This is a genomic window from Microbulbifer variabilis ATCC 700307, from assembly GCF_000380565.1.
GTDB lineage: Bacteria > Pseudomonadota > Gammaproteobacteria > Pseudomonadales > Cellvibrionaceae > Microbulbifer > Microbulbifer variabilis.
Map to the genome: position 1 here is coordinate 403,700 of NZ_AQYJ01000025.1, position 42,326 is coordinate 446,025.

Here is a 42,326-nt window from a genome sequence, read left to right on the forward strand (position 1 = left end):
ACCATTGGGGCCGATCAAGCCGACTTTATCACCCCTCAACAGGGTGAAGGAGAGATCCTGAATCAGGGAGGGCTCACCTGGGTAAGCAAAGGAAACATCAGTTAACTCCGCCACCAGCTTGCCGGACATCTCCCCACTATCCAGGGACATCCGGGCAATACCCTGCTGGCTCCGGCGCGCCTCTCGTTGACGCCTCAGTGCTTGCAGAGCACGGACACGCCCCTCATTACGGGTTCGACGCGCCTTGATACCCTGGCGAATCCAAGCTTCCTCTTGAGCAAGCTTCTTGTCGAACAGGGCATCGTTTCTCGCTTCCTCTTCCAGAAGCTTCTCCTTTTCTTCCTGGTATCGCTCAAACTGACAGCGAAATACACGAAGATGACCACGGTCCAGATCCCATACTGCACTGGAAAGCCTCTGCGCCAGCGCCCGATCATGGCTGACGAAAAGCAGGGCGCCTCGATAGTTGGCCAGGAATCCTTCAAGCCACTCCACCGCAGCAATATCCAGATGGTTAGTGGGTTCATCCAAAATCAGTAAATCGGGTTCAGTCACCAGTGCTCGGGCCAGGGCAGCACGACGCTGCCACCCCCCCGAGAGGTCTGCTACCCGCTCATCTGCTGAAAGGCCCAAACGATCCAGGACACTGTCAATACGTGGTAATAGGTCCCATCCGTGGCCAGCTTCTATGCGCCCTTGCAATTCAGCAGTGGGGGTATCACGATAATCAGCCAACACTGTACCTATTCCACCCAACCCCTTAGCAACATAGCTGTAAACGGAGTCAGTACAGCCCACCGGCAACTCCTGCTCCAATGTCGCCATTACCATACCGCTAGCCCGGACGATTTCTCCGCCATCAGGGTCCACCTGCCCCGCTATCAATCGTAACAGGCTAGACTTTCCCTCCCCATTTCGGCCCACTAAACAAATGCGATCACCTCGCTCAATTTTTGCACTGACGTTGTCGGCAAGTACTTGGGTCCCATAGCGGAGACTAACCCCATCCAAAAGAAGCAACATAATTAGGCACTACAATTAACAAACCCGGAAAATGGATCCGCAAGATGAAATACGCGAAACTGTTATTACGGGTCCTGTGGAAAATCCGCTATTTTACGCTTTTTTACCGAGCCGTCTCGCAAACTTGCAAGGGCGCAAATTTTAACAGGGTAACTTTGATGACAGCCGACACAAAGCAATTGACCCTACTCATCTCACTTTTACTTGTTTGGAGCTGCCTTGCTATTCCAGTATCTGCTTTGACCGAAGTCCGTGAACAGGGGCGGGAGAAGGGATCAACTGAGCTACCGGTGGTCATTGCCAACCAGCGTGAGAAGCTGCGTAGCGCCCGGCTTGCGATCAAGCACAACAACCAGCATCAGCTACGAGAGTTGAAAAACCAACTAAAAAACTATCCGCTGGCTCCGTATCTTGAATATTGGGCCATCAGCAGAAAGTTACGCCAACTGCCCTTAAAAGAAATTGACCAATTTCTGACCGAAAATGAAAGCAGCGCTATAGGTGACTGGATGCGGGTCAGGCTACTTAAAGAGCTTGGCAAACAACGCAAATTTGACACTTTCTTAAACTACTACGAACCTGAGAAAAATAATCGCGCCAGTCTGCGCTGTTATTACGCCGATGCTCTAAGCCGTAACGGCAGCAAGGAAGAGGCCTACCGTCTTGTAGGAGAACTTTGGCTGGTTGGGCACTCCCAAGCTAAGGAGTGTGACCCAGTCTTTACCCGCTGGATACGAGATGGAGGCCTCACTCAGGATATGGCCTGGAAACGCCACCTACTCGCGATTAAAGAGGGGAACTTGCCGCTTGCAGCCTATATCTCCAGGAAGATGGAGGATTCCTATAGCCGCAAAGCAGCGCTATTACGCGAAGTGCACAAGTCCCCCAAACAATTGCTCAACTATTCCAAATTTCTAGGCAACCCAAAGCAAAATAAAGATATTATCCTGCACGGTTTACTCAGGTTGGCCCGCAAAGATGCAGCAAGCGCTGAACAAGCTTGGCAGCGCTACAGTGCCAGCCTTCTGTTCAGTGATGCGGAACAGAATGACATGCTCCGTCACTTGGCGCGTCAATATGCACGTCAAGAGGATATGCCCGGCCTGTTACGCCTGACAAAAAGACACACGATCAACGATAATCGCTCTATCGAGTGGCTAGCGCGGCAGTCGCTACGGGAGCTGGACTGGGAACAAGTCGCATTCTGGATCGACAGACTACCTCAAGAAACTCAACAGCATGACCGCTGGCTCTACTGGAAAGCCCGCTCATTGGATGAGCTCTATGGCAAAGAGCGATCAGAGGCTTCCTCAGTCCTATACCGCAAAGCCGCGCGGGAACGCAGTTATTATGGTTTTCTCGCCGCCGATGCTCTGGGACAGAATTACAGCTTCGTTCACCGTCCCGCCCCAATCACACCAGTGCAAGTAAAAGAGATGGCTAATCGCCCCGGCCTACAGCGTGCCCGCGAGTTACAAGCTATTGGTGAACTCTTTCACGCGCGCAGGGAGTGGAGTTATGCCACTAGAGCCATGAGTCATGAAGAGCTACTTGCAGCCGGCAAGGTCGCCAGTGCCTGGGGCTGGTATCACAAATCCATACAGTCAGTACTCGCGGCCGACTACTTAGATGACCTGGAATTGCGCTTCCCCCTGGCCTTTGCGGATATAGTGCGCGATGTCAGTGCCCAGATTGGTCAACAAAGCACGCCACTTGAGCCTTACATGATCTATGCAGTTGCACGCCAGGAAAGCCATTTTAGCCACGATGCAAAATCCAATTCCGGCGCCCTGGGACTAATGCAGTTACTCCCCTCCACCGCCCGTGCCACAGCACGGCGTGCCGGAGTGCGTTACCGTCGCAGTTGGGATTTACTGAGCCCCAGTACCAATATTGCTTTGGGTAGTTTTTACCTGAGCACCTTGCTCAACCGATTTGATAATAATCGATTCCTCGCTGCCGCTGCCTATAATGCGGGACCAACCCGGGTAGCGAAATGGCTGAAAGAAACCCGCAAACGCCTGCCTCACGATGTCTGGATTGAAACTATCCCCTACAGTGAAACGCGCAACTACGTACAAAATGTACTGGCTTATACGGTAATTTACGCTTATCGCAGCGGTACCAAATTGCAACTACTCAGGGAGAACGAGTCCCGGACCAAACTCTGATTAAATTAAGCGTTGCGCTAGCCACTCATCCAGTTGAGACTGGCTGAATGGCCAAGCGCGTACATCATCAGGGTTGCCAAGGCCAACGACTGGAATTGACAAACGAAATCGCTCAAAGAGTTCATCATCATCGGCGATATCAACCTCCTTCAGTCGCAACCCATACTGTTTAAGCAAAGGCCAAATTTCCAACTTGGCCTTTTCGCACAAGGTGCAACCAAGGGTGGTATAAAGCATCAACTCAGCAGATGCACTCATCAGATAACCCCCTGGGTATTCGCCCAATAATAAGCAGCCGCACTCGCTACCGATAATAAAATCAGGCCCAAAAATCGAATACCTGGCCTGCGATCGGTCTCATTACTTATGGGAATATCTTGCAGTTCACCGCCCGGAGTAACAAAAGAGGGCTGGGTAACATCTACAGCCTCCGAACCGCCAGAGGGCATTGCAACAGGCTTCATGATCTCCAACTCCGGGAGGGCCGGACGCACTGCAGTCCGATCAATATCATCTGTGGGCCCTACTACAGAAAAACTGAGAGTATCAAAGCGCAGATCATCGCCTCTGCGCACACGACACTCTGTGATTCTTCGGTTGTTAACATAAGTCCCATTCGCCGAACCAAGGTCGACAACAAACAGTAACCCCTCCCGCACTTCCAAACGAGCGTGGCGACGTGATAAATGGGATAGTGAAAAGGCGATGTCGCACTCATCCGAGCGGCCAATAACCGAGCTGTCTTTCACCGGGAAAACCTTACCGGCAATAGCTCGGTGATTCGCCCGCAATGCCCAGGCCACATTTTTAGCCCCAGCAGATTTAAGTTTAGTCACTTTGGGGTCAATAATTTTAAGTATACGGGTACCAACTGTGATTTGATCATCAAGTTTTAACCGGCAAGCAGCCTCTATAGGTTTGCCGTTGACCAGAACCCGGGAGCCTCCAGAAGTGTTGCCGAGAGTTAATTGCTCTCCCTTTACCACGATTTTCAAGTGCAGCTTCGCTACGGAGTCGTCAGCAATAGAGAAGTCACAGCCTTGATCACGTCCTACAGTTACTCCAGGTGAAACCAGCCAAACACTCTGGCTCGGGTCTTTTACATCACAAAGTTTGAGCATTGTTATCGCTCCTCAGCCCGAAATAGACATTAAAAAATAGGCGCTATCCCAGCAAAATTGCTTTAAAACGAGGCACTGTAAGCAGCTGTAATAAGCCCTTTTTAGAGTTGCTAATGATTTTAACATGGGCGATATCATTAGCGTGTGATTGGGTTTGCAGCTTACTGCGGCACAAAAGTCTAGTATTCAGCCAATACAGGGATGACCATTGTCGCTGTCACAGGTGTGGTTATTTAAAGTACACTTGCAGCATCATATGAAAGAGATAGTCGGCCTTAGAGCTGGCCATCACCATCGATCGAATTGAGAATACATTACAGGTAGTTGCACGCCAGTGAGTGAAGCCAAAGTACGCGAAGTATCGCGGCAAAGCGAAGTAGTTCAGCGCACACCAGGCACTATACGTAGTGCAGGCTCCACCCATCCTGGCTACCGGCGTGAACAGAATGAAGATGCCTACTGGGCAGATGAGCAGAAAGGCATTTGGGTTGTTGCTGATGGCCTCGGCGGCCATCATGCTGGAGAGCTTGCCAGTAAAACTGTCGTAGAGGAAATTGCCCAGTCCGCCTCTACCGACCGCCACTACGAACGAGCGTTGCAGAAAGCCCACGCCCTACTCCTAGGCGACGAACATAGTACCGCCAATATGGGATCGACTGCTGTTGTTCTCGCCGAGGAAGGAGATTACTTTCATATTTACTGGGTAGGCGATAGTCGCGCCTATTTATGGACGCCAAATGAGCAAAATGGTGAGTTCAGCCAGTTAACCAGTGACCACTCCTATGTCCAGATGCTCATGGACTCAGGCGCAATAAATTCTGAAGAAGCAGCTAATCATCCTAACCGCCATGTAATCACACGATGTATCGGTGGCAGTACTAACCCCAAATTAGAAGTAGATCGAGTTTCCTATCGCTGGGCCGCGGGTCAAAAACTACTCCTCTGCAGCGATGGCCTGAGCTCGGAAGTGGCAAATGAGAAGATTACACGAATCATCGCAGAGAATACCGATAATCAACGGATAGTAGATCTTCTTATCAGCGCCGCCCTTGACGCTGGTGGCAAAGACAACATAACCGTACAAATTATAGACGCCCCTCCCCAAGCCCCCACTTTCATAACGAACCCCAACATTCCCCCAGAGGATTTCGACCAAGCCCGTGAAGTGGAGGCAAACAAGAAAAAAATCTGGCAAATTCTGTCAGCCTTACTTATTGCTGCGGGAACCATTGTTACCCTGGCAATTGGGCTTCCCCACCTGATGTGACTGAGCAGCAGCACATAATGGAAGCCATTAATGGCGGCAACTCGCCGCTGCAAATACCTGGCTATCGAATCGTCAGAAAAATAAATCAGGGCGGTATGTCCACAGTGTATTTGGCGATCCAACGTAGCGTAGGACGCCAGGTGGCCCTGAAGGTTATGTCACCGGTTTTGAATGCCGACCCCATTTTTAGCGAGCGCTTTCAGCGAGAAGCCAACATTGTCGGGCAACTGTCTCACCCCAATATTGTTGGCATTCACGATATCGGCCGCTATCGCAGTCTCAACTATATCGCCATGGACTATATGCCAGGCGGTTCAGTATCCGAACGACTTGCAAAAGGTCCACTGGATCCGCTGGAGGCCCTAAATGTCGTGCGACAGATCGCTATGGCATTAGACCACTCCCATAGCAAAGGCTACGTGCATCGGGATCTCAAGCCAGAGAATATCCTGTTTCGGGAGGACGGCTCTGCAGTACTGAGCGATTTCGGAGTAGCACGGGCTGTGGCTCACACCACTCGTATGACCAATAGCGGCATGGTGGTGGGAACACCCTATTATATGAGCCCAGAGCAGGCCCGCGGTGCTGCTATCGACGGCCGTGCAGACTTGTACAGTCTCGGTATAGTTTTTTACGAAATGTTAACCGGTGCAGTACCTTACCAAGCTGAAGAAGCCGTGGCCATTGCTATCAAGCACCTCACCGACCCTATTCCCAAATTGCCGGCGCGCCACGCGCTGTACCAACCGTTAATTGAACAATTCCTCGCTAAAGACCCCAGTAGACGATTTCAACGCGGGTTGGATGTGGCAGATGCCTCAGACCAATTGGTTGCTACGCTTGCTGGCAAACCAGGCCACCAAATTAGCCAATTGAATAATGCTTCCCTCGGCGTATCCAGCCTGGCTCGCGCCCTGCTACTCACTTTATTCAGCAGCCTCGGTGATCGTTTAACCAGCCTATTGCAAACGAAATCAAATCCAGAGAGTACAAACCCAGGGCGCACAGAGCAGGATACTCTGGTACGCCTACGTCAGCTACTCAGTGAACCTAGCAGGCATAGACGCCCCTGGCTTATGAGCGGAGTCCTCACTGCTTCCCTGATTATCTTTTTGGGTATTTTCAGTCTGATCAGCGCTAATACCCATTGGCGAACTGGGTTGCCATTTTTAGATGGGGCCGGCGATTTCTCAGCCAATCTCCTCGGAATCAATACTCTCGGAGACCAAAACACTAGCTTCGCCGAAAACGACACTGCCGAATCGGCAAGGGGGATCATCCTGCCTACCGATTCACCCTCCCCGTCAGCAAGCTTTAGCCAGGAGCCGCACGGAACAAATCAAGTTTCGAAAACCTCCACGTCAGAGGCTTCCAGTGCATTAATTTTACCTGAGGGACCAGAAAACACTTTTACTGAAGAAGTACCACGCGAAAAACAAAACCCAAAATCTTTCGCTCTTAATGTCAATACAATTCCCACGGATACGCGTATTCGTATCATGAACATTGCTCCGCGCTATGAGCCGGGAATTCAGCTGGAACCAGGAAGATATGACCTGGAAATAAGTAAAAAAGGATTTACCAAGGTTCGCCGCTGGATCGAAATTGAGGATCGGGATATTGCACTATCGATAAAACTCAATAAAGCCTACTTTGCTGGCAAAAAAATTCGCTCCAATTTATCTTCAGGGGGCCAGGGCCCCAAAATGGTGGTTGTAGGCGCAGGCAGCTTTACTATGGGCAGCAATCGATATAGTTTCAGTAGCCCTGCTCACCAAGTGAAAATTGAAAAAGCATTTGCCATATCCACTCATGAAATTACCTTCGACGAGTATGATCGCTTTGCGCTTGCCACCGGTAACGCCCAACCAAATGATACTGGCTGGGGTCGCAAAGGCAGGCCGGTTATCAATGTGAGTTGGCAAGATGCCCAGAGATATGTCGAATGGCTATCCAGGGAGACAGGACTTAAATACCGGTTAGCCTCCGAAGCTGAATGGGAGTATGCAGCAAGAGGTAACAGCACTCAGCCACTCTGGTGGGGGAGCAGTGATGCACGCGGTAAGGCTAATTGTCGACGTGGTTGCAATAGCGAATTCAATAACCTGTTTAGTGCGAAAACAGGGCCAACAGGCCACTACCAGGCCAATCCATTTGGATTATTTGACACGGCAGGCAATGTTGCAGAATGGGTTCAGGACTGTTACCAACCTGGCTACGATATAAATCAGAACAGCGCCCGCCCACTGGAAATGGCCAATTGCAAGCTACGCAGTGTTCGCGGGGGATCAATGCGTGATCCGGCAAACAAAATTGGAGCAGATTACCGCAAGGGGCTTAATGACCACAGCCGCAACAAAGATGTTGGCATTCGAGTGGTAATGGAACTCAACTGAATAAATACCCTAAGAAATAAAAAAGCCCGAGTGATTTTCTCTCTCGGGCTTTAAGTAAAATTAGAGCTTCGCTGGCCACCTGCTACTGATGTGTAGACCGAATCTCCCACACATTATGAATCTTCGGATTTCTTTGGAAATCCTTATCCAGCAACTGCAGGCACTTAACAGAAAAGTCCCTGGTTACATCCTCATCCATCCTAAAGCTGCGCAGGTTATTAGAAAAAACCAAGGTTCCCCCCGGTGCCAGTAAAGCCATACATTGGCGTACCAGCTTCCCGTGGTCGCGCTGGACATCCAATACTCCACGCATCTTGGCAGAATTAGAGAAACTCGGGGGGTCAAGGAAGATAAGGTCGTAGTGTCCTTTACGATTTTGCTGTGCTGACATCAGCCACTGCAAGCAGTCCGCCTCTACCAGTTGGTGTTTGTAGGGGTCCATATTATTCGCACGGAAATTACGCGCAGCCCAGGCTTGATATGTTCTAGACATATCCACACTAGTACTCTGCACACAGCCCCCCCTGGCTGCCTGTACAGTCGCACTGGCGGTGTAGCAGAACAAATTTAAAAACTTCTTACCAGAGGCTAGTTCACGCAGATACTTGCGCACAGGACGATGATCGAGGAACAGCCCAGTATCGAGATAGCTCCACAAGTCGACTTCAAACTCTGCACCATACTCTCGCACCCACAGAGTAGTTCCCGCTTTTGCCTGCTTCTGGTACTGGCCACCTCCCTTTTGTCCACTCTTGTGACTATGGCGACGTCTCTCTTTGATACTGATATTTGCACGGGGCAACTCCAGAACACACTGAACAGCTCGAAGCAAATCACGCAGTCGATTACGGGCTTTTCCTTCATCAATACTGGCCGGAGGGCGATACTCCTGAAGGTGCGCATACAGAGTTCCATCTATGGTTTTGTACAAATCCACCGCCGCTGAATACTCAGGTAAATCTGCATCGTAAAGGCGGTAGCAATCAACACCATTTCTGTTTGCCCATTTGCCGGTAGTTCGCAGATTTTTACGCAGGCGGTTGGCCACCATTTCAGCCTCGACGGACAGCTTACGCGCTCTGTCAGTCGCTTGGCCCGATTCACTCTGCTGGTGTACTTGGAATAGCAATAATTGGCTGGGGATACTGCCGTTATATAGCTGGTAATGTTTATGAGAACGCAACCCGGTGGAGTAGCCCAATTCGGGATTACCAGTGAAAACACCAACCTGCCAACCGGCAAATTCCGACTTTAGTTGGCGACCCAGCTCCGCATAAGTTTCGCGCAGGGCCTCTTGCTCACCCAGGCGCTCGCCATAGGGCGGGTTGGTCAGCACCAAACCGGGTTTAACCTCTCGATGGCTTGGCACCTTAAAGGACCCTACAGGGCGACAGCTAACTCTAACCTGGCGCTCAAGGCCCGCCCGGTCGATGTTAGCTTCGGCAGCAAATAGCACCTTCGCATCCGCATCATAGCCACGAATCTCCGGCAGTTTCTTTTCCATGCCTGCGGCGCGGCGCTGTAGTGCTTCCTCCCGCAGGTTATTCCAGATATCACTTTGATGATTGAGCCAACGCTCAAAACCAAAGCTCTCTCGAAAGAGCCCTGGAGCGATATCTGCCGCAATCATGGCTGCCTCAATCAGAATGGTGCCAGAACCACACATTGGATCCAGCAGCGCTCCCCCATCAGCTGCGATCTGAGGCCATCGAGAACGCAAAAGCAACGCCGCAGCCAGGTTTTCCTTCAAGGGTGCCGCGCCAATATGGGTTCTATAACCTCTTTTGTGCAAGCTATCACCACTGAGATCGACAGCAATATCTAACCTGTCGCGGTTGAGACGTAAAGCCACCGTGAGATCTGGATGATGTTTATCAATTGTTGGTCTGGCACCGGTCTGGTTACGCAGGCGATCGACAATGGCATCCTTGGTCTTTTGTGCGCCAAACTGGCTATTGCGAATCTCACGGTTTGTCCCCGAAAACTGCAGCCAAAGCTTGCCAGACGGCCGGATATGTTGTTCCCAGGGCTGTGCAGCAACGGCCCGATACAAGTCATCTGCACTGCTGATACGAACTTGCTCCAGTTGCAACAAAATACGATTCGCCAGGCGACTCCAGAGGCAACAACGATAGGCTACCTCAAGAGAGCCAGAGAAATGCACTGCCGCAGGCTGCTCCCGCCTGATATCAGCACCTAGAGTGCGCAATTCCCCGACAAGTAAGCTCTCCAAGCCTTTGGGACAAGTCGCAGTAAACTGAAATTCTTCCATATGAGGGTCTGTCAAAACTATTACTCAATTAACCCCTGCAAAATGGGGGATTTCGCACCTGTAGGTGCCAATTTGAAAAAGAGGTTGCGCAGCCATCAGAAAATTGGGGTCACCTTCCTCTCAGCTATTTAAAATCGCCACCTTTCTGGCGCGATTATCCCATTTTGGCTCGGCTCCGCCTACGCCAGGCGCCTCCTGGAACACAGTGTCCATTTAGTCATATGATTTTTTATGCCCAAATTAATACCACTCACAGGTTACTGAGTCAGATTTTCCGATCGCCCCACCTTCACAGTATTCTTGGAATGTGGAGGAGTGACAGGAATCGTACGTGGCTGCCCGAAGGAAAGATTCACTAGACTCAAAATATCGATGCAATAAAACTGTAACGAGCATCCATCACGCCGCGTAGCAATCCGAACATCTACAAGCAGAGGTGCCGTATTGATGAGACGCCAAAAACGCAATCACGCCGACAGGGCCTTCTACAAGGGTTATTTGGCCGCCCTAAACAATAAGTCCATTGACAGCTGCCCTTTTGTCGAAAGCGATCCCCATCAGGAATGGGTAAACGGCTGGCGTGAAGGGCGGGAAGACTACTGGAACGGCTTTGATAGGATTACAAAGGCGCAAAAATTGGAGATCTATGGCGCTATTTCCACCGATATTCAGTATCCCGATGGGTGGAGTACTATTTAGAACACATAACCTGAGCGTTTATCTACAAAACCAAGCCCAAAATAGATAGCGCGCCTCTATGCAGGCGCGCTAAACATTTGCTCACCACCCAGCTCAATCAGAATTTCTCAGGCTGGGCGCTTCGACCTCTAATCATCTTCCGAGCGACGGCGGCGCTCCAGCGCAATAGCCTCCACTGCCTCACGAATCAGCCTAGGCCCACGGTAAATAAATCCGGTATATACCTGTACAGCTGTAGCCCCAGCGCGAATTTTCTCAGCAGCACTATCCCCATCGAAAATGCCACCAACACCAATAATTGGTATCTGCTTTTCCAAGGCCTCGGATAGCTGGGCAATCACCTGGGTGGAACGCTGCTGCAGTGGCTTGCCACTAAGTCCCCCCTCCTCCGTACCATGCGGCAGATTGGAAACCAATGATTTATCGATAGTCGTATTGGTCGCGATTACACCGTCAATGCTGTATTCACACAGCGCTTCGGCAATCTGCGCAATGGCATCACCATCCATATCCGGAGCAATCTTCACAGCCACCGGCACATAGCGGTCACTCTTTTGAGCTAACTGCATCTGCTTGTCTTTGATACTTCCCAGTAACCGGTTGAGGCTGTCGCCAAACTGCAGGTCGCGCAGTCCCTTGGTATTGGGAGAGGATACATTGGCAGTAATGTAATCGGCATAGCGATAGACTTTCTCCATGCACAGACAGTAGTCATCTGCGGCCTTCTCCACCGGTGTATCGAAGTTCTTGCCCACATTGATACCCAGTACACCTTTGTAGCGGCGATGTTTTACACGCTCGATCAGGTAATCAACGCCAAGGTTATTGAACCCCATGCGATTAATAATGGCGTCAGCCTCTTCTACTCGAAACAATCGCGGTAGAGGGTTGCCGGGCTGTGGCCGGGGAGTCACAGTCCCCACCTCTACAAAACCAAAGCCCAAAGCCCCTAATCCGTTGAAAGCCTGCGCATTCTTGTCCAGACCTGCGGCCAGTCCCACAGGGTTGGGCAGGGTCAACCCCATCAGCTCTACCGGATCGTGCGCTATCGGCTTCTTAAACAGGGACATTAAGCCGAGGCGCTCGGCGGCACCGATCGCATCCAATGAGAGGTGGTGGGCCCGCTCAGGGTCGAGCGCAAACAAAGCTTTACGCAGAGTCGAATACATACCTTTCCTTAAATAGGAGCCAGCCCCACCCACCAGATGGCAACAAGTGGAGCCATGTGTTTTAGCATACAAACGAGAGGCCACCCAAGGGTGGCCTCTCAGCAAGCCTGGCTAGCTTACTCTGCCAGATCTTCGCGATCAGCAGTGGCATGGGCGAGGTACATTAACTCGCGCAGGGCCACGGTGAACATCGCAAAATCACTGACAGCGGAAGCCTTCAACTCGGCAATCATATTGTGCCAACGCTGAATAGCTGGCGCCATGATAGCGCTCCAGCGCGACATTGCACTATCTACATCCAATTTCTCATCGCCGGCCAAGCGCATAATGTTCACTGCCAGCGTCGAGAGTTGGCTATCCAGATCATCCATACTGGTTTCCCTGGCCTGTGCCTGCCAGAAACTATCCACCGGCAAATCCACGATCAGATTACCAAACCAGTGCAAATTCAACTCATCAGAGAGCCTGAAATAGACAGTGGCCACCTCTTCTACCGGTCTCTCGCTGGCGCGGGCCGACTCGGAAATACCGAGGGCTGAGTACAGATAAGTGGGTGATGCCGACAATAGCGCCAAAGATTCTGGTACCCCTGCCTCCAGCAGCTTCTGGTAACGCTGCTCCCATTCGGTGAGAGGGTCGCCGCTCAAGACTTTTGGCAAAGCCTTGATTACCCGCTGCACCGACTCCTGGAACAACTCGCAGTTTTGTGCAGGCTCCAGCTCACTGCGACGATTGCGCAGGAACCAGCGCGTAGCGCGTCGAACCCGGCCGATCATTGAATTCAGCAGTTCAGTTTGCAGCTCAGCGGGCACTTTGTAATCCAGTTCCGCCAGCTGCTCCTGAAACTCCGGCATTTTGTAGACATCGCGGGCACTGACATAAGCTGCTGCAACATCATTTACATCTGCGCCGGTAGCCGTACTGATGCGGTTATAAAAGGTAATACCCATACTGTTGACCAGTTCGTTGGCCACCTGGGTGGATACTATCTGGCGCAAGAGTGGATGCTCGTAAACCTGCTCTTTATAGCGCTTAACCAGCTCTGCCGGGAAGGCGGACTCTACAGCTTCGCGCACGCGGGGGTTGTCGGTAATCTCTGCGCCTTGCAATTCCTCTTTGAGCTTCACCTTCACATAGGAGATCAATACCGACAGTTCTGGCCTTGTTAGGGTCTGCCCTTTGTGCACGCGTTCAGAAATCTGTTCATTGTCAGGGATAAACTCCAATGCGCGATTCAGACGGCCATCATCCTCAAGCGTGTTAATCGTGCGGCGATATTCATCCAAGCGCTTGGAAACCTGGTACTCAGCCACGCTCAAGGCTCGAGTCTGATCATAGTTATTGTGCAGCACAAGATCGCTCACAGAGTCAGTCATGCCATGCAGCAACTGGTTTCGCTGTTTGTCGGTCAGGTCTCCACTAGCCACAACCTTATCGAGCAGAATCTTGATATTCACTTCGTGGTCCGAGCAGTCCACGCCGGCAGCATTGTCAATAAAGTCGGTATTACAGCGACCACCATTAAGCGCAAATTCAATTCGCCCGCGTTGGGTCATACCCAAATTACCACCCTCACCAAAGACCTTGGCACGCAGCTCAAGACCATTCACGCGCAAGTGGTCATTGGACTTGTCCCCAACTTCTGCATCTGATTCGGTAGCTGCTTTAACATAAGTGCCAATACCACCGTTCCAGATTAAATCTACCGGTGCTCGCAGCAGCGCACTAATCAACTCATTGGGTGTAAGTTGATTTTCTTTAATATCGAAGGCTTCCTTCATCTCCGGAGAAATCTTGATTGCCTTTACACGGCGCTCAAAGATACCGCCACCTTTTGAGATCAGGTCACGGTTATAATCGCGCCAACTTGAGCGCGGCAAATCAAATAAGCGCTTGCGCTCTTCAAAACTCGAGGCGGCATCCGGGCTTGGGTCAATAAAAATATGCATGTGGTTGAAAGCGGCTTTCAGGCGAATATGTTCAGACAGCAACATGCCATTACCGAACACATCCCCTCCCATATCACCGATTCCCACTACGGAAAAGTCCTCTCGCTGGACATCCACTCCCATTTCACGGAAGTGTCTCTGTACCGACACCCAGGCACCCCGGGCGGTGATTCCCATTTTCTTATGGTCATACCCCTGGCTACCACCTGAGGCAAAGGCATCGCCCAACCAAAAGCCATAATCCTCAGCGATGCCATTGGCAATATCAGAGAAAGTTGCAGTTCCCTTATCGGCAGCCACGACCAGGTAAGGATCATCCTCGTCTCGGCGCACCACCAGCTTAGGCGGCACTATCTCACCATCTTTCAGGTTATCGGTAATATCCAATAATCCACGGATAAATGTTTTGTAGCAGGCAATACCCTCTTCCATCAGAGCTTCGCGACTGCCGTCCGCCGGCGGACGACGCATCACAAAGCCTCCCTTCGCTCCGCTGGGCACAATCACTGCATTTTTTACTGCCTGGGCTTTAACCAGCCCTAGCACTTCTGTACGGAAATCTTCCAAGCGATCCGACCAGCGCAGGCCACCGCGCGCCACCTTACTGCCACGTAGATGCACCCCCTCTACCCTCGGCGAGTAGACAAAAATTTCAAATTCAGGACGTGGCTCCGGGATACCGGGAATATCCCGCGGGCTGAATTTAATTGAGATGTAATCTTTAGGCTCACCCTCTGCGTCAGTCTGGAAGAAGTTGGTACGCAAAGTCGCAAGTATCAGCTCCAGATAGCGGCGCAACACCAGGTCTTCATTCAGGTTTTCGACACTATCGAGATTGTCGTGAATCTTGCTAATCAAACGCTCAACCCGTGTCTGCTCCTGCTTGCCTGTGCTGAGTCGCGGATCAAACAGGGCACGGAAAAGAGCTACCAGGTTGCGGGTGATTTCCACGTGGTTGGCAAGAGTCGCGGCAATATAACTCTGACTGGCACTGGATTTGGTCTGCTTGAGGTAGCGAGCGTAAGCTCTCAGCATGGATACTTCGCGCCAGTTCAAACGCGCGGCAAGTACCAGGCGATTAAAGGCATCACTCTCGGCGGTATGATTCCAAATAGCGGCAAAGGCGTCCTGGAATAAACCCCGGGATGCCTGTGCATCAATCTTGGTGGGCAAACCGAACTCCAGGTGGAATTCGTGCATCCATACATCGGTCCCACCACAGGGACGAATGGTATAGGGGAATTCACCAATTACCCTTAAGCCGAGGTTCTCCAACACAGGGATTACATCCGAAAGAGTGAGGCCGCTACCCCAGTTAAACACTTTAAAACGCAGGCTGCCCTGGGCCGCACCAACCGGCTGGTAAAAACTCATTGCCACCCGATTATTTTCACTGAGCCCTTGGATCGCAGCTACATCCTGTACGGCAATTCGCGGCTCAAAATCCTCGCGGTAGCCAGCGGGGAAGGCACGGCCAAAGATGCGGAAAAGACGATTGCCCTCTTCCTCACCGCTGCTGTCAATAAGTGATCTCTGAAATACATCTTCCCAGGAGCGGGTTATATCCACAATCTGCGCCTCCAACAGCGCCACATCTATATCTACAGGCTCATCGGGTGAAACACGGAAAACAAAGTGCACCCGGGCGAGAATCGACTCGGAAAAAAAGGTAGTGAAGTCTGAATCCTTGGCCTTGATCGCCTTGGCAATATGGGAGCAAATCAGTTCACGCACACTACTGCTGAACTGCTCCCGCGGTACATACACTGTTGCAGTGACAAATTTGCCGAATGGATCGCGACGCATAAACAAGCGGATATGCGCGCGTTCATTTAAGCTCAGCACCCCCATGACTACATCGAATAACTCCTGGGTACTGCCCTGGAACAATTCATCGCGGGGAAAAGTATCCAGAATCCTACGCAGTGCCTTACCGTCGTGACCATGACCGGAAAGACCACTGGACTCAATCATAGAAGCCATCTTGCGGCGTATAATCGGTATTTTCGCCGGGCTTTCAGTGTAAACCGGAGAGGTATAGAGCCCCATAAAGGCAGACTCTCCAATCACCTCACCTTCAGCGTTATAGCGTTTGACCATCACATAGTCAGAATAAGCACTGCGATGCACTCGGGATTTAACTGAGGACTTGGCAAAAGTTAAGTAGTTGGGGCCTTGATAAAAGCGCTGCTTACCTTCGCTAAACGCTGTCTCAGGCATGGGGGCTGCAGCTTCTTCCAGCTTTTTGAAAATCCCCAGGCGGCGATCTTCCACCTCGCTGAGAATTTTCTTATCGCCTACCTGGCTAAACTCATATTCCCGATACCCAAGAAACGTGAAGTTGCCATCTCGCATCCATTGCATGAAGGCACAAGCCTCCAGCAAATTAGTTTCATCTTCGGATAGCCCCGCACGCAACTGGCCCTCCATCGCACTACAGGTCTCGAGCATTGGCGCGTAATCATCGACCACCAGCTCTACATCGCCAAGTATATCCTTTAATGCCGACGACAAACTGGAGGCAAACTCTGTTGAGGTATCGTGATTTACCTCAATATAAATCAGCGCCTCATTGAGCAACTTAGAGCCCTTGGCGGGTTTGTGCTCTTTTCCTGAAACGTGCTCATAAGAGAGATCGAGAGATTCATCGCGGGGCGGAAGCAAGTGCTTCAATTTACCGCCGGCATTGCGCTCAAGATGCAAGACTGTGCTCTTGATCGAGTGAATAACCGTATTTCTTTGGTTGACCTCCATACGTACCGAGTCAACCAGAAATGGCATATCTCGTACAAGGATGCCAATCACCGTATGTGAACACTCCCAGCCATCATCCTCCAGACGCGGATTGAAGATACGCACCTTAGGTAAATCATCTGAGCGCTGCTGAATAAAGTTCCACCAGGAATAGATGCAACCGTAAACATCCACCAAGCGCCGGCCTTCCAGGTCCTCCAGTGGATACTGGTGCAGGAACTGCTGCGCAAAAGCCACAACAGGCTCCGCTTCACTCGCCAGCTTGTCACGAATCAGCTCACAAATTTGTGCCACCAATTCCTCACGGCTATCGGTAATCACCGTCGCCATATTCACGGGGAACCTCCCAATCTCATTTTTGTCACATCGAATCCAAAGACTGTAGATCCGAAAAGATAGTCATCTCATCCCCTGTGTGCTGCAGGAGAGAGTCCTAAAAATTAAACTTTCACTTAGCCTTCGGGAAGGCACCAGAGCCTCCTCGAATTATGTCGCTTAACAAGTGTGTGCGTGCTCAGTGGTTGCCTCTTCATCTGATGCCGCTAAAATCGACGTGCCCCACCTTCTTGGCGGCGACTATATATAAAAGATGGTAGATAGCCACCCAAATCGACAGGGTAGGCGCAATCGCAAAAGAAGAGACGCTATGGAAGCAAACCGGAATTTCAGAGATCGCATTATCGCATTGGGCAACTGGCTGGAAGAGCAGATTATCGGTCAGGAGACACTGGTTAATCGCATATTGATTGCCTTGCTTGCGGATGGCCACCTGCTGGTTGAGGGCGCCCCAGGCCTCGCCAAAACCAAGGCGATTAAAACATTGGGTGAAGCTATTGAGGGAGACTTCCATCGCGTTCAATTTACGCCAGATCTGCTACCGGCAGATATTACCGGCACCGACATCTACAGGCCGGAAACCGGAGAGTTCCATTTTCAACCCGGACCGGTATTTCACAACCTGATCCTGGCCGATGAGATAAATCGCGCGCCGGCCAAAGTACAGTCGGCACTGCTGGAGGCCATGGCCGAGCGACAGATCAGTGTAGGCCGAAAAACCTATCCGCTACCGCAATTATTTTTGGTGATGGCCACCCAAAACCCTATTGAGCAGGAGGGGACTTATCCTCTACCTGAAGCCCAATTGGACAGATTCCTGATGCAGGTGAATCTTGCCTACCCCAACGCAGAGGCGGAAGCAAAAATCCTGCGGCTGGCCAGATCCGAGGCTACTCTTGGCGAAAATCGCCCCTCAGATATTATTAACCAGGAGACAATTTTCCAGGCCCGCAACCAGATTCTGGAAATGCAGATGGTTGAAGCTGTGGAGACCTATACTGTCCAACTTGTCATTGCTACGCGCGAACCGGCGAAGTATGACAGCGAGCTGGCTTCATGGCTAGATTTTGGTGCCAGTCCGCGAGCAACAATTGCTCTCGACCGCTGTGCACGCGCACGAGCATGGCTCGCAGGCCGAGATTATGTTACACCCGATGATGTTATGGACGTGGCACCAGATATTCTTCGTCACCGCTTGCTGCTTAGCTTTGAGGCCGAGGCCGCTGGTATCACGACCGACCATGTCATCCAACGCCTTCTGCAGCAGGTACCGGCAATCTAATGCACGCGGCAACCTCCCCAACGGAATTCGACTTACGCGGGGCTTACCCAGAGGTGGGCTCACTTGTACAAATGCGATATGTTGCACGCCAGCTGCAATTATTCAAGCCGCGCCTTGTACGTAGCGACCAAGCAGGCAACCTGCTGACTCGCTACCGCGGACGCGGGATGAATTTTGAAGAGGTGCGAGACTATCAGGCTGGCGATGATGTCCGCTCTATCGACTGGCGTGTAACAGCCCGCACAGGAAAAACCCACACCAAGCTTTATCAGGAGGAGAGAGAAAGGCCCGTTATAATCCTTTTGGATCTGCGTTCGCCAATGTTTTTTGGCAGCCATCGAGCCTTCAAGTCTGTCGCTGCAAGTGGAATTGCCGCAGCACTAGGCTGGGCTGGGCTCCAGCACAGCGACCGCATTGGCGCCCTACTTTTTTCCGACCGCGAAATAGATACAGTCAGACCGCGACGCAGTCACCACGCAGTGCTGTCAATGATACATAGAACCGTGGCCAGAGCTGCAGAATTGTGCAGTCCTGTAGCGGAAAGCGGCAGCCAAACCATGAAAAACCTTCTGGAAGAGGCTCGGCGTATCGCCCGCCCCGGTAGCGCTTTATTTCTGATTAGTGACTGCCATGATCTGGATGCCCACTGCTCTCAATCCCTATACCTACTATCGCGACATGCGGATTTACAAGTGATTCGGATTACCGATCCACTAGAGCTACATTTACCGACTCAATCACTCACGATATCCGATGGTCGCCAACGCACATTTCTGAATGCAGGCAACAAGCCCCTGCGCGATCATTTCGCAGAAAAGCAGGCGCAAATACGGACCGACGTCGAACAGCTTTGCCGCCGACACCGATTGCCATTGCTGGATTTTGATAACACCAAGCCCCTAGTGCCTGAGTTGATATCATTCTACGGCTCACGCCAACAAAATGGTTGGCATAAGAATAAAAGGCAGTAGCTGTGAAGGATAAGGATGCAAATGTGTTTTTGGTGCTAGAACTCTATTTCGCAGGTGAGATGGCAAAGCCTTCGATGGGGGAAGCATGTTGAGAAAACAGCAACAAATGCAAAGTCCTTCACCGGAAGCCCAGGAGCTATTGGCGCAACTTTACGATATTCAGGAACCGACCCCCATCAGCTGGTGGCCACCGGCTCCCGGTTGGTGGATTCTCGCCGCAATACTCTTGTTAAGCGTTTTGGGAATCACCCTGTTAGTCAGTTACCAACGTAAAAAAGCGGCGCGCAATCGTTACCGTATTGAGGCTATTAAACTGCTGGAAGCTGTAGATAATACTCAGGCAACAGCTACCGCAGAAATTAATGAGATCCTCAAGCGTGTTGCCGTAACTACCTTTGGTAGATCTCATTGTGGAAACCTCACCGGTGATCAATGGCTGAGCTTCCTGGAGAAATCTGCAGCCCATAAGTGCCCTCCAGATGCACGCCAAGCTCTACTGGAGCAACTCTACCGTGGAGTTTCTGACCCTCGAAATAACCAGGCACTACGCGAATATGCAATCACCTGGGTGAAAATACACGGTCTGCAGTCCCACCAGCCCTCTGCATTAGTACACAAGGAGGCTGCCGGTGTTTGAATTCGCTTGGCCGTGGGTTTTCATTCTCATACCTTTGCCATTACTTGCCCGCTGGCTACTCCCCAGAGCCAAGCCTATCAGCAGCGCTTTAAAGGTTCCTTTTTACGCTGACCTATCCCAGCGCAGTGGCGGCGAGCAGCGCAACTACTTCGGCTTACTATTACTCATTGTGATTTGGCTGCTACTAATAAGTGCCGCCGCTCGACCCCGGTGGTACGGCGAGCCAATCACCCAGACCAGTAGCGCCCGTGATCTTTTAGTCGCAGTAGACATCTCCGGCAGCATGGAAACCCCGGATATGATGCTGGGCGGCCGGCCAGCGATGCGCATAAACGCCGTCAAACAGGTAGTTGGAGATTTTGTAGAACGCCGCCAGGGAGACCGGTTGGGACTAGTGTTGTTTGGTACCCGCGCTTACCTCCAGGCACCTCTCACTTACGACCGGGAAACCGTGGGCACATTATTGCGCGAAGCCCAGATTGGTTTTGCAGGCCAGGGCACTGCTATCGGGGATGCAATAGGTTTATCTGTAAAAAGGCTTACACAGCGCCCCGCGGATCAAAGAGTCCTCATACTCCTAACCGATGGTGCCAATACCGCAGGAGAGGTATCGCCACTAAAAGCGGCAGAGCTGGCACAACAGGCCGGGATTACTGTCTATACCATTGGCGTTGGAGCGGAGGAGATGGTGCAGCCCGGGTTGCTCGGCAGTCGTTTTGGCAGTCGCCGTATTAACCCCTCCCGAGACTTGGATAGCAAAACCCTTCAAGCTATTGCAGATGAAACCGGAGGGCGCTATTTCCGAGCGCACAACCCTCAGGAGCTTGCCAAAATCTACGCTGAGCTGGACGAATTGGAGCCAGTTGAACAGGAAGCGGAAAGTTATCGACCGCTAAAATCGCTGTTTATTTGGCCTCTAGGAATAGCTCTACTGCTTGCAGGAACCTGGGCCATCCTCCCTTTAGCAACCAATATGAGAGAGCTGCAAAGCAGCACCAAACAGAGACTTAATACCGGAGGCAAGGCCCTGTGAGTATTCCAGACCTTCTCCAGACCTTTCATTTCCTACGCCCCTACTGGCTGTGGTTACTAATTCCTGCCGCTCTGATTTGTTGGGGACTGGGAAGGACCATTCTCAACAGCGCACAGTTACAAAAGATTATCGATGCCGATTTGCTACCGCATCTCTTAATGCGTGGCGGCACCAGGCGTCCGTGGCTGTTTGCCCTGATATTTGCCATATTGGCGGCAATGATCATCTCCTTGGCCGGGCCAACCTGGCGAAAATTACCAACGCCGGTATACAGCAGTCAGGATGCCCTAGTCATACTCCTGGACCTGTCTCCATCCATGATGGCGACAGATCTCTCCCCTAACCGCCTAACCAGGGCACGCTTGAAAATCCTGGATATCCTACGCGAGCGCCAGGATGGGCTGACAGCCCTGGTCGCCTATGCCGGCGAGGCCCATGTAGTAACACCGCTCACCGAAGATACTGCTACGATTGCCAACCTGGTGCCTGCCCTATCCCCAGCAATCATGCCTGTGCCTGGCAGTAATATAGAAATGGCAGTCACCACAGGCATTCAGTTATTAAAAGATGGCGCTACCGGGCGCGGTCAGCTCCTGGCTGTCACTGACGGCATTGACCCTATCGCAGCGGATGCTGTGGCAAAGTCTCTTTCGGAGGCCAACGTTGAGCTAAATATTCTCGCGGTCGGTAGCGGCGAAGGCAGCCCCATTCCCCGGGGAAATAGCGGCGGCTTTGTCACCGATAGTAAAGGGGCGATCGTCATTTCCAATTTCGACCCCCGTGAACTCCGCCAGCTCGCTCAAGATAGCGGGGGCCGCTATGCAAAAATCACCGTGAACGACTCTGATATCGAGCACCTTCTTCCCCACTCTGAGAGCCCCCAAAAAGCTGAACTGACCGAAAGGGAATTCGACCAGTGGCGGGATGAGGGCCCTCTGCTCATTCTGCTCATACTGCCATTTGCCGCGCTTTTATTTCGTAAGGGGGCCCTAGCCTGTGCTCTACCCTTTGCATTGCTAGTAGGCTTTCCCAGCGACAGCTATGCGCTGGAATGGAAGGATTTGTGGCAGCGGAAGGACCAGCAGGGCCAGAAACTGCTTAATGAGGGGGAGCCCGGCCAAGCGGCAGAAACTTTCCGCAACCCACAATGGCGCGGCGCCGCCAATTACCGGGCCGGAGACTACGCAGCCGCCCAAAAAGACTTCTCCTTAAATAGCGATCCTCAAGCGCTCTACAACCTCGGCAATAGTCTCGTCCAGCAGGGCAATTACCAGCAGGCAATCGAAGCTTACGATAAGGCCCTGGAACAGGCTCCTCAATTTGCCGACGCAGAGCATAATCGGGAGATCGCGAAAAAGCTGCAGGAGCTGCACGAACGCCAGCAACAACAAGCTCAGCAGCAATCCGGGGAACAACAAAAACAGGAACAACAAGAGCAAGAACAACAGTCCGGAAATCAACAACAGCAAAGTCAACAGGACCAGCAGCAGGAAGACCAGCAACAACCGTCAACTAGTGAATCCCAAGCCTCGCAGCAGGAATCCGAGGGACAGGAGCAAGAACAATCGGCACAGCAACAACAGACTGCAAGCGAGCAGCAGGAAAACCAGGAACAGGAACAACAGAAAGCTCAGCAGGATGAAAAGGAACAAGAAGAGGGGCGGGAACAAGAGCAACCCGCTAATGCGAAGGAAAACACCCTGGACCCAGAAACCCAGCAAGCGCTGGATCAGTGGCTGCGGCAAATCCCTGACGATCCCGCTGGTTTGATGCGTGAGAAATTCAAGTATGAAAGCCTGCAAAGACGCCGGGCCTATCGCAGTGGGGAGTGGGAGCCCCCAGAAAATGGCGCTACGCAGAGGTGGTAAAAGTTCACCACTTATGGATTTCTGAGTGCCCTAATTTCGGAAAAGTTAATGGTACACGTAAACGAAAAGCAAATGATAAACAGCGTATTCAGCCAACTTGGCCTCTATCACTTGTTCTTTTTTTTGCTGTTACTTGGTAGCAGCAACCTTAGTTTCGCCAGTGACCTAACAGCCACTGTCGACAGGAATAAAATAGGCATCGATGAAACTGTCAACTTACGTGTGCGCTACTCCGGCGATGAAAACGGCGGGCAGCCTGACCTTGAGCAACTTGAGCAGGATTTCGATATCCTCTCCAGACAGCAATCCAATCAATACCGGGTAATAAATGGCCGCGCAGAAAGCTTTGTAGAGTGGACGCTTACACTCGCGCCCAAGCGTGAAGGAAAACTGTTCGTACCATCTTTCCACTACAAAGGCCAAGTATCAGATGCGATTCCAGTCACGGTTAGTGAAGCAGGCAATACTCCTGATGGCACCAACCGCAAGGCATTTTTGGAAATTGAGCTGGATAAAGATAAAGCCTATGTACAAGAACAGATACTGGTCAAAGTACGCCTGTACACCACTATTGGCTTACACGATATAGCCACAGAGCCTCTCCAGGTTGCCGGTGCTCACGTAGAAAAAGTTGATGAACAGCGCTATGAGCGCAAGCTGGATGGTATTAGCCATGCGGTATACGAGCTTACTTATGCGGTCTTCCCAGATAGCTCCGGTCAACTCTCCATCCCTGCCCTGACTTATGTAGCCATTGCTGGGCGCAGAGATCCCTTCTCTCTGTTTAATCGAAATAGCCAACGCCTACGCCTGCGCTCACAAGCGAAAACAATAGAAGTGCTTCCGAAGCCGGATAGTTATAGTGGAATTGACTGGCTACCAGCTGCGAGCCTGGGGATCGTGCAGAGTTGGAGTCAGGACCCAGATACATTTACTGTCGGCGAGCCTATCACTCGCATCCTCACTATTCGCGCTGAAGGCCTGAGAGCCGCCCAACTCCCACCATTGCCCAAGCTTGACGTAGAAGGGCTTAAGACTTATCCAGACCAACCCCAACAAGAGGACCAGATTGGCCCAAATGGAGTAACCGGCAGCCGTATAGAAACCACTGCAATCGTTGCCACCCAGCCTGGTGACTACCAACTCCCCGCTATTACTGTTACCTGGTGGGACACCAAGAGTAAAAAACAGCGGGCCACTCAGTTACCAGCTTTTCGTTTTAATGTCAGTGGTACAGCAGCAACCTCACCGCAAAATCAAGAACCTGGTCAATTACCCTCCCCGGCCTCTAGCACTACAAGCCTAGAAATCCAGGACTACTTTTGGCGCAACTTGGCTATAGCGGCAATCGCATCACACTTACTGTGGGTTATCTATTTTTACCGAACTCGCTGGAACAGCTACAGGCCAAACAGCCACCAAACTCCGAGGAATACGGCGGCACAGCGAGAATCAGCTCTAAGGAGGGCTGTGGATAGTGGAACACCGTCATACATCCAAAAAGCTCTTTTAGATTGGATTCATGTACGCTGGCCCCAGCTAAGAGGAAGCAACCTCACAGAAAGTACCCAACAATTAGCTTTTGAAGAGCTTGAAGAGCTTCATGGACTCTTAAGCGCAGCTATATATCAAGAACAGCCACGGCCGTTGAATCAACAGAAAGTCAAAGTTTTGGTGGAACGGTTGCTGGAAAAGCAATTGCCTTTTTCGGAAAGCACAGAAGAAGAATCTTTACCGAAATTATTTACCTAAGTAATACCCGCGCCCACAAAAAAGACTGCAAACATACACCCCTCCAAAAAGAGGGGTGAGCTCTACTATTATCACTTAATATTTTTTTGATAAAGGAAGTTTATCTACTCATAACATCAAGCAACAAGGAATCAAACCACTATAAAATCTCACCACTGGTGCGGACGCCCCCTAAACACACTCTTGACCTTAACGTTTAGAGTGACCTATCTAAGCACCAACAAAAAGAACTTTTGTTAAAAGTGCACCTCTTTTCCTGTGGCATTTTCAATAATTTTTTGGAGTACAGAGATAAATCCCAATCAGGGAAATCTAATTAACTGAAAAAATACAGGACAGACCATACGAATCATAGCATCCATATTAAAAAGCTTACCACTGAGAAGTTGCTCAGGCCGCAACAAACAGAACCTCGGGATAACTTTCCATTGGTGCAAATCTTAAAAATCTATAGCCCATCACCCTACCTAGCTGAAAACCTTCTAACTCTATAACTATAAATAAATTAGAGTTCTAGACCCGCAGCTTAAATACACACTAACTAGTTTTTTGCCAATTTAATTTAGAGCGACAAATCTCATAAAAATTATGATCTAAAGGATGAATCAATGTTAATCGATGTGGCTTTTTATGAATTCTAATTACATCTCCAGGCCGCGTAATAACCTGATCATGTCCATCACAAGTGACATATGGCTTAGCAATATTATGTTCACCAATTATGAGTTTAAACTCACTGCTACCTTCCACAACTATAGGACGACTGCTTAGGGTATGAGGATTAAGAGGCACCAGGACAATTGCATCTAGCTTAGGGTGCATAATAGGCCCCCCACCAGAAAGCGCATAGGCTGTTGAGCCTGTTGGAGTGGAAACGATTAAACCATCCGATCTCTGTGTATATACGAACTGACCATCAATATACAAATCAAATTCAATCATCCGAATAAACTCACCCGGATGGAGCACCACATCATTGAGAGCAGCCCCCTTGCCAACTTGCTTTCCGGCTCTCGTGACAGACATATCTAATAAAAATCGACTCTCAGCCATATACTTCCCAGACAACACCTCCCCAACCTTTTCTTCGACCTGGCCTGGCATAATATCTGTTAAGAAACCTAAACGTCCCCGATTAACCCCCAATAGCGGAACACTATACTTAGCAAGCGCCCTCGCTGCCCCAAGAAGACTTCCGTCACCACCAACAACAATAACTAAATCACACAATTCGCCAAGCCGCTCCTTGGAAGACACTCTAACATTGTGCCCTGATAGCGCCTCTGCCGTATTAGTTTCCAGAACTATTGAATAACCTTCTTTTTGAAGGAATGACATTAAACGCTCGAGTGATATAACTGCACTCTCACTTTCTGTACGACCAATTAGACCTATATTTTGAAACTCAGTCACCATTCCCCCTATACATATTTAGTACCCCTCAACAGCCAGCTGAATACCCGCTCAGTCGATACTAACTGGCTAGGTGAAACCCCGAGAGCCCAAACCCCCATTATGCCGGAGACTAACTTTTCAGTCGAACTTGCAGAAGTCAGGAGAAAGCACAAAGTCATCATAGACTACGACGCACACTTTCCCGACAAACTTGTAGATTTATGAGGTTCACTACGTCACCTCACCTAATATTTGAGCAACTCCTATTCATAACCGCGCCTTCCCTGAAGGCCCCCGGAATGAACTATAAGAACACGCTCCCCATGAGAGATATTTCCACTATTATTAATCTTTTGAAGGGCATTAAATAACTTCACAATATAAACAGACTCAATCGGGATCCCAGAGTGATCTTCGAGTATACGCTGTAACTCTCTTAATTCCGCTGAGAGCTTCCCATAGCCTCCTCCATGATATCCCCCTAACAAACACCCCATTCTTTCATTAGACAAGAGGTGAGGCACTTGCACTCCGGCCTGGATACTCTTGTTAATCTCTGAAGATTGGCCAAGCACAGTAAGCCAATGTTGCGCGCTTTTCCGAACACTCTCCCCTGCTTTTAAAACCTCAACCCCAACAACAGACGATCTCTGAATACTTGAACTAAGCCCAGCAAAGGTAGCTCCAGTCCCACAGGCTACCCAAACTTGATCAAAATCTACTGGCGCCGTGCGCTCTATTACACGTCCCAATAATTGAGTACCTCGCACGCCAGCCAGATTAGCCCCCCCCTCAGGTACAAAGTAGACGCCTTGATTTTCAAGCCCCAACTCCTCTATAAAGCCCGATTCATAGCGTCGTCGATACTGCGCTCTTGTTACAAAAATTAATTTCATTCCAAGGCGTTCAGCATCCCGTAAAGTAGCACTAAGCACCGGCGGCCTTTCACCGCGAATAATACCTATAGTATTAAAGCCAAAGCGAGTTCCAGAGGCTGCAACTGAGTGTATATGGTTTGACCAAGCCCCGCCGCATGTAACAATTGTCTCAGCCCTTTGATTTCTGGCCTCAATCAAATTATGGATAAGTTTGTAAGCCTTATTTCCTGATATTAGTGGATCGATCAAATCGTCACGCCTGACCCAAACATCCAAACCAGGAAACAAGCCGCCTCTAACCTGCTGGTATGGAATTCGAAAAGCCGCATCAGTAAATACCTGAAGATCTAGTCGGTCTAAAAAATGGGGCATCATGGACAAACCTTATAAAAAACTATTATGCCTATTTGGGGGGCACCTATCAGATACATTAAACTTATTATCCGCTCTGCCAAGAGCATTTCCCCTTTACCAATTTAAACCAAAACATCAATATTCTAATTAGGCACACATCAATGTTTTTAAAACCATGAGACGACAATTAATCCAAAAGAAATTGAGGTGTACTAAAGGACAAGCCTCTACATCATAACCAAGTCAGCCTATAGCCTGCATTTCAACTGAAAAAGGCTTCGGTACGAGTGGGCCAATATCACCATATCCAAAAAGCGGCTTCAATTTAGATGCAGTAGTTCATACAATAATTTTTCGAGCAGATGCCGTGCCTAACAATTGTCGGAATACATAAAAATAACTACAAAATGCAAAAGCTTCAGCCAGGTTCATGTGGTGCAGTAACGACAGCTAGCCTCGCAATGCGACTTCCGCATAAACCTACTTCCGGGGGAGACTGACCTGCAGCCCCTATCTTGCACCAGGTCCAATTCTGTAGTCACCTCAAATCAACAAGGAATATGAACCCACCTTAAGCCAGTAAAATGACTATATATCCATAACCATACACCTCAAAGCCCCCTGAAGGAACAATCTACCTAATAGGGGATGGGGGTGAAGATTGTCGGCAGGTATGATACTTCCGGCTAGCAGGCGGTATTTAACTAGAACTCAGGCCTTTATAGGCAGAGCAAGAAACTCAGAAGCTTGCCACATAACCGATATGACTTGTGAGTATATGAACAGCTGAAGGTCGAAAATTATTCAATATCGGCGACCACAGAAATGTTTCCCCAGCCTAAACAGCCACAAAAAAGGCCCGCACTTTCGTGCGGGCCTTTTTTTAATCTGGCGGACCGGACGGGACTCGAACCCGCGACCTCCGGCGTGACAGGCCGGCATTCTAACCAACTGAACTACCGGTCCTCGGTAGTAAACTTCTTAGAAAGAAGTTGGTGGGTGGTACAGGGGTCGAACCTGTGACCTACGGCTTGTAAGGCCGTCGCTCTCCCAACTGAGCTAACCACCCGATGCTCTTTTCTTTAAGGGCCTTGCCCCCTTGAGCGAGGCGCATATTACCGGATTGGAATTTATTGTCAACAATTTTCGCGCCAAAAGTAAGAGTTACTAATCTTGGGCCTCTTCAGAGGGAGCAGAAACCGGTGCAGCCATCACATCCACCTCATCCACACTCACCTCCTGCATAATTTTGCCCTGCCGATAGTCGGGATCAATCAAGTGACCAGCTATCTTCACAGGGATTTCCATTGGAATTAACTGCTCCTTAGGGCGCGCCAAATCCTGCTCATTGAAGTTACACACCCCAGTAGGAAAAATGCGCAGCAAATCATCAATTCGTCCAGTAATTTCTTCCGTGTGAGGACCATATACGCCTTTTGCCAAGGCTCTCTCTACAGGCTGTAATGCACACTTGAAAATATCATCAGTAATCGGTGCACCGGCCACCTGCCTGGAAGTGCTATGAATCGGGTACTCGCGCATACATTTCCCGGAAGCCAAGCCGTTCCATTCACCATTCCAAACTTCAGGACCAGCCGCTAGTACATTGCCCTCCCGGTCAAAGCAGCGGTCGTTGGCGCCTTCAGGCCGATTGCCTACCACACCCTTCGAAGGATTATTAATAATGTTCTGCATCCAGCGATCAACTATATCGAGCGCTTCATCCACTGGGTTGTGGTCCTTGTGACTCACCCAGATCAAGTGGTTGTCTGCATGACCCCGAGCACGGCGAATACGCTCACGTGCAGAAAAAGAAGCTGAGCTATGGTGCATATCGGGCTCTTTATCCAGATAGTGGCGCATATCCACTATCGGAATCTCAACATCTCCTAGAAAAACATGGCCCGACCGGTAGATCCCATTAATCGCCTCCATACTTGCGCGGCTCCGTTTTGCCGGCTTTGCAATTGTACCCAAGTTTAAATTTTGCTCGCTCCAAACAGATAGCTTCACTGGCAATAAGCCTCCGTTTAGAAACCACAACTTTTCATCACTCTGGTTTTCCTGTGCCTTCCACCCTCCAATAGATGCATTCACCTTTAAAAAGGTATCGATGCTTATATCCCCATTTACCAGTGCCTTTAAACCATACTGAACACCTTCATTATCCCAAGTACTATTGGCATAACCATTCTCTCCAGCGCCATAGAATTGACGCAGGTTCTCCCAATGAGTCCAGTGGACATTATCTACAACAGAGGTAGAAAAACTCTTAAAAAAATGTACAAAGTTAGGGTTATTAACCAAGGGCACTAGCCCTCGCCACCCTTCCACACACTCCGTTGCCCCTCGAGCTCGGTTCCTATAGCGGCTATCAAATAAAGAAGCTGCAACGTTGATCATGTGGAAGCGACTATTCACTTCAGGGTTAGCAGCGAGCCCCTGAAGAATTGAACGCTCCTCTACACTCTTCCAGCGAGGATTATCGGCATCCTGCACATCAAAGAAGTATTCCAGCGGCTCACAATCGAATGCGTAGATAGTCTGAGTGACCATATCCGGATACGAGTAGAGAGGGATTGCAGCATCCAATAAACCAGGGGCATTTTGGGCAAACAAGTACTGCTGGATAGCCCCCCCCGATCCACCTATACCCACTGTATACATTGGCTCGCCATAAAGGGCTTCGAACTGCTTCTTTAATCGACGCGCTGTATCCTCCGCCAGCCACATATTGTAGTGGTTGCGGGTTTGGTTTGCTGTCGAATAAACAATTGCATATCCACGCGCCAACTGATCCACTCGCCGCCTGGTTACATCGCCTTTATTGAGGTTACCTTGGCGCCCCCCAATACCGACACCTCCCCTAAATTGATAAATTAACCGCCGGTTCCAATTGCTGCCATTAGGTGCCTCTGCAGTTTCCCCATCCCCCCGCAAAGCAGCAATCGCATAGAAATGCCGATTAATAGTGCCTGTCTCTACGCGTATAATGAAATCCACTTGGCGCCCATTTACAGTCACTTTATCAATATCATTTCGCGCCTCAAACAGATAGCGAAACTTTCCATCAGTTGTACTGCGATAGAAATAGGTAACCTCAGTTGCATGACTACAGTCGCGACTATACCCAATAACTTCCTTTGTTTTTTCGCCTGCCTCATTCAGCGCAAAAACAGGTACCCCCTCTTTGACCTGGTTATCGACCAACGGCTGTTTATTCGTAATGGCATTTCTTCCGCAAAAGAATGGATACTTGGATGGACCGGTAAACAGGGTCTCCACAGGGCCAACTTCACCTATCGAGATCGGAAATGGAAAGTATTCTGGCGGGCGAGACATCATCCTCGGATGAGGGCCAGTATATGCAGGTGTAGGGTCATAATTTAGTGCGCCACTAGGCACCCCCAGTACAGGAGCATCTACTTTTCCATGTACTTTTGGCAGCTTCTCATACGCAACCCACGCAACTGCTCCCAACACAGCCAGCAAGAACAAGAAAAAAACTGAGAGAAACCATGCTCCCCTTGTCGACATAAACGCCTCCACAGCCGTCAACTTCTGTATCTGGTACAGGTTGATTATATGAAGGGATAAGCAAGGCAGCCGCTAGTTGGCGCCGGTGAGGACATCTAGGGCCAAAGTATCAGTAGCCGGAAGCAGATATCTTATCTATGGAAAGTCAAATCAAGTACTTATTGAAAGTTAAAAAGGAGGCGCTATGGCCCCCTCTCAAGACGAACTTAAGGAAATAAATTAGCCTTTAGTGATGACGCCTTTCTCCTGCAATGTAGAGATAATTATCTCCACTTCTTGTTCAAGAGTCATTTCAGCAGTGTTTAGGTGTAATTCAGGGGAGAGCGGGGCCTCATAGGGATCATCAATGCCTGTGAAACCTTTGATCTCTCCGGCTCTAGCCTTTTTGTATAACCCTTTCGGGTCCCGCGACTCAGCCTCTTCAAGAGGGCAATCCACAAAAACTTCTAGGTAAGGAAGATCGCCAGATTCGTGTATTTTTCTGACCATGTCACGATCATCACGGTATGGACTAATAAAGCTACTCAATACCACAACCCCGGTATCTGCAAAAAGCTTGGAGATCTCACCTACCCGACGGATGTTCTCCTGTCGATCTTCAGCAGAGAAGCCAAGGTTGGAGTTGATACCCAGGCGAATATTGTCCCCATCCAAGCGATAACTTAGCACGCCCCTAGCGGCCAGAGCCCTTTCTACAGCAACTGCCACAGTGCTCTTGCCAGAACCAGACAAACCAGTGAACCAAAGGGTCGCGCCTTTATGACCAAGGATTTTCGCCCTTTTCTCCCTAGTCACTTCACCCTCATGCCAATGAACATTGGTCGCTTTGCGTTCAACTGTAGTAGTCACCGATCACTCCAAGATTTCACATACCATTCCTATGCACCCCACCATTAGCACCAAGTACCAACTAGCGGGGAAGTTTGGGCGCCAATTATCAAGGATTCAAGGGGATGACGTAAAGGGATTGCTTATAGCTATTTTGGGGGCGGAGGTTCATCCAGTGAATAATAAATGACGAACTAAATTGCCCTAAAAGCCAAAAAAAAGGAAAAAACGACTACTTAGAAAGGGAGAAATTCCCCAACTCCATTGGATAGCCCCAAAATTACTCTCCCAGGCTCAGCCACCAACTCAGCTAGACTTCACCCACCTAATATAAGGTCGCAGTATCCATAAGCTATGGGGAGAGGTCCAAGATGGGGCGAATCATCATATTATGCGGTGATTTTACTGAAGATTATGAACTGGCAGTTCCATTCCATTGCCTGAAGATGCTTGGACATGAAGTGAAAACCACTAGCCCTGGCAAAGTTGACGGCCAATACATCACTACATGCATCCACGACTTCAACGATCGCTATCAAGCGGTTACAGAGTGGGAGGGGCACCGATTTATGGTTGATAGAGCATTAAATGGGGTAGATGCGAATGACTACGATGCTATCATACTTCCCGGAGGTCGCGCCTGCGAAACCTTGAGAAACGATCCACTCGTCAAATCACTAGTAATAGCTTTTGCAGAATCCCAGAAAGTCGTAGCGACAATCTGTCGCGGACTCCAGATTCTACTCGCCACGGGCCTAATGAAAGACCTACCAGTAACTGGTCACCCTGTATGCCAGGCTGAGGCAAGCTTAGCAGGGGCACACTGGAAAAAGTTGAGTTTTGATGAGACGCTTGTTAACAAGAATTTCGTGATGGGCACAGAATGGCCAGGGTTATACGCATGGCTTCGTGATATTCGGACAGCTCTAAAGAGTGAGTCTCCCAGCTAACAACTAGGTAAACCCATTTTAAGTATCTTTGTGAGTGCTAGAGAAAGCCTCTTATCTTATCTCTTGCTGACTGGCCATCGCTGCCCGATGAAAAGATCGAGCTACTCTCGAGCTTTTATAGAAATCAACTTATCCAACACGGACCCTGTAACAGCGTGTGTGGCTCGACCCATTGATTCCAGCTGAAATGTAATTACTATTCCGAGCCTGATCGAAGGCACTCTAAGCCACAACATGTTGAGCCAGCCCCCAGCAGGGCACCTCAAATTACGGTAGCTTCCAGTTAGAAACCTGTAGCCTGATATAGTCAAGTTTCGGCTACAGGTGAGGAAAAATTGCCTTTTTGGTCACACAAAAAAATTAATTAATCTATTACCAATGAAGGAATAAAATGAAGTACTTCCTAGATGCGCTAAGTAAATATGCAGACTTCTCTGGACGCGCCCGTCGCACTGAATTTTGGATGTTTACCCTCGTTTATTTTGTACTTTCCATCGGTATAAGCATACTAGATGCTGCGCTTGGTGCCGGGTTCCTTGCAATCTTATTTGCCCTTGCAATGCTAGTCCCAACTATCAGCATCACTGCACGCCGCCTACATGACACTGGTAGAAGTGGTTGGTGGCAGCTTTTGAGTCTGATACCTCTTATTGGCGGAATAGTTCTAATTATTTTTCTAGTACTTGATAGTACAGAGGAGAATAAATGGGGCATCAGCCCAAAATTTGCATAATTGACATGTAGGCAAGTTAAATTATTGATGTGGCCTAGACTCAAATAGGCCGCATCATTCCTCTCACTCTAGGCCTAGCCTTTACAAAAACTATTAAATATCTTAAAAGTTATAGAATTTTGCATATCCTCGATATAGCTATGCAGACTCGAATCCCTCTTGAGCATCTTGCAATGCCTTGAACTAATAAAATAACCTGTGAGGTATGGTGGACTATAAACCAAAAGCGGCCCCTTCTAACATTCATCTATTTTCCAACCCCACCCCTGCCGCCTCCCACTGGATATTTAATTGGAATCCAAACCATCCGTAATCAATTAACCACTTATCACAAGGACAACACTGCCAAACCGGAGTTAATACAGCTCTAATCTCTTAAGCCCTGCATTATGTATGGGCTCTTTAAGGCTCCCATAGAGAAACTCGTAATTAGCCTTAAGCCGCCTATCCACGTCGTTGGAAATTAGAGCAATCCTGTTTTTACATGCAATATGTCTTTCGAGCAAACAAGTGCAATAAAGCCCCGTTAATCTGGTTAAAGATATCGGGGTCGTGCTAACCTCTGACTCCTATAGGTAATTGAAAAACCCTACAATTCATGGGGTTTGGCTTTGAGAAAGGGGGTATTAGCCAATGGCAAAGAGCGTTTTGGATAGGTTCAAGATTCGCAAGGGAAAGGTTTTTGAGGCACCGCTGGAAGAAGCATTTGGCCGCTTGGTTACTCCATTTGAAGAGTTCATCCATCGCCAAAGCAGTAGTGGGATTTTGCTAATGCTATCAGCACTGGCAGCGCTTATTATCGCTAACTCCCCTCTTCAAGATACCTATAAACACCTACTACATATGCCTATCAGCTTAGGTACAGGTGATTGGGAGCTTTCTCTGTCTTTACACCACTGGATCAATGACGGCCTGATGGCCATCTTCTTTTTTCTAGTAGGGCTGGAGCTTAAACGTGAATTTCTTGTAGGAGAGCTCTCCGACCTGCGTCAAGCTGTATTGCCTGTAATGGCGGCTATCGGCGGCATGCTAGTACCTGCTTTAGTTTATACCTCTTTTAATATTGGCGGAGAGGCAGGGCGTGGATGGGGTATCCCCATGGCTACTGATATTGCTTTCGCAGTAGGATGCATTGCGTTACTAGGGAACAGGGTTCCCCGTGCAGTGGTCACTTTCCTAGTTGCCCTAGCTATTGTTGATGACCTCGGCGCAATCCTCGTGATCGCCATCTGGTATACCGAGCAGGTGAACGTTATAGCTCTAATCGCATCTGGAAGCCTAATTGTAATAATGGGGCTTCTTAACGCTGCCGGCGTACGTCGATCATCAGCCTACGTATTCCTTGGGATACTATTGTGGTATGGACTTTACTTAGCAGGCGTTCATGCCACGCTTGCAGGCGTCATTACCGCTATGGCATTACCTGCCAAGCCAAAATATGATCCTGTTGCTTTTAGCACATTTGTAAAGGATATTATCCGCAGCTTTGACCGCTGCTTCCGCCCAGGCGACAAGATTATTGCCAACGATGCACTACGCGCGCGTGTTATGGCCCTGGGTAATGGCGTGAGCCTCGCCCAATCCCCCCTGCAGCGTATGGAAACCCGTTTACATATCCCTGTTGGCTTTCTTGTAATCCCAATATTCGCCCTCGCTAATGCTGGCATCCCATTCGATAGCTTTAGTAGCTCAGCGGCAGTTTTTAACCCAGTTACTCTTGGAGTTATAGGAGGCTTGGTCTTTGGTAAGCTCGTGGGTATTGTGGGCGCAACCTGGATTGGCTGGAAGTTAGGATGGGGGAGATTACCCAAGGCAGCTAATTTTCAACATATAATCGGTGTGGCATTGCTCGCAGGTATCGGCTTTACCATGTCAATCTTTATCGCCGAGCTTGCGTTTAGCTCCCAGTATGAGCTACTAATTCAGGCCAAAGCTGGCATTCTACTAGCCTCTGTAATAGCTGGAACCGCGGGCTTTCTGGTATTACGCAATGCTCCTGCGACCACTACCACTGATGATGATGAAGAGGCTCAAGGCGACGACTTCGATTATCCAACTCAATCTTTATCCCAGTAAACATTAGCTTTAGCGCAACCTAGAAAAACTGAATCAAGCACTCCTTTGGCCGAGTAAATTCTTGTTACTCGGCCTTTCAATTCTACGTTCTGCAATAATTAACCATGATAACAAGCGCACGCTGAAGTTAATGATCGAGATCACCACTTAGCAAGGTTTAACCATAAAACCAGCATCGCTGCTTGCATAGTAGCATTCAGATTTTGCAAACCTGCCCAAAACCTTTCTACGTAAGGCCAAGCTAAACCAATAGATTAAACCCCGACAAAGCTATACGCACAGTATTTCTCTAGCTCCAGGAAGTTAAATTCTGACTAAAGTTACATCACAATGCGCATGATTCACTATACCATTTGCCGTAGATCCAATAATAGAACTCAACCCTTTCTTGGAATGAGTACCCAGCACGATTAAATCTACCTTCCTCTTCACAGATTCCTTACATATGATTTCGTAAGGTTTTCCTACCTTAAGAGCCCTGTTCTTTTTGGAAATACCAAAATCGGATACGATATCTTCAAATTTCGGCAGAGCACTCTCCTTTAACTCCTTCTGATAATCCCTCGGCAAGAAGCCATAAGGCAACACATTTAGAACAAACAATTTACTTTCAAATTTCTTCGAAAGCTCTACCGCTTTTGAAAGAACAAGCCTGCCTTCATGTGATGCCTCTATAGCACATAGAATGCTCTTATACATCTTTTAATCTCCTATGGTATATTAATGCTCTTCATGGAAAAAACACCTAAACAAAACCACAAAATCAAAATTACCAGTACATTAACCAGTCAAAATTTGACCGCCCCTCCCTCTATAACCCGCTTGGAAATCATGTAGAATTTATCATCATTAGATCAAAATCACGAGTTAATTAGCCAAAAACAATAAAACGGCTTCAGCAATAAAATCATCGCTGCTTGGACATTCACCTCGAAACTAAAACCCCTATGAAACTTTTACTATCCTGAACCAAGAATATCATGTAAGCTTAAAACAGTATAAGCTTGTTAAAATTAGAGCAATAACAAAAAGTTACTCCCTGCTAAAAAACTGAGTTTTTAGCAATATAGAGAAGGGTAAGTTGGATGAAGCAATTACAATTAGAGCTTACAGCATTACTATTGAACGCAAAAGCCAAGCAGAGAAGTATTTATCGTCAAGATAACTTATGCCTAGCCTAGGAGTTTTCCACTCTTAACTAGGCCCTCTATTCACAATTATGAAATCAGATAAGCCGAGAGCGCTGACTTCATAAAGCCTGATATAGATAAGACCCGATTAAGATGCCGTACATCATCAAGGTTATATCGAGAGGCATAGTATATAGACTTGCGACCTTAAAGAAAGTAAATTTAAACCTAAAGGCAGCTTATAGCTTTAGGCATCTCGGCACAATTAATGAGCCGCAAACCGCGAGAAAATATACCTCCTAGAACGGGAGCCAACAGCACCAAAATATTAATAAAACCACCTACCATTGCGTATCTATATTGCAAAGTGTACTCTCACCCATACAGGCTTCTATGAAGATGGCCCGCTGATTTTACAACAACCATTGGCAACCTGCTTCATGGGTCAAAGTTAAAGCTGCCAGTGATGTTAGAGATAGACCTCAGAAGGGAAGTGGCATAAAACCCATATCTATACAAAGAAATACAATCAACAGCTGATATGTTTATCATGCCTAAATCGAAAATATCCAGGGAAAGTAAATATTTTAGATTAATCTTCGCTCTTCCTGCCTTCCGGTTTCGAAAACATCGAAACACTCATTTCTATAAAATTCAAGCTTTTTGCCGCCACCTGCTCTTACCTAAATCAAAACACTAAGATTTGTGAGCAATTTTTAACTAAGCTCCCTCACAACTTTCTCCCCTCACCTGCCATTTCAGTATCAACCCCAAGATCAAGATCAAGACCAAACATCTCGACAGGTTCTCTGTGCCGTCAATCTAACAGTCGTTCGCTAAAAAACTAATCTCAATAATTATGAATTTGATTTAGCATTCGCAAAACTGCCGTCGTTTCAAACACCCATGCCAGCTCTTTTGCAAAAGCGAGGGAGTTGGTGAGATGGAAATTATATAATCTTAAAGCTGGTCGAGCTCACTTACCCCCCAGATCCTGCCACATTCAGATCAAAATCATTGACATTTTAAACATTCTTAATTTCGTTTTACCATTAAAAATTAAACGTTACATCATCTTTCTGTAAGCATAATTCGCTCACCCCAAAAAAATTCAGAGCCCCTAAATTTGGAAAAAACTCAGGGTCCCCCCCCGATATCATCAATTATCCAAACCAGATGAATAATGCAAAAATATATTTAGATAGCTTCCACAAGAGTAAGCATGGCCAGTTAGCATGCCAATTTGGAAGATAGACTTAGAAATATCCAAAAAATCAGATTAAGTGCATACCGCCATAGATGGCTCAAGATCAAAAAAGGAACCACCCAATTCACCTTATTGATCAATTATCTTGGTTTAAGATGAATATAGTAAAGTCGAAGTAAAATCTACGTTTGATTACAGCTATGTGCAGTTGTTCCATCCTCTGCATATCTGTTTCTCATATAATTGTCTGATTATTCGTACCTATTCACAACTCTGCATCGGAGTCTCAGGTAACCAAGCTAGAATCTAGCAGACCGGCACAGGCTTTTAATTAATGGAAATATTTCGAACTAATAGCTACTTTCACTTGTCCCAGTCACAAGTAGCTTTTAAGTTTACATATAAATCTCAACTATAAAGATTGAAAGTTGGTAGAAAGTATGCTATCCATTTGTTGGCAGCTATAGAATTTTATCAACAGGAAGTATCATTCGATGAAAAATAGTAATATATTTTTACTGATTATAATCACTGCGATGGCTTCTAATTTTGCTACTGCTAATAAGCCCTCCCCATCGGAGGCTTTGGCTGCTCGGCCTTTACATTCAAACAGCCTCTATAACAGTAAGCTGCCTAACAATGCCCTACCACTATCCTCTATAATTACCATCTTAGAGCAGCATAATTATACACCAATAGACATAGAGTTAATGGGTGACCAATGGGTCATTAAAGCCTATAAAAACTACCAAAGATTTGAGCTGAAGGTAAACCTTTTTTCTGGAGTTATTCTCTACGAGAGAATTAGCAGCCATTAGGTTGCACTCAAAAAAAGATGGGAAGTTATAAATATTCACCCTCCTAAGTAAATTCAGAGCACGCCTCCTCAAAAAAACAATATTTAACTTATGATAACTGGGAATTTACAGCTGATTTTCAAGCACTTTTTTGCACAAAGCACTCTTTCATCAATGTGTTACACTCTGCATTTGGTAAGAGTTCTACTTTTTAGCAAGTAAACAAACTGTATATATAAACACCGCTTAGCTTAAAACTCAATCATTCATACCCCATCTTCCAATAGCTGGAAGCTCAAGGTTGATTATTAAGATACTCTTAGGGGCATCCTGGAATAGACAAACAACTCTGTGTATTTATCAACCAAAAATAAAATGACGTTCATATAGGGCTGATTGATACCTTTAAGCCCCACCTTAATCAGTCGTCTACATATTAAGTCACAAAGATTACTATGACGAAGCCGGTAAGGGTCTCCCACTAACCATGAATATCATTTCTTTAAAATCAAAAGAAACCTACTTAAAACCCCTTCCGCTAGATGGCCTTCACAAGGTTGTTTACGTTATACTTCTGCCGCCCATATTCAGGGGTTTATGTATACCTAATTATAAAACGAGGGTAAATAGAGGTATGATGAAACAAGTTGGTAGCTCAATCGGAGCTTTGTCTTTTCTATTAGGCTCAAGCAATATACTAGCATATGGAGATGGCGATGACCCTCTCTGCAAATATGGCTGCCTTATGTCGACTAGTGCAGAAATTACTGAAATACGAACATACACTCACCAGGCTGAACTAGTCGTCGCCGTTGATACCGGGTTTGAAGAATGCCCAGAAGGTGGGTTCGTTGCTAAAGACTCCATTAATCGTATGGAATTAACATCGCTACTTTTAAGTGCCTTTCATTCTAAAACACCAGTAAAGCTTCAGGTCTATAAAAGTAATGAATGGTATGCTTCGGAAGGAAAGACACATTGTATGATTAGAGCTGTTAGGCTGTACCAGAAATAGTATTAGATGGCAGCTGTAGCTGCCCACGATCCTAGGGTCGCTATATTTACAAATAGATATATCTATCTTTCAGTTATCTATACCAGCATAAAAAATCATCATCGAGAACTAATTTAAAGTATTTATAACGTTTAAAAAGAAGTTTTTTATTATTTCAATAATGACAACCCTTTCAGCTCTCTTTACACAATCATATGCATATTTAGAATGTGGCTACATCGATGTAAAAGGTATCACAGTGCAAGCAACTCGCGATAATGGTAGTGCTTTTGTAAATACACTACGTACACACGTAAATTATCAGGGAGATTGTAGCGGGGTTATGTATACCTACCTTAAAAATTCAAAAGCTTCTTACCCAAGGGTTTTATCTACAATATTATCTGCACAAGCTTCAGGAAAAAAGTAAGTGTAAATGTTAAAGAATCAAGCGATATATCTTCAAATGCACATGAAATTGAATGGATTAACAATTGGGAATGATGAAATTACCATTGGGTTAATTGGTATCATAAGCTGCGCATAGCAGACAGTTAAAATCAAGCAGCCCCAGATTAGGTCAGGGCTACTTTTCTGCTTAACAGCACGGCACACGTGTAATCTCAAATTGTATACATTTAGGAATCTGAACATGTTAAAAAAATTAGTTTTTAGTTTTATGATTAGCGGGATATCTATGAGTTCTTTATCAGCTTCTCAGGATATTGAAATAACAGGTATAGGCATAAGTGAATCTACGAAAACTGTCTATATAGGCGTTTATCCAAGCATTTCTGATACACCATGCAGTGGAAGCTCACAAGTAAGAATTTCTCTTGCCAGCAGCTTCACTGCTAAAGAAGTGTATTCAGCTGCATTAACTGCTTTTGCTAGCTCAAAAACAGTCAATATAGGATACGATGATTCAAGCTCAGCAGAGTGCCTGTTCAACAACCCAATAATACAGACGCTCTACATTAAAAAATAGCCCCGAAAAATATTTGAAAATACGTTATCAAAACTAAAAAATAGAGAAACAATGATGAGAAAGATTATTTTATTTAGCCTTTTCCTATCAATGGAAACCTTAGCAAATGGCTGGAGCGGAATTCGGGATATTGAAATGATACAGCAAAGGGAGTGCTCATCGGAGAATAAAGGCTTCGAGATTACGTTCAAAACTGATCACAAAAACCCTGACAGCTGCTCCAACCCTCGAATTGTTAATTTATCTTGCACACAGCCAGGTTATGAAACAATGGTTTCCATGGCGTTAACAGCATTGGCCACAGGAAAAGGAATTGATACCTGGGTTGCCGGTTGCGACTCAGAGGGACATGCAAGAGTAGCATCAATGACATTACGGCCATAGATTAACTAGGACAACTTTTGGTTATTGACTTCATTAGCTACCTCTCACGGTCAACCAAAATAAATAGGAGAAAATATGAAAATATCTATAATATTACCTTCAATTATTATAATGTTCACATCAGCACTGGCACATTCAGGGGCTTCGACAGAAGGGGGAATTGAACGCCTCTATTCCCAAGAAGAAGGTAATGTTGTACTCTGTTTAGAAGAAGGGTTTAACGATGCCGCGAAAAGTAAGCGCCTTACTTACAATGGTTTTACAGGTACATCCACTTCCGCTGACCCCATCTTAAAACCTACTTTACTGTCAGCTAGTATAGCAAAGAGAAAAGTAAAGTTACTTTTAGAAGGCTGCCAAGGCTCCTGGATAAAAAATTAAAGCCACCTACATAACCGAATAGCAAAACAAACCTCGACAACAGAGACTCTTTGAGCAGAGCGACTTGTATTGAGATCCAGTCGTCTCTGCCTAGAGTTAAATACTTATGAATATGGCCTACACTTAGCAATAAAGTCACCATCTTCAGGAAATCCTCAACTTATCTTTAAAGATAGGTCACACGAGAGGCTTTTAAATTTTCAATGTTTTCTTAGGACTATCAGTTCCTTGGTAGCTAAGAGTATTTGGCGAGAATACAAATCCATCACCACTGACAAGTACTGCCATTGACCCTTAACCTTAAGGTAAGTTATGTCAGGAACCCAAACTTGATTCTTGCTTTTAGGCACAGCTCCTTCCGATCTAAGATTCTCCCCAGAGGCTAGGAAACGCTTTATGCCTGGTGCCCTACGTGTCACTCTCGTAACTCTGGCTACGACTCCTAATTCCTGCATCAGCCGGGCTACGCGCTTACGGCTAACTTCATAGCCCTTGGTCAGCAGGGCTTTCCAAATTCTTGGACTACCATAGCGCCCTGCAGAGTCATCCTAATCTTTTGAATCTGAACCTTTAGATCATCATCTTGGTGTTTTCGGTGCGATCGCGGCCTCTTCAGCCAGTCATAATAGCCACTGCGCGATACTCCTAGCCACTGACAAGTTCTTTTGATACCTAGTTCTGATCCGAACCTCTGGATAAATCGATATCTTGCTGATGTTCCTCCGCAAGAAACCGTTGCCACTTTTTTAGCAAATCAAGCTCCTGCTTTAATTTACGATTCTCCGCCTCCAAACGCTTTACCCTAGAAAGTTTCTTTTCTTTTCTAGAGACTACATCAGTAAGCTTTCTTCGCTTATCTGCCAAAATCTTCCCTTCCTGAAACGCTTTTCACCATCATGACAGCATGAAAGGGTGAATGTCGAGAGTTTTAGCCACTTCCTTAACTTGAATGCCCTCTATCAAGCTAAGCATTACCGCTTTCACTTTGAATTCG

At 47.9% G+C, this 42,326-nt stretch carries 31 protein-coding genes, 2 tRNA genes and 1 pseudogene (1 of these 34 cut by a window edge); 18 read left to right on the forward strand and 16 right to left on the reverse strand.

Annotated features, from left to right (window positions below; genetic code table 11):
- Positions 1-1,023, reverse strand: partial view of an ATP-binding cassette domain-containing protein gene (locus tag G367_RS0110580; RefSeq protein ID WP_020413105.1) — the 5' portion only. It extends 849 nt beyond the left edge of the window; the window shows 1,023 of its 1,872 coding nt (coding positions 1-1,023); it begins with the start codon at positions 1,021-1,023; its stop codon lies beyond the left edge, outside the window.
- 158 nt (positions 1,024-1,181) lie between these two features.
- Here G367_RS0110580 and G367_RS0110585 point away from each other — a divergent pair, with 158 nt between their 5' ends.
- Positions 1,182-3,194 (forward strand): transglycosylase SLT domain-containing protein, encoded by a 2,013-nt coding sequence (locus G367_RS0110585; protein WP_020413106.1) that lies wholly within the window; start codon positions 1,182-1,184, stop codon positions 3,192-3,194.
- Here G367_RS0110585 and G367_RS0110590 read toward each other — a convergent pair whose 3' ends face one another.
- Both G367_RS0110590 and G367_RS0110595 read right to left on the reverse strand, forming a co-directional pair.
- Positions 3,195-3,452, reverse strand: coding sequence for a glutaredoxin family protein (locus G367_RS0110590; RefSeq protein ID WP_020413107.1), 258 nt, complete (start codon positions 3,450-3,452; stop codon positions 3,195-3,197).
- On the reverse strand, positions 3,452-4,315 hold the full coding sequence (locus G367_RS0110595; protein ID WP_020413108.1) for an FHA domain-containing protein: 864 nt from the start codon (positions 4,313-4,315) through the stop codon (positions 3,452-3,454). The genes G367_RS0110590 and G367_RS0110595 overlap by 1 nt, the downstream gene beginning before the upstream one ends.
- 334 nt (positions 4,316-4,649) lie before the next feature.
- Between G367_RS0110595 and G367_RS23600 the strand changes: the two genes are divergently transcribed.
- Positions 4,650-5,582: a PP2C family protein-serine/threonine phosphatase gene (locus G367_RS23600; RefSeq protein WP_020413109.1), complete on the forward strand. Its 933-nt coding sequence runs from the start codon at positions 4,650-4,652 to the stop codon at positions 5,580-5,582.
- 17 nt (positions 5,583-5,599) lie between these two features.
- Positions 5,600-7,978: a bifunctional serine/threonine-protein kinase/formylglycine-generating enzyme family protein gene (locus G367_RS0110605; protein WP_040628714.1), complete on the forward strand. Its 2,379-nt coding sequence runs from the start codon at positions 5,600-5,602 to the stop codon at positions 7,976-7,978.
- Positions 7,979-8,060: 82 nt separating this feature from the next.
- Here the strand turns inward: G367_RS0110605 and rlmKL are convergent, their stop codons facing one another.
- On the reverse strand, positions 8,061-10,250 hold the full coding sequence (rlmKL, locus tag G367_RS0110610) for a bifunctional 23S rRNA (guanine(2069)-N(7))-methyltransferase RlmK/23S rRNA (guanine(2445)-N(2))-methyltransferase RlmL (protein WP_020413111.1): 2,190 nt from the start codon (positions 10,248-10,250) through the stop codon (positions 8,061-8,063).
- A 447-nt stretch (positions 10,251-10,697) separates the two neighbouring features.
- Here rlmKL and rmf point away from each other — a divergent pair, with 447 nt between their 5' ends.
- On the forward strand, positions 10,698-10,949 hold the full coding sequence (gene rmf, locus G367_RS23605; RefSeq protein WP_020413112.1) for a ribosome modulation factor: 252 nt from the start codon (positions 10,698-10,700) through the stop codon (positions 10,947-10,949).
- A gap of 128 nt (positions 10,950-11,077) precedes the next feature.
- Here rmf and G367_RS0110620 read toward each other — a convergent pair whose 3' ends face one another.
- Entirely contained in the window at positions 11,078-12,118 is a 1,041-nt protein-coding gene (locus G367_RS0110620) for a quinone-dependent dihydroorotate dehydrogenase (protein ID WP_020413113.1), read from the reverse strand.
- Positions 12,119-12,234: 116 nt separating this feature from the next.
- Positions 12,235-17,151, reverse strand: a complete 4,917-nt coding sequence (locus tag G367_RS0110625; RefSeq protein ID WP_040628720.1) for an NAD-glutamate dehydrogenase — start codon at positions 17,149-17,151, stop codon at positions 12,235-12,237.
- Between the two features lie 316 nt (positions 17,152-17,467).
- On the opposite strand from G367_RS0110625, the gene G367_RS0110630 reads away from it, so the two are divergent.
- The 6 genes from G367_RS0110630 (at position 17,468) to G367_RS0110655 (ending at position 24,700) form a co-directional block, all read left to right on the forward strand.
- Positions 17,468-18,439 (forward strand): AAA family ATPase, encoded by a 972-nt coding sequence (locus G367_RS0110630; protein ID WP_020413115.1) that lies wholly within the window; start codon positions 17,468-17,470, stop codon positions 18,437-18,439.
- Positions 18,439-19,410, forward strand: a complete 972-nt coding sequence (locus G367_RS0110635; protein WP_020413116.1) for a DUF58 domain-containing protein — start codon at positions 18,439-18,441, stop codon at positions 19,408-19,410. Before G367_RS0110630 ends, G367_RS0110635 begins: the two co-directional genes overlap by 1 nt.
- Before the next feature lie 85 nt (positions 19,411-19,495).
- A complete protein-coding gene (locus G367_RS25100; RefSeq protein WP_020413117.1) occupies positions 19,496-20,047 on the forward strand; it encodes a DUF4381 domain-containing protein in 552 nt (183 codons plus the stop codon).
- Complete coding sequence (locus tag G367_RS0110645) at positions 20,040-21,080, forward strand: vWA domain-containing protein (RefSeq protein ID WP_020413118.1); 1,041 nt, start codon at positions 20,040-20,042, stop codon at positions 21,078-21,080. The genes G367_RS25100 and G367_RS0110645 overlap by 8 nt, the downstream gene beginning before the upstream one ends.
- Positions 21,077-22,948: a VWA domain-containing protein gene (locus tag G367_RS0110650; protein WP_020413119.1), complete on the forward strand. Its 1,872-nt coding sequence runs from the start codon at positions 21,077-21,079 to the stop codon at positions 22,946-22,948. The genes G367_RS0110645 and G367_RS0110650 overlap by 4 nt, the downstream gene beginning before the upstream one ends.
- 72 nt (positions 22,949-23,020) lie before the next feature.
- Positions 23,021-24,700, forward strand: a complete 1,680-nt coding sequence (locus G367_RS0110655) for a BatD family protein (RefSeq protein ID WP_245556683.1) — start codon at positions 23,021-23,023, stop codon at positions 24,698-24,700.
- A 537-nt stretch (positions 24,701-25,237) separates the two neighbouring features.
- On the opposite strand, the gene G367_RS0110660 is transcribed toward G367_RS0110655, so the two are convergent.
- The 6 genes from G367_RS0110660 to cysC all read right to left on the reverse strand — a co-directional run bounded on the left by G367_RS0110660 (position 25,238) and on the right by cysC (position 31,713).
- A complete protein-coding gene (locus tag G367_RS0110660; protein ID WP_026305068.1) occupies positions 25,238-26,113 on the reverse strand; it encodes an NAD(+) kinase in 876 nt (291 codons plus the stop codon).
- Positions 26,114-26,358: 245 nt separating this feature from the next.
- Positions 26,359-27,348 carry a 1-aminocyclopropane-1-carboxylate deaminase/D-cysteine desulfhydrase gene (locus G367_RS23615; RefSeq protein ID WP_020413122.1) on the reverse strand — a complete coding sequence of 330 codons (990 nt, stop codon included), beginning with the start codon at positions 27,346-27,348 and terminating at the stop codon, positions 26,359-26,361.
- An 868-nt stretch (positions 27,349-28,216) separates the two neighbouring features.
- Positions 28,217-28,293, reverse strand: a tRNA-Asp gene (locus G367_RS0110670).
- Positions 28,294-28,320: 27 nt separating this feature from the next.
- Positions 28,321-28,396: transfer RNA gene (locus tag G367_RS0110675), tRNA-Val, on the reverse strand.
- A 98-nt stretch (positions 28,397-28,494) separates the two neighbouring features.
- Positions 28,495-30,864: a DUF6351 family protein gene (locus G367_RS0110680; protein WP_020413123.1), complete on the reverse strand. Its 2,370-nt coding sequence runs from the start codon at positions 30,862-30,864 to the stop codon at positions 28,495-28,497.
- A gap of 219 nt (positions 30,865-31,083) precedes the next feature.
- Entirely contained in the window at positions 31,084-31,713 is a 630-nt protein-coding gene (gene cysC, locus G367_RS0110685) for an adenylyl-sulfate kinase (RefSeq protein ID WP_020413124.1), read from the reverse strand.
- Positions 31,714-32,063: 350 nt separating this feature from the next.
- On the opposite strand from cysC, the gene G367_RS0110690 reads away from it, so the two are divergent.
- The 3 genes from G367_RS0110690 (at position 32,064) to nhaA (ending at position 35,451) form a co-directional block, all read left to right on the forward strand.
- The gene (locus G367_RS0110690; protein ID WP_020413125.1) at positions 32,064-32,642 is read left to right on the forward strand and encodes a DJ-1/PfpI family protein; all 579 of its coding nucleotides are present in this window, start codon (positions 32,064-32,066) and stop codon (positions 32,640-32,642) included.
- A 391-nt stretch (positions 32,643-33,033) separates the two neighbouring features.
- Positions 33,034-33,375, forward strand: coding sequence for a DUF805 domain-containing protein (locus G367_RS0110695; protein ID WP_020413126.1), 342 nt, complete (start codon positions 33,034-33,036; stop codon positions 33,373-33,375).
- A 633-nt stretch (positions 33,376-34,008) separates the two neighbouring features.
- A complete protein-coding gene (gene nhaA, locus G367_RS0110700; protein ID WP_020413127.1) occupies positions 34,009-35,451 on the forward strand; it encodes a Na+/H+ antiporter NhaA in 1,443 nt (480 codons plus the stop codon).
- Positions 35,452-35,754: 303 nt separating this feature from the next.
- Here nhaA and G367_RS0110705 read toward each other — a convergent pair whose 3' ends face one another.
- Complete coding sequence (locus G367_RS0110705) at positions 35,755-36,150, reverse strand: universal stress protein (RefSeq protein ID WP_020413128.1); 396 nt, start codon at positions 36,148-36,150, stop codon at positions 35,755-35,757.
- 2,132 nt (positions 36,151-38,282) lie between these two features.
- Between G367_RS0110705 and G367_RS0110710 the strand changes: the two genes are divergently transcribed.
- The 5 genes from G367_RS0110710 to G367_RS0110725 all read left to right on the forward strand — a co-directional run bounded on the left by G367_RS0110710 (position 38,283) and on the right by G367_RS0110725 (position 41,332).
- The gene (locus G367_RS0110710) at positions 38,283-38,606 is read left to right on the forward strand and encodes a hypothetical protein (protein WP_020413129.1); all 324 of its coding nucleotides are present in this window, start codon (positions 38,283-38,285) and stop codon (positions 38,604-38,606) included.
- A gap of 613 nt (positions 38,607-39,219) precedes the next feature.
- Positions 39,220-39,600 (forward strand): hypothetical protein, encoded by a 381-nt coding sequence (locus tag G367_RS0110715; protein WP_157533456.1) that lies wholly within the window; start codon positions 39,220-39,222, stop codon positions 39,598-39,600.
- 631 nt (positions 39,601-40,231) lie between these two features.
- On the forward strand, positions 40,232-40,567 hold the full coding sequence (locus G367_RS26135; protein ID WP_157533457.1) for a hypothetical protein: 336 nt from the start codon (positions 40,232-40,234) through the stop codon (positions 40,565-40,567).
- A 51-nt stretch (positions 40,568-40,618) separates the two neighbouring features.
- A complete protein-coding gene (locus G367_RS0110720) occupies positions 40,619-40,951 on the forward strand; it encodes a hypothetical protein (protein WP_020413131.1) in 333 nt (110 codons plus the stop codon).
- Between the two features lie 75 nt (positions 40,952-41,026).
- Entirely contained in the window at positions 41,027-41,332 is a 306-nt protein-coding gene (locus G367_RS0110725; protein WP_020413132.1) for a hypothetical protein, read from the forward strand.
- A gap of 200 nt (positions 41,333-41,532) precedes the next feature.
- On the opposite strand, the pseudogene G367_RS27120 reads toward G367_RS0110725, so the two are convergent.
- The 3 genes and pseudogenes from G367_RS27120 to G367_RS27240 form a co-directional block, all read right to left on the reverse strand.
- Positions 41,533-41,865: pseudogene (locus tag G367_RS27120) on the reverse strand (IS3 family transposase); the annotation flags it as partial.
- Between the two features lie 139 nt (positions 41,866-42,004).
- On the reverse strand, positions 42,005-42,196 hold the full coding sequence (locus tag G367_RS25650; RefSeq protein ID WP_020413134.1) for a hypothetical protein: 192 nt from the start codon (positions 42,194-42,196) through the stop codon (positions 42,005-42,007).
- A 30-nt stretch (positions 42,197-42,226) separates the two neighbouring features.
- Positions 42,227-42,316, reverse strand: coding sequence for a hypothetical protein (locus G367_RS27240; protein ID WP_169337087.1), 90 nt, complete (start codon positions 42,314-42,316; stop codon positions 42,227-42,229).
- Positions 42,317-42,326: the final 10 nt, after the last annotated feature.

Coding starts and splice junctions, on each gene's coding strand:
- G367_RS0110585 (WP_020413106.1), top strand. CDS start 1,182: ATGACAGCCGACACAAAGCAATTGACCCTACTCATCTCACTTTTACTT.
- G367_RS0110590 (WP_020413107.1), bottom strand. CDS start 3,452: ATGAGTGCATCTGCTGAGTTGATGCTTTATACCACCCTTGGTTGCACC.
- G367_RS0110595 (WP_020413108.1), bottom strand. CDS start 4,315: ATGCTCAAACTTTGTGATGTAAAAGACCCGAGCCAGAGTGTTTGGCTG.
- G367_RS0110605 (WP_040628714.1), top strand. CDS start 5,600: ATGGAAGCCATTAATGGCGGCAACTCGCCGCTGCAAATACCTGGCTAT.
- rlmKL (WP_020413111.1), bottom strand. CDS start 10,250: ATGGAAGAATTTCAGTTTACTGCGACTTGTCCCAAAGGCTTGGAGAGC.
- rmf (WP_020413112.1), top strand. CDS start 10,698: ATGAGACGCCAAAAACGCAATCACGCCGACAGGGCCTTCTACAAGGGT.
- G367_RS0110620 (WP_020413113.1), bottom strand. CDS start 12,118: ATGTATTCGACTCTGCGTAAAGCTTTGTTTGCGCTCGACCCTGAGCGG.
- G367_RS0110625 (WP_040628720.1), bottom strand. CDS start 17,151: ATGGCGACGGTGATTACCGATAGCCGTGAGGAATTGGTGGCACAAATT.
- G367_RS0110630 (WP_020413115.1), top strand. CDS start 17,468: ATGGAAGCAAACCGGAATTTCAGAGATCGCATTATCGCATTGGGCAAC.
- G367_RS0110635 (WP_020413116.1), top strand. CDS start 18,439: ATGCACGCGGCAACCTCCCCAACGGAATTCGACTTACGCGGGGCTTAC.
- G367_RS25100 (WP_020413117.1), top strand. CDS start 19,496: ATGTTGAGAAAACAGCAACAAATGCAAAGTCCTTCACCGGAAGCCCAG.
- G367_RS0110655 (WP_245556683.1), top strand. CDS start 23,021: ATGATAAACAGCGTATTCAGCCAACTTGGCCTCTATCACTTGTTCTTT.
- G367_RS23615 (WP_020413122.1), bottom strand. CDS start 27,348: ATGATGCCCCATTTTTTAGACCGACTAGATCTTCAGGTATTTACTGAT.
- G367_RS0110680 (WP_020413123.1), bottom strand. CDS start 30,864: ATGTCGACAAGGGGAGCATGGTTTCTCTCAGTTTTTTTCTTGTTCTTG.
- G367_RS0110690 (WP_020413125.1), top strand. CDS start 32,064: ATGGGGCGAATCATCATATTATGCGGTGATTTTACTGAAGATTATGAA.
- G367_RS0110695 (WP_020413126.1), top strand. CDS start 33,034: ATGAAGTACTTCCTAGATGCGCTAAGTAAATATGCAGACTTCTCTGGA.
- nhaA (WP_020413127.1), top strand. CDS start 34,009: ATGGCAAAGAGCGTTTTGGATAGGTTCAAGATTCGCAAGGGAAAGGTT.
- G367_RS0110705 (WP_020413128.1), bottom strand. CDS start 36,150: ATGTATAAGAGCATTCTATGTGCTATAGAGGCATCACATGAAGGCAGG.
- G367_RS0110710 (WP_020413129.1), top strand. CDS start 38,283: ATGAAAAATAGTAATATATTTTTACTGATTATAATCACTGCGATGGCT.
- G367_RS0110715 (WP_157533456.1), top strand. CDS start 39,220: ATGATGAAACAAGTTGGTAGCTCAATCGGAGCTTTGTCTTTTCTATTA.
- G367_RS26135 (WP_157533457.1), top strand. CDS start 40,232: ATGTTAAAAAAATTAGTTTTTAGTTTTATGATTAGCGGGATATCTATG.
- G367_RS0110720 (WP_020413131.1), top strand. CDS start 40,619: ATGATGAGAAAGATTATTTTATTTAGCCTTTTCCTATCAATGGAAACC.
- G367_RS0110725 (WP_020413132.1), top strand. CDS start 41,027: ATGAAAATATCTATAATATTACCTTCAATTATTATAATGTTCACATCA.